The following is a 57671-nucleotide window of genomic DNA, read 5'->3' as shown; positions in this document are numbered from 1 at the left end:
CATCCGGTAGATCGCCCTCCGGAAGTGCGCCCGGAACAGGAACAGGATCGCCGAAATCAGCGTGCCGGAGTGCGCGATGCCCACCCAGAACACGAAGTTGACGATGTAGGTGCCCCACATCGCCGGGTGCGTGGCCCCGTACACGTAGAAACCGTGCACCAGCTGGTAGTTCCAGGACCACGCGCCCCAGATCACCAGCAGGATGCAGAAGCCCAGCGCCAGGTAGTACTCACGGCTGGGGGTGCGAAGCGCCACCAGCAGCTCTTCGTTGACTTCCTGGTAGGTGGGACGCTCCACCGACGCCGTCGCCCGGCTCATGTCAGGCCTTCGCCGCGTCACGCCGGACGCGCTTGAGGTAGTTGACGTTGGGCTGCATGTTCAGCATTTCGAGGACCTTGTATCCGCGCGGGTTCGTCGCCAGCCGGGCCACGCGGCTGTTCGGGTCGTCCAGGTTGCCGAATACGATCGCCTGCGACGGGCAGGTGCCCGCGCACGCGGGGGTCACGTCGCCGTCGCGGATGTCGCGCCCCTCGTCCTTGGCGGTGTCGCGAGCGGCGGTGATCCGCTGGATGCAGAAGCTGCACTTCTCCATCACGCCCTTGCTGCGCACCGTGACCTCGGGGTTGTACTGCCAGTTCAGCGGCTCGGGGTGCTCGGCCGGCACGTAGTTGAACCGGCGCACCCGGTACGGGCAGTTGTTGGAGCAGTACCGCGTGCCGATGCAGCGGTTGTAGATCTGGGCGTTGATGCCCTCGGGATTGTGATAGGTGGCGTACACGGGGCAGACCGTCTCGCAGCCGGCGTTGTCGCACTGCTGGCAGGTCATGGGCAGGTGGCGCACCTCGAGCGAGCCGTCGGGGCGCCGCTCGTAGAACTTCTCGATCCGGATCCAGGACATCACGCGGTGCTTGTGGGCCTCGTCCCTGCCCACCACCATGATGTTGTTCTCCGCGTAGCAGGCGGTGACGCACGCGCTGCAGCCGGTGCAGCGGTCCAGGTCGATGGCCATGCCCCAGCGGTGCCCGGAGTTGAGGGGGTTCGCGGACAGCGGCCGCTTGGCGTACTCCTTCTTGTATCTCGGCACGTACGGCGTCTCCAGCGCGGCGTCCCCGAAGGGCACCGGCGGCTTCGCCGTGGCCAGCGCCGCCGCCGGGATCAGCTGCGCGATGCCGCGGTCCAGCTGGTCGGTCCCGTAGGAAACGCTGGTCAGCTTCTCATGACGGCCGGTCTTCACCAGCTTCACCCGCGCCTGCAGATAGGCCGGCGCCCCCGAGGCCTCGTCCAGCACCGGTCGCAGCGCGGCGAACGGGTTCATCCCGTGGCCCTTGGCGTAGCGGCCGAGGCTGGTGTGGCCCTGGCCCAGCGGCAGGGCCACGGCGTCGTCGCGCAGCCCCTCGTAGACGAGGACCGGCGCCTCGAGGCGCTGCTCCAGTCCTTCCACCGCCACCACGTCGCCCTGCTCCACGCCCAACGCCTTCGCGGTGGCCGGAGACACCTCCAGCCACGAGTTCCACACCACCTTCGAGACCGGGTCGGGCAGCTCCTGCAGCCACGGCTTGGAGGCATCGCGGCCGTCGTAGAAGAGCGCCGAGGGGAACACCAGCAGCGCCGGGTCGCCCTCCGCGCCGGAGAGTCGCGGCAGCGCGAACCTGAAGGCCCCCGCGCCCGGCAGCACGCGCGCCGCGGAGGCCGCTGGCGGGCTGAAGAGGCCGCCCGCCTGCACCGTGCGGGTCCAGAATGTGTCGAAGTCCACGCCGCCGCCGTGCGCGGCGTGCAGCGGCTTCCAGGCGTCCTGCAGGTAGCCAAGGAAGTCGGCCTGCTTGAGCGCCATGCCGACCTGCCTGCCGGTGGCGAAGAAGATCTCCCCCAGCGAGCGGGTCCCGAACACCGGGCGCATCGCGGGCTGCAGCAGGTTGCGCACGCCCGTCACCGGCTCCGCGTCATCCCACGACTCGAGCGCGTGACTGGCGGGGAGCACCAGGTCGAACAGCTCGGCGGTCTCGTCCATCTGGCGGGCCAGGCTCACCTTGAAGCCCACCTTCTTGAGCGCCGCGGCAAAACCCAGCGAGGCGGGCAGCGTGAACGCCGGGTTGGCGCCGTGCATCACCAGCACGTCCACACCCCCCGCGTTCATGCGGTCCACCAGCGCCTTCATCTCGCGCAGCGACGCCAGGCCCTCGAGCCGCTGCGCGGCGTCCAGGTTCACCGTGGCGCCCACGTTGCCGCAGGCCGCGTTGAGCAGGTGCACCGCCAGGCACAGCCCGGTGGCGTTGTCGCCCTGCGAGGCCACGCCCCCGGCGACCGCAAGGCCCGGGCGGGCCGCCGCGAACTCGCGGGCCAGCCGGCGCAGCGCCTCGGCGGGCACCCCGGAGTGCTTCTCCACCGTGGCCGGGTCCCACGCGGCCGCCGCGGCCGCTGCGGAGCGCTCCCCCAGCCCCTCGGCGGTGATCACGTGCAGCAGGCCCAGGGCCACCGCGATCTCGGAGCCCGGCTGGATCGAAACCACCTGGTCGGCGTTGGCGGCGGTGAGGTCCTGGCGCGAGGTGAAGGCCACGAAGCGCGCGCCGTCGGCGCGGCCGTCGCGCCCGTCGGCCATGCCGCGCGCCGCGCCCACCGGGTTCAGCCAGGTCTCGAGGAAATCCGCGCCCAGCGAGAACACCACGCGGGCCTTCGCGAAGTCGTGCGTGGGCACCACCGCCCGCCCGAACGCCAGCCGCGTGGCTTCGCGCAATGCCTCGTGACCGTATGCCTCGTGGCGCAGCCTCTGGTTGGAGCCCAGCGCCGCCAGCCACTCGCCGACCAGGCGGTCCACCGCGCCGGTCTCGTGGCCGGTCACCACCGCGGTCCTCGCCCCCGCGGCGCGCGCCTTCACCGCCAGCAGGCCCAGCGCCTGGTCCCAGGTCACGGGCTTCCAGGTGGCGCCGTCGCGCTGCATCGGGGTGCGCAGCCGGTCGGGGTGGTACAGCGACTGCAGGCCGGCCTGGCCGCGCGCGCACAGCGCGCCCCGGTTCACCGGGTGCTCCGCGTTGCCCTCCAGCTTGACGACGCGACCCTCGCGGGTGGTGGCCACCACCCCGCAGCCCGCCGGACACTCGCGGCACGCGCTGGAGTAATACGTGGGAATGCCGGGGATGATGTCCTCGGGCTGCGCGGAGAACGGGAGCACCGTCTCGGCGGGCCGCCGGGCACAGCCTGCCGCCACGGCCGCACCGCCGAGGCCCACCAGCTTCAGGAAATCGCGCCGCTTCAATCCGTCGGACATCTTCGAATCACCTGTGGCAGGTGTAACAGTCGATGCTGGCGGCGAACTTCGTGTTGTGGAGGTTCGCCTTGTGGCACTTCACGCACCAGCCCATCTTCAGCGATGAGTACTTGTAGACCCGCTCCATCGTCTCCACCGGCCCGTGACAGGCCTGGCATTCCAGCCCGGCCTTCACGTGCCGCTTGTGGTTGAAGAACGCGTGGTCCGGGAGACGGTAGACGCTGACCCAGGGGATCGGCTCGCCGCGCGTGAAGTAGTCGCGCACCGACTGGATCTGCTTGTCGAACTCGGGCGTGGAGCCGTTCACGAACTTGTGGCAGTTCATGCACACGGAGACGGCCGGAATGTTCGCCACCGGCGACTTGTCGGCGTAGGCGTGGCAGTACAGGCACGGGATCCGGTACTGGCCCGCGTGGATGTTGTGACGGAAGTCGATGGGCTGGACCGGGCCGGAGGACGGGATGCCGCGGGCGGCGGAAGGCACGGTCACGCCGGAGGAAGTAATGACCCCGCGCGCGGGGCCACACCCCTCGAGGGAGAGTGCCGCGGCCAGTAGGACAAGCGATCCGATCAGGAAACGGGCCGACGATCGATCCATGAGTCTCATTCCGCCACGGGGACCGGGGAGCCCCCCGCGGAAGTCAACGCAATCTCTACAACCGCCCAGGCGCACCCGCACCTGCCGGGTACCGCTGCCGAGCGTGGTGAGATTCCTTAGGTGAGCGGCCAGCTCGAGTCCAAACAACCGCGCCAACTTAACCGAAATGCCGGACTCACGCAAGCATGGACTTCCGGTCCCGCCCTGCCGATTAAGGACCCGATGGAAACGGGACTCAATCTGGCGCCGGGCGGCGCATCGCCGGCCGGGGCGGACAACGAAAGCGCTGTGAGCGGGTTGCGGCCGGATGGGCCCCCCGCTGCCCCACCCATGCCCGCGGCCATGCCGGCCCCCGAGGTGCGGGCGATTCGCGCGTGGCTCCCCGAGGCCGGCGGCGCGCTCCAGGAAGCGCCGGGGCTGATGCTCGCGCGGAGCGCCGCATACTCTCTGTACGAAGCCCTCGCGGCCCAGGCGGAGGCGGGCCAGTTGCGCACCCTGGCGGGGAGGATCCACGTGGGACCGGTCCGGGCGGGCGGGGTTTCCGCCGGGGCCGGCCGCGCGTGGATCTCGACCGTGCGTGCGGGACTGGAGAGACTCAGGCCGGCGGCTCCCGCAGCCGTGTGGTTCCGTCCTCAGGACGGCTGGGAGGTGGCCCGCGCGCTGGTATGGGCCCGCACCCGCGGCACGAGGGTCCGGGTCCAGGCCCCCGGCGCCGCGGTTGGCCCCACGGAGGCCCGGCCCGGGGCAGTTCAGAAGGACTGCCTGGTGCTGGATCTCTCCGGCCTCACCGCGCTCGGGGTCAGCGCCGCGCGACGGCGCGTGGTGCTGGGGGCGGGAGTGACCGCGGCGGCCGCGCGGGAGCGGCTGGCCGGCGCCGGCCTCGCGCTGCGCGCGGTGCCCGAGGACGAGTCGCACTCCGTGGCCGCCTGGTTCTCCGCTTCGGGAATCGGCCGCAACAGTTTCGCGCACGGACCGGGCCCGTCGGGAGTGCGCGCGGTGGACCTGGCGACTCCCGACGGCTACTTCCTGCGGCTTCATGACGACGGCGGGCTGGACCTCCTCGAGGATCTCCGCCGCGGCCCGAGGCACCTGGAGGTGGAGGCGGCGCTGGACTGGCTGGACCGCGCCGGGCTTCCGCCGCTGCGCCCCGCCGACCTGTGCGGTTCCGACTTCCGCGTCGGCGTGGTGGTCGCCCTGCACGTGGATGCGGGGGTGCCGCGCGAGCCGCTGGAGGCGCGGGCGCACTTCTTCGCGTTTCGCGAGCCCGTCGCGGCGCTGCGCTTCGCCCGCTGCCTGGCCGAGGAGGCGGAACGCTCCGGCCGGCTGCCGACCAATCTCGAGTACCTGTCCGCCGAGGGCGGCGTGTACGTGGACTTCGAGGACGCGTCCTCGGAGGAGCTCCTGCAGGCCCCGTCGCTCTCCGCGCACCGCGAGCGGGAATCCCCCGGGACTGCCCGGCGCATCCTGGACCGGCGCGCCTCCGGGCCGGCGTCCGGGGAAGGCGCCGTCGCGGGCCTCGGGTGCAACGCCGTGATGGAGTCGGAAGCCGCGGCGCAGTTTATGGGAGCGGCCGCATCCCTCGCGCGGCGCCTGCGTGCCGTGACGGGGTTCCGGGTCCTGTTCCTGCGCCGCGCGCGGGTGCGCGTGAGCCTGCAGGCAGGCTCCGGGGTCGTGCTGGCCCTGCTCGCGGCCCTCGCCGAAACCGAGTACGCAGCCGTGGCCGTGCCCCCGGGCGCGGCCCCGCCGGGACACGCCGCGGCGCGCCTGGCGTGGCGCGTGCTGCGTGCCGCGCGTGCCGCGATCTCCTGGGTGCGCAACCTGGCGCTCACTGCCCCCCTGCGCCGCCCGGCCGAGCCGACCCAGGGAAACTGAACCTGCGGGCCCGTCCCGCGGTGGAGGGAACCACCATGCTGGAATTCGACCTGCTGGTCATCGGGACCGGCCCCGCCGGGCAGCGCGCCGCGGTGCAGGCGTCCAAGCTGGGCCACAGCGTCGCCGTCGTGGAGCGGCGCGAGGCGGTGGGGGGCGTGTGCCTGAACACCGGGACGGTGCCCAGCAAGACGCTGCGCGAGGCCGTGCTGTACCTCACCGGCCACCAGCAGCGCGGCATGTACGGCGACTCCCACCGGGTGAAGCAGAACATCACCGCACAGGACCTGCACCGGCGCACCGACTGCGTGGTGCAGCGCGAGATGCAGGTAATCCGCTCCCAGATGCAGCGCAACGGCATCGCCGTGCTCACCGGCACGGCCACCTTTGTGGATCCGCACACGCTGGTGGTGCGCGGCGAGGGCGAGCCGCTGCGCGTGTCGGCGGAGCGGATTGTGATCGCCGTGGGGACGCGGCCGGCGGTGCCCGACAGCATCCCCACCGACGGCGAGGTGATCCTGGACACCGACCAGGTGCTCCGGCTGCGCGACATCCCCCGCACCCTCACGGTGGTGGGTGGCGGGGTGATCGGCACGGAGTACGCGTCCATGTTCGCGGTGCTGGGCACGCGCGTCACGCTGGTGGACAAGCGGCCGCGGCTGATGGAGTTCCTGGACAGCGAGATCGTGGACGACCTGGTGTTCCAGCTGCGCGACATGGGTGTGGTGTTCCGGCTGGGCGAGGATGTGAGCTCCATCGAGATGGACGGCGACGGCCGCGCCGTGGCGCGGCTGGGCAGCGGCAAGGTGATCACTTCGCAGGCGCTGCTGTACTCCGCCGGGCGGGCGGGCGCCACGGAGGACCTCAACCTGGACGCCGCCGGCCTGGAAGCGGACGGCCGCGGCCGCATCAAGGTGGACGGGCAGTTCCGAACCGCGGTGGCGCACATCTATGCCGCGGGCGACGTGATCGGCTTCCCCAGCCTGGCCTCCACCAGCGCCGAGCAGGGCCGCCTCGCGGCCTGCCACGCGCTGGGCATCGCGTCGGGCATGGTGCCGGTGCTGTTCCCCTACGGCATCTACTCCATCCCCGAGATCAGCTTCGTGGGGCGCAGCGAGGACGAGCTCACGCGGGACGGCGTGCCCTACGAGGTGGGCGTGGCCCGCTACCGCGAGATCGCCCGCGGCCAGATCCTGGGCGACGAGAACGGCTTGGTGAAGCTCCTGTTCCACCGCGAGTCGCGCGCGCTGCTGGGGGCCCACGCCATCGGCACCGGGGCCACCGAGCTGATTCACATCGCCCAGGCGGTGATGGCCTTCGGCGGGGGGCTCGAGTTCTTCCTGGCCAACGTGTTCAACTACCCCACCCTGGCGGAGTGCTACAAGGTCGCGGCGCTGGACTGCATGAACAAGCTGGGCGTCGCCCCGGGATCGGTCGCCCTGCCGCGGGCGGCCTGAAGCGGCGCGGGCGGACTCCTTCAAGGGCCGATCAGGCCGCGGTCCGGCCTGTCGCAACCAGGCCGGGGTCCGGGCGGCCCCGATCCGGGCTGTCCCCGGGACCGTCTTCTCTGCTATAATCCACTATGTTGCGCCGGTGGGGGATTCTCCGCGTGGGGATCCCCCGACTCACATCCCCCGTGAGCGGCGCGGCGGCCCCCGTTCCCCGACGACCACTTCGCGCTCCGCCAACCGGAAAGGGCCACCATGCGTCGTGCCGTACCCCTGACCATCCCGGCAGTCCTGGCCACGCTGGCCCTGCTGCACTTCTCCCCCGCGTCCGCGGCCCAGAAGCGGGTGCTCTTCGACAACACCCACGCGGAGACCGCCGGCAACGCGGACTGGATCATTGACACCGACCAGCCGCTCCCGGTGCCCGACCAGTCCACCGTGACCATGGCCACGCCGCGAACCACCTGGCTGGGTGCCATCTCCTCGTGGGGTATCGACCTGGCAAAGCGCGGCGTGTACGTGGCCACGCTCACCTCCGCGTACGGGATCACCTACGGCAACATCGGGAATCCCTATGACCTCTCGAAGTTCGACGCGTTCGTGATCCCCGAGCCGAATACCCCGTTCAGCGCGGCGGAATCCACGGCCATCTTCAATTTTGTGCGCGACGGCGGCGGGATCGTCGCGGTGGGGGACCACAACGCGTCCGACCGCAACAGCGACGGCTGGGACTCCCCCCGCATCTACAACGCACTGGACGCCCAGAAACTCTGGGGTGTGCACTGGAACGTCACCGGCGAGGGCAACAACAATTTCTCCCAGACCTCCACGAACGTCGCGAGCTCGGCCAGCGACTCGGTCCTCCACGGCCCCGTGGGCGACGTCACGGGGCTGGCGTTCCACGCCGGGGACTCCTTCGTGCTCTACCCGGGCATCAACGCCACGGTGCGCGGGGAGGTGTGGATGAACGGCGTGCCCCAGTCCAGCACCACCCAGGTGATGGCGGCCAGCGTGGTGTACGGCAACGGTCGCATCGTGTTCGTGGGCGACAGCAGCCCCGCCGACGACGGCTCGGCGCAGCCCGGCAACAGCAACATCTTCGACGGCTGGGGCGAAGCCGGCGCCACCGACAGCACCCTGTTCATGAACGCCACCTACTGGGTGATGCGCCGCGACGTGGCCGCCGCCGACACCACCCGCCCCGTCGCCACCGTGATCGCCCCCAACGGCGGCGAATCCTGGCCGCAGGGCAGCTCGCAGACGGTCCAGTGGTCGTCCACCGACAACGTCGCCGTGGACTCCGTGAACCTGGACTACTCCGTCCACGGTGCCGCCGGCCCGTGGCTGTCCCTGCAGCACGGCCTGTCCGCCAGCGGAACCACCGCCTGGACCATCCCCAACGGAGCCACCGACAGCGCCCTGGTCCGCGCCACCGCGTTCGACCACGCCCTGAACCAGGGCAATGACGTCAGCGACGCGATGTTCCACGTGACCGTCCCCGTGGTGGGAGCCGGCAACGCCACGGATGCACTGGCCCTCTACCGCCCCTCCCCCAATCCCGGCGCCGGACCGCAGCGCCTGCGCTACTCGATCCCCACACCGGGGCGGGTGTCGCTGGACGTGCTGGACGTGGCCGGCCGCACCGTGTGGCAGGTCGCCGCGGCCCAGCAGACCGCCGGGGAGCACAGCGTAGACTGGGACGGCAGGAATGCGTCGGGCGCCCACGCCCCCGCGGGCCTCTACTTCGTGCGCCTGAGCACTGAAGCAGGAATGCGCACCCAGCGCCTGGTGCGCCTGCGCTAAGGCGGATGTGGGTCAGGCATGAATGCCTGACCTGCGACGCATCGCGGCTTCGACGCACGTCACTGCAAGGCCCTCTTCCGGGGCGCGGGTGCACCTCTCAGGGTGCGTCTGCGACCGACGGAGCCAGGAGGCGGAGGAGAGAGCAGCCGCAGCGATGGCTCGACAGGATGTCGAGCCGAGCGGGCCCTGAGAGGTGCACCCGCGCCCCGGGAGAGGGCATGGGAAGACGTGTCGGCGCAGCGGGAAGTAACGGCGTGCAGAGGTGCCCGCCCACAACGCGAAGGGGCGGCCCGCAAGCCGCCCCTGTTCGTTTCCAGTCGCACTGTCCGCCCCGGCCTACCGCCGCATGCGTTCCCTGGCACTCAGCCCCTTCGGCCGCCTTCCGAACGGCGGCGGCGGCGGCGCCGGCTTCGGCTCCTCGATCGGAGTGCCGTCCGCCTGGAACTTCGCGATCGGCCGCCCGATGGCCTTCTCGATGGTCTTCAGGTCGTCGATCTCGAAAGGCGAGATGATGGTGGTGGCCTTGCCGCTGGCCTCGGCGCGCGCCGTGCGGCCCACGCGGTGCACGTAGTCGTCCGCGCACTGCGGGACGTCGAAGTTCACCACGTGCGCGATGTTGGCCACGTCAATGCCGCGCGCGGCAATGTCGGTGGCCACCAGGATGCGGTAGCGCCCGCTGCGGAAGCCGTCCAGGGCCGACTCGCGCTGCGCCTGGGTGCGCGAGGAGTGCAACCGCGCCGCGTGGTAGCCCATGGTGCGCAGGGTGCGGCCCAGCCGCTCGGCCCGGATCCGGGTTCGGGTGAACACCAGCACCGTCCCGTCCTCGTCGGCCAGGATCTGCAGCAGCACCTGCTGCTTCAGGAAGTTGTCGCACATCACCACGCGCTGGTCCGCGCGGTCCGCGGGCGCGGTGCGGAGCCCGATGCTGACCTTCACCGGGTTGTGCAGCTGGTCATACACCAGCCGCTCCAGGCCCTGCGGGATGGTGGCCGAAAACAGCATCGTCTGCCGCTCACGCGGACAGGAGGCGAAGATGCGCCGGATCTGCGGCATGAAGCCCATGTCCAGCATCCGGTCGGCCTCGTCGAGCACCAGCACCTTGAGCGTCTTGAGGCTCACCGCGTGGCGCTGCAGCAGGTCAATCAGCCGCCCGGGGGTGGCCACCAGCACGTCGGGGTGGCGGCGCATGGCCTCCAGCTGAGGCTCGATGCTCACGCCGCCATACACGGCGACGGTGACCAGCTTGCTCTCCCGGCCCAGCTCCTCGAAGGTGCTCTGGATCTGCACCGCCAGCTCGCGCGTGGGGGCGAGCACCAGCGCACGCAGTCCGCGGCCGCCTGCAAGCCGCCGCAGGATGGGGATGGCGAAGCAGCCGGTCTTGCCCGTGCCGGTCTGGGCCCCCGCGATCACGTCGCGGCCCTCGATCGCGGGCGGAATACTCTGCTCCTGGATGGTTGTGGGCTGGATCCAGCCGATGCGGTTGATGTCCTTCAACAGCGTGGCCGGAAGGTCAAAGATCTGGAACGCGGATTGGGCAAGATTTCGATGCATGGGAGGCCCTAACGGAGAGCGGGGCGCACGGGGCCCGCGGGTCGCTCCAGGACGCGCGGACGGCACTGCCTTCGCGCGGCCCGGGGCCCCGGACCTCCGGTCGCTCCCGGGAACAAAAAAGCCGCGAGCCCGGGTAGGCGGTTCGCGGATATGTGATTTCCGTTCATCATTTCACGCTTACTATAGGAGAGCCGGGCGGGCGCTGTCAACGAGGCCGCAGATAAGGCAGGTGCCGGCCCCCATGGCCCCAGGTTCTCCGTGGCGCGAGGGGATACGGCTGGCTACACTCCCGGCGACGCCCGGCTTCCGCCATGGCCCTCAACCTGTGGCCGGGCACCCACATCCATGACGAACCTCACCCGCTTCTGCCTGCTCCTCACGTTGCTGGCGGTGGCGTCCGCCTCCCTGGCGGCGCCCCGACGGCAGGGGCGCGCCCCGCGCCGGGCCCAGCGCCCGGACACCACCGCCACCGCCCGGGCGGCTGCCGATTCCGCCCGGCCGGCCCCCGTCGCGGAGCCGGTGGACAGCCTGGCCCTGGCGTGGGCCGACTCGATCCTCGCCGCGCACGGCGGCCCGGCGGCCTGGGACTCGCTTCTCGATCTCTGCTACACCGGCGCCACCACGCAGTACGGCAAGGGCGTGGCGGAACGCACCGTGGGCTCGCGGCGCTTCCTCAAGCTGGGACCCGGCGGGCCCATGTACCGGGTGGAGGCGCGCTCGGACTCGGGCACCTTGCTGGTGTTCGGCTGCACCCCGGTGTTCGCGTGGGCCTACGAGGACTTCGACATGCTCACCGACCCCGCCGCCTCGCGCCACGCGCGCCAGCAGCTCACGCTGGACCTGTTCCTGTTCGGGCTCCCCTGGCGGCTGCGCCAGCCGGGCGTCACGCTGCACGACGCCGGCGAGGCGGATCGCGCGGGCCATTCCGTGCACCTGCTGGACGTGGACGTGGCGGGCTCGCCGGACCTGTGGCGGATCGGCATGGACGCCGCCACCCACCTGGTCGTCGAAGCCGAGTGGTGGCACTACGAGCGGGGCGCGGTCCCTCCGCGGACGCGCATCGAGCTGTCCGAGTTCACCACCGTGGCGGGCATGCGCTGGGCGACCCGCAGACGGATCTTCGACGGGGCGGATGGAAAGCTGCTGCTGGACTGGCGGGCTTCGGAGTTCAGGGCCAACGCGGGGATCGAGGACCGGAAGTTCTCGGGGCGGTAGGCGGGACTACGCCTGCCCCACCGCCGCCCCCGGCAGCGCGGCGAAGTACTTCGCTCCCGGGTGGTGGAAGACCAGCGCCGACACCGACGCCTCCGGCTCCATCATGAATCCGTCGGTCAGCTTCACGCCGATCGTCTCCGGCTTCAGTGCCGCGAACAGCCCGGCCTGCTGCTCCAGGTCGGGGCAGGCGGGGTAGCCGAACGAGACGCGGATGCCGCGGTAGCGGGCCTTGAAGCGGTCGGTCATGGTGAGATCGGCCGGATCGGCGAAGCCCCACGCGGCGCGCAGCTGCTGGTGCAGCCACTCGGCGAACGCCTCGGCGGTCTCCAGCGCCAGTGCCTGCAGCGCGTGGCAGCGCAGGTAGTCCCCGGCGGCCTTGAGCGCCTCGGCGCGCGCACGCACGCCCGAGCCGGCGGTGGTCACGAACATCGCCACGAAGTCCTGCCGGCCCCCGGCGGGCTCCACCCAGTCGGCCACGCACAGCCGGTCGCGATCGGCCTGGCGCGGGAAGCGGAAGCGCGCCGCCGCGGGCCCGCCCGGGGTTTCCGAGAGCACCAGCTCCTCGCCCTCGGCTCGCGCCGCGTAGAAGCGGTACACCGCCCGCGGGTCCAGCACCGCGTCGCGCTCGCACTCCGCCACCAGCTGCTCCACCACCTTCACCAGCTTGAGCGCCTTCTCGTCGCGGTGCTCGATCAGGCGGATGACCATGCCGCGCAGGCCCAGGTGCTTGCCATAGAGCATCATCGGGTTCACGTAGGGCAGCAGGTCTCCGACGCTGCGGCGCACCTCGTGGCGCCTGAGGTCCGGCGGGGAAGGCACCTCGTCCGCGGGCGGCACGGAACGGCCGGCGAAGGGCTTCTCCTCGGGCACGGGCGCGGCCTCCACGGCGGCGCCGTAGGAGGCGCGGACGGCTTCGAGCTCGATTTCGAGTCCCGGCCGCTGCGCGGGGTCCATGATGCGGTTGGCCAGGTCCAGCCCCTGCATGGCGTCCTTGGCGTAGGCGGTCAGCTCGCCGTACTCCGGCTGGATGCGCGTGTCGGTGAACTTGCGCGTGAGTGCCGCGCCCCCCACCAGCAAGGGCGCGCGCACACCGGCCTCGCGCAGATCGGCCGCGGTCACCACCATCTGCTGGGCGCTCTTCACCAACAGGCCCGAGAGGCCCACGATGTCCGGCCGGTGCTCGCGGGCGCCCTCGATGAGCCGGGCGGGCTCCACCTTGATTCCCAGATTGACCACCTTGTAGCCGTTGTTCGAGAGGATGATGTCCACCAGGTTCTTGCCGATGTCGTGGACGTCGCCCTTCACCGTGGCCAGCATCACCGTGCCGCGGCTGCGCGTGTCCGCCTTCTCCATGTGCGGCTCGAGATGGGTCACGGCGGCCTTCATCACTTCCGCGCTCTGGAGCACCTCGGCCACGATCAGCTGGTTGGTGTTGAACAGCCGGCCCACCTCGTTCATGCCGTCCATGAGCGGGCCGTTGATGATGTCGAGCGGCGCGTAGCGGCCCATGGCCTCGTCCAGGTCCTCCTCCAGCCGCTCGCGGCTGCCGTCCACCACGTGGGCGGCGAGGCGGGTCTCCACGGGCCGCGCGCGGTCGGCGGTGGTGTCGCGCGGCTCGGCCTTGCGGCCCTTGAAATGCGCGGCGAAGGCCGCCACCGGGTCCTCGCCCCGGTCGAACAGGAGGTCCTCGCACAGCTTTCGCTCGTCCCCGGGAATCGCGGCGAAACGCACCAGCTTCTCCGAGTTCACGATGGCGAGATCCAGCCCGGCCACGGTGCAGTGGTACAGGAACACCGAGTTCAAGACCTCGCGGCCCGCCACCGGCAGCCCGAAGCTGACGTTGCTGATCCCCAGGATGGTGCGACTGCGCGGGAAGGCCTCGCGGATGCGCCGCACGCCCTCGATGGTCTGCGCGGCGGAGCCGCGGTAGGCGGGATCGCCCGTGCCGCAAGGGAACACCAGCGGGTCGAAGACCAGGTCTTCCGGGGCCATGCCGTACTTTTCGGTCAGCAACCCGTAGGCGCGGCGCGCCACGTCGATCTTGCGCCCGGCGCTGACCGCCATGCCCTGCTGCGGGTCGTCATCGATGCATCCCACGATGAGCGCCGCGCCGTACGTGCGCGCCAGCGGCACCACGCGCTCGAAGCGTTCCTCCCCGTCCTCCAGGTTCACCGAGTTGATCAGCGACTTGCCCTGGGTGAGCTTGAGCGCCGCCTCGATCACTTCCGCGTCTGTGGAGTCGATCATGATCGGCACGCGCACCTTGCGCACCAGCTTCGCGAGGAACGTTTCGAGATCCGTCCGCTCGTCGCGGTCGGGGTCGGCCAGGCACACGTCCACGATGTGCGCGCCGCCGCGCACCTGCGCGCGCCCGATCTCCGAGGCGCGCTCGAAGTCGCCGTCGGCGATCAGCTTCTTGAAGTTGCGGCTGCCGATGACGTTGGTGCGCTCGCCCACCAGCAGCGGGCGGCGCTCCTCCTCCAGTGTCTGGAAGTCCACCCCGGAGACTCGCGCGAACCGCTTCGGCCGCTCCGTGCGCGGCTGGTGACGGCCCACCGCCGCGGCGATGGCGCGCACGTACGCGGCGTCGGTGCCGCAGCAGCCCCCGGCCAGGTTCAGCCAGCCCTGCCCGGCGAACTTCGCCAGCACCTCGGCGATCATCTCCGGGGTCTCGTTGTAGCGGCCGTCCTCGTCGGGCAGCCCGGCGTTGGGCATGCACGCCACCGGGCACTCGGCGATGCCCGCCAGGGTGCGCAGGTGGTCGGTCATGAAGCGCGGCCCGGTGGAGCAGTTGAGCCCCACGTACAGCAGGTCGCGGTGCTCCACCGAGGCGTAGAAGGAGTCGATGCTCTGGCCGGCGAGCATGGTGCCCATGGGCTCGATGGTGCACGAGAGCGCCACCGGCACCGCGCGGCCCAGCTCCTCGAACGCCGCGTCTACCCCTAAGAGCGCCGCCTTGCCGTTGAGCGTGTCCTGGATGGTCTCCACCAGCAGGAAGTCCGCGCCGCCCTCCACCAGCCCCAGGGCCTGCACGCGGTAGGTGTCGAGCATTCCGTCGAAGGTGATGCCGCCGGTGACCGAGATGGCCTTGGTCGTGGGCCCCATGGAGCCGGCCACGAACCGCGGGCGTCCCGGCGTGGACACCTCGCCGCACGCCTGGCGCGCCAGCTGCGCCGCCCGGGCGTTGATCTCGCGCGCGCGCTCCGCCAGGCCGTACTCGGCGAGCACCAGCGGGGTGCCGCCGAAGGTGTTGGTCTCCACGATGTCTGCGCCCGCCTGCAGATACGCGCGGTGCATGCCCAGCACCGCGTCCGGACGGGTGAGCACCAGGTGCTCGTTGCAGCCCTCGTATTCCGGGCCGCCAAAGTCCGCCGCGGTGAGGTCCAGCCCCTGGATGTACGTGCCGGTGGCGCCGTCGAGCACCAGGATGCGATCGCGCATCGCGTGGCGCACGGGGTGGAACTCGAGGTCAATGCGCGAGGGGAGCTTCACGGTCGGGGCCTCGCAGGGCAGGCGCTCCTGCCTGTCAAAGACTTGATTCCGGTGATCCGGGGGACATCCCTGCCTGCCGAAGACTCGATTCCGGTGATCCGGCAGGCATGAATGCCTGTCCTACAGCCCTTCCAGTTGCTTCTTCCATGCGGCGGGACCGCTGTGGATGGCCCGCCCCAGCAGGCGCGCCCGCAACTCGCGCAGGCCCGGGAGGCGGCGCAGGGCCGCGCGGTACAGCCGTTCGCGGGCCTGCATCAGCTGCTCCTCGGGCAGGTACAGCGGCTCCTTCCGGAAGTTGAGCCCCAGCAGCGTGTGCGACACGGCGGCCGCGAGCCACGCCCCGGCGGCCGCGCGGTCGGCTCCCGCGGGCGACGGGGCCGTGCGGTACACGTAGGTGGCGTGGTCGCGCTCCGAGAGCACCTCCAGCGCCAGCCGGTCCTTCGCCGGGGATGCGCCGGGCAGGACCACCGCCGCATAGACCACCGGGTAAGGGGAATCCTCCCCGGGCTCGGAATCGCCGCCGCTCACCGGGGGTGAAGCGTCCCACGACGCCGAATCCGCGGCCTCCCCGTTGGATGCGTCGGCGGGCTCCTCCGAAGCGCCTTCCGCCACCGGTTCCGAGCCACCGTGGGGCATCAGCCCCAGGAACATGCCCGCGGGCCCTGCGGAGGCGGCCTCCAGCGCGTCGCGGTAGCCCGCGCGGCCCGCGCCCGCGGCCGCATCCCACAGCATGCGCCAGGCGTCCGGCGCCACCGCCTCGCAGCGCTCCCGCGACACCATGCGCCCCACGGTCAGTTCGTTGGCCAGCGCCACCCGCTGCGCCGCGCCCAGTTTCGGCGCCAGGTCCGAGAGACAGCGCGCCGTGTCGGCCAGGCTCGCGCGGCGCGCCTCCCGCAGCAGCGCCTGGAACTCGTCGGTGCGCTGCGCCAGCTTCGCGATCCTGAGCACCGCCCCGCGCGGCGCCGCCGGCCCCGCGAGCACCGGCACCGCCACCTCGTAGGCCGGCGCGTCGAAGGCCGCCTCGCCCAGCGAGCCGAACGGCAGCTGCGCGCAGGGGCCGGACTCCGCCAGGTAATTGAGCCCCAGGCGCGTGACCGAGAGCCGGGCCGGCGTGGCGGCGAAACCGCCCTCGCCCTCCAGGGCCACGCGCGCATCGAAGGTGTGCCGCGGGTCCGCCGGGCCGAAGCGCAGCGAGTCGGACACGCGCGCCAGGAACGCGCGGCGCAGCGTGTCCCACAGGTCGTCCAGCGAGCCGCCGTGGTCGAAGGCCACGGTGGTGCCGTCGAAGAGCTTCAGCCCCACGCGCAGCTCCGCGCGCTCCAGCGATTCGACCTCGCCGAAGTCCACGCGCAGCGGCCCGGCCGGGCCTTCGGCACAGTCCACGCCCCCGGCATCCACGCGCACCGCCCCGGCGGCGACGCCGGCGGCCCCGGCCGCGCCCACGCTCACGCGGGCGCGGAAATCGCGCGCCTTGGCCCCGGCCTCCGGCACCGCGGGCCTACAGCTTCTGTCCGCAGGACGGGCAGAACTTGGCGCCGGTCTCGTGCTCGGTGCCGCACTTCACGCACTTGTTGGAGGGCGCCATGGAGGTGCCGCATTCGGGGCAGAACTTCACCCCCTCGTTCACCTGCGTACCGCACTTGGGGCACTCCACCTTGGGCGAAATCACCGTGCCGCAGTTGGGACAGAACTTGGCTCCGCGGGTCTCGGAGCCGCACTTGGGGCACTCCATGCTGGCCACGCGGCTCACGTTGAGGTCTCGGGTGTAGTCCGTGGACTTCACCTTCTCCTGCATCTGTTCCACGGCGGCCCCGGCCTGGGCCGCGGCCATTTCCTGCTCCAGGTCCGGCGAGCAGTTCTTGCACTGGCCGTGCTTGGGATTCCAGCACACCTCGGGGCACACCCACTTGCCGCAGCGCTTGCACTGCTTGAAGACCTTGCGCCCCTCCTCCACCGCCTCCTTGAGCGCCGCGTCGTGCTGCGGCCCGCCGATGGCCTTCTGCACCTCGTAGGCGCTGTGGCCGGCGCTGCCGATGACCCCGCCGAAGATGCTGCCCGCGGCGCGCAGGAAGCCGCCGGCCATGCCCGTCATGGAAGGCTTGAAGGCCGACTTGTAGCCGTTGCCGCAGCGATCGCACTTGAAGTCGAACTGGAAGCCCATGTCGGTGGACAGGTCGTCGTAGTTCTCGGTGAACTGGATCAGGGTCATGGCGACTCCTCCCGTGGCGGACGATTCTGCCTGGTTCGGGTGGATTCTACCGCATCCGGGGCGTGACGCGAACCGCGTGCCTGTGGCATCATCACGGGCGGCAACCAGGCCTGATCGGCCCAACCCGGACCCGACACCCACAAGGGAGCGCATGGACACCTTCGACCTGCCCGTTCTGCCATCCACCCGGCCCACCTGCGACGGCTGCGTGGCGCACTGCTGCCGTTACGTGAGCGTGGAGATTGACCGGCCCGAGGCCAAGTGGCAGCACGACCAGATCCGCTGGATGCTGGTGCACGAGAACATTTCCGTGTACGTGAATCCCGACGGGGATTGGTTCGTGGAGTTCAAGACCCGCTGCGGGGAGCTGGGCGAGGACAACCTGTGCCGCAGCTACGAGCGCCGTCCCGACCTGTGCCGCCGGTACGAGCCCGATGCATGCCCGGTGTGGAGCACGGAGCCGGCACACCGGCACGAGTTCCACACCGCCGACGAGTACACCGCGTGGCTGGACTCGCGAAACATCGACTGGCGGTTCCGGGCGCACGAGCCGCAGGCCGCGGCCCCCGGGCGCCGTGCGACGGCGAGGGAGAGCGCCTAGGTCCTCCCGGCGCCGCGCCGACCCGGCCCGGGAGCGAGCCGGGGCCGTCTCCGCCGCCGTGGCGGCCGGCGGAATCCCGGGGATACCCCGTTACTTCCCCGCCTCCGTGCCCGCCTTCTCCGGCTGGAACGTGAGCACCGGCTCGGAGTCCGGCTCCTCCAGGTAGGTGTAGCCGGAGAGGCCCTCCTCGAAGCGCTTCATCAGCAGCGCCGACTCCTCGAAGCTGAGCCGCTTGGCGCGCAGGGCTTCCTCGCTGGCGCGCCGCAGGCGCTGCAGCAGGTCGCGGCGGTCGTACTGCACGTAGCCCAGGACCTCGGTCACCGTGTCGCCCTCCACCACGTGCTCCACCCGGTAGCCGTGGTTGTCCAGCGAGACGTGGATGGCGTTGGTGTCGCCGAAGAGGTTGTGCAGGTCGCCCAGGATCTCCTGGTAGGCGCCCACCATGAACATGGCGACGTAGTAGGGCTCCCCGTTCACCGGGTGCAGCTCCAGCACGTGCTTCACGTCGCGCAGGTCAATGAACTGGTCCACCTTGCCGTCGCTGTCGCAGGTCAGGTCGGCGATCACGCCGCGCCGGGTGGGCCGCTCGTTGAGCCGGTGGATGGGCATGGTGGGGAACAGCTGCTTCACCGCCCAGTGGTCGGGCGCGGACTGGAACACCGAGAAGTTGCCGTAGTAGGTGTCCGAGAGGCCCTTTTCCAGGCCGTCGAGATCCTCCGGCACGTACGGCAGGTCGCGCACGATCTTCAAGATTGTCTCGCAGCACGCCCAGAACAGCTCCTCCACGCGCGCGCGCCCTTCGAGGTCGAGGTAGCCCAGGTTGAACAGGCTGGTGGCCTCCTCCTTGAGCTGCAGCGCGTCGTGGTAGGCCTCCAGGAAGTTCTTGCGGCTGATGGAGCGCAGCGTCTCGTAGAGGCTGCGGATCACGGCGTGCTCGCCGGCCTTGGGCTGCGGCGGCTCCTGGCCCTGGATCACCTGGTTCACGTCCAGGATGTTGAACACCAGCAGCGAGTGGTGCGCCACCAGCGCGCGGCCGGATTCGCTGGTCAGATCGGGGTGGGGCACGCCGCGCTCGTTGCACGCGTCCATGACCGAGGCCACCACGTCGTTGGCGTACTCCTGCGTGGAGTAATTGGTGGATGACTGCCAGTTGGTCTGGGAACCGTCGTAGTCCACTCCCAGGCCGCCGCCCACGTCGAGATACTTCAGCCCCGCGCCGGAGAGCGCCAGCTCCACGTAGATGCGGCTGGCCTCGCGCATGGCGTCCTTGATGGCGCGGATCGCCGAGATCTGCGACCCGATGTGGAAGTGCACCAGCTCCACGCAGTCGAGCATCTGGTTCTCGCGCAGGCAGGCCAGCAGCCGGACGATCTCGGTGGCGGTGAGCCCGAACTTGGAGCGGTCGCCGGTGGATTCCACCCACTTGCCCGCCCCGCGCGTGGTGAGCTTGGCGCGCACCCCGATGCGCGGCCGGATCCCCAGCCGGCGCGAGACGCTCAGGACCAGGTCCAGCTCCCGGTAGCGGTCAATCACGATGATCGGGTGCAGGCCCAGCTTCTGCGCCAGCAGGGCGGTCTCGATATACTCCTCGTCCTTGTACCCGTTGAGGATCAACAGCGCGTCGGGGTTGTCCAGCAGCGCGATGGCCACCAGCAGCTCGGGCTTGGAACCGGCCTCGAGCCCCAGGTTGTAGGGCCGGCCGAAGCGCACCAGCTCCTCCACCACGTGGCTCTGCTGGTTGACCTTGATGGGGTACACGCCCCGGTAGCGGCCCTGGTAGCCGTACTCCTCCATGGCGCGGGAGAAGCAGCCGAACACCTCCTTGATCCGTCCGTGCAGGATGTCGGAGAACCGGATGAGCAGGGGCATGCCGAGCCCGCGCTTCTGGATGTCGCTCACCAGTTCGTAGAGGTCGATGCTGCCGCCCTCCGGGCCGGCGGGCGTGACCACCACGTGGCCCGCCTCGTTGATCCCGAAGTAGGAAGCGCCCCAGCCGCCCACGTTGTAGTTCTCGGCGCTGTCCTTGATGGTCCACGACCTCATCTCGGTGTTGCTCAACCGCGTTCTCCCCCGCGCGGGCGCGTTCGGCCCGGGCGCGATCAGGGTGACAGGACGATGTCCGCGGACGGCCCGCTCGGGCCGCCGGGTGGGAATGGCCGAAGAGTACCAAGCGGGGGGCGGAGGCACCAACGTAAATCGGGCGTCTGCGGGGTTTCGGGGGGGAAAATCCGGCGCGGCCGGGCCGTGGCCGGCGCCACTTCAGTCCTCCGGCGGCGCCTCCACTCGTGCGGCGCGGCGGCGCGCGGTGCGCGCCTCGTCTTCGAGCCCCAGCTGCGCGCACACGTGTGCGAGGTCGCTCCAGCCACCGCCGTCGCCGGAATCGGCCGGCGCCGCGACGCGCGCGCGCTCCAGCGCCGCCGCCCCGCGGCCTCGCGACAGCAGGCCCAGCGCGCGGCGGCGGAGGAACATCGCCTCGCCCGGCCAGCGCTCCAGCGCCGCCGCCGTGCGCGAGAGCACCTCCTCGAAGCGCCCGCCGGAGCCGGCGCTGTCCACGCGCGCCAGCTCCCGGGCGCGAGAGGCCAGGCCGGAGTCGGCCACCGGGATCCCGGGATCCAGGATCAGCGCCACGGCCAGCTTCTCCAGCGGGGCGCTGCGCCGACCCCCGCGCCAGGCCTCCTCGCACGCGCGGGCGGCCCGATCCGGGCGGCGGGCGGCCAGCCAGGCGCGGGCGGCCAGCACCCGCAGGCGCGGCCCGTCCTTCTCCAGCACCGGAGCGCGCCGCTCGTAGAGCACCGCGGCGCGCTCCCAGGCCCCGGCATCCATGAGGTCGCCCCCCAGCAGGATCCGCTCGTGGTCGGTGAAGTTGCCCAGCTCGGGGCCCGCTTCCCACAGGCGGAGCACCCATTCACGCCCGAGCGCCGGGCTGGCCTGCGAGGCCACCCACGGTCCCGCGTGCAGCAGCGCCAGCGCCGCCGAAGCCGCCAGCACGGGCCTCGCGACGCGCCCCATGCCGCGGGCCGCCCATCCCAGCAGCCACAGCTGCGCCGGCACCAGCGACGCGGCCAGCAGGTCCCAGTCGCGACCGGCGCCCAGCGTGCCGTTGTAGGCCAGCGCGCCCAGGCCGCCCAGGGCGGCGAGCGCCAGGAAGCCCTCGCGCGCGGCGTCGGCCGGGCCCCGGCGACGAAGCGCGCGGGCGGCGAAGGGCAGCAGCGCCGCGGTGGCGCCCCACACCAGCAGCAGCACGTTGGCCCGCCCGGTGAAGTACCCCACCATGTGCGCCGGCGTGTCGAAGGCCTGGCGCAGGCTCCAGCTCAGCGACGTGAACAGGAACCAGGCCAGGCTCACGCCCTGCGTGGAGCGGCCCACGCGGACGAAGAACAGCGCCACCACGGCCACCACGGCGAGCAGCGCGATCACGGCCCAGGCCAGCCAGCGCGCCCGGGAATCGCGGGCGGGCGGCGCGGGCTCCGCGCCCCCGCCGGGCGCGCCCGGGGACCGCGGCGCCATCGCGCTCGCCCCGCCACGCGGGCTCGCGGCACCCGCCAGCAGCCTCCCCAGCGGGGCCCACAGCAGTGCCGGGGCCACCAGCACCGCGCCGAAGTGCGAGCCGAGCGCCAGCAGCCACAGCGGGACCAGCGCCAGCGCGGATGCGGCATGGCCCGCCAGCTTCAGCCCGACCCACAGGAACGCCAGCAGCAGGAACATGTAGAGGGGGTAGGCTTCGAAGTAGCCGCAGAAGAGCAGCACCCAGCCGGAAAGCAGGAACACCGCGCCGGCCAGCAGCCGGGACCCGCGCGGCACGCCGGCCCCGCGCAGCAGGCCCGGAAGCAGCAGCAGGGCCCCGGTGCCGCAGGCGATGGAGATCAGCGCCTGCCCCAGGCCCAGGTCGCCGCCGAGCGCCTCGCCCAGTTGCTTCGCGATTCGGTAGTTCACCAGGTAGTCGAGCGGCGCCTTGTACGCGCCGTGCTCGCGGTGGAACGCCACGAGGCGCGTGAGGCCGTCGCCGAGGATGTGGGTGCGGTCGCGGCACAGCCAGGCGGCTGCAGCGAAGACGGGCGCCAGGAGCAGGAGGCGACGCGTGTCGCGTCGGGGCGGATCGCCCTCGCGGATTCCCGGGGCGGGCAGGCGGCTCGCACGGTGGCCGCCGGAGCCCGCGCGGATCCCGTGTCTCGCGGCGGCGCGACCGCCCCGCGGGACCTCGGAGTCCGTCGGGCCCGGCGCGGTGCCGGCATCGGCGCCGGCCGCACGCGCAATCGCAACGCCCGCCAGGGCCAGCGCCAGCGCGCCCGCCACCGTGAGCGCGCCGCGGACCTCCGGGGCATAGAGGGCCCACGAGCCCAGACCCCAGCACCAGCGCAACGGGAGCGCGCCGGCCAGCGCGTGGACCGCCAGCCAGGCGGTGGCGAGGACGAGCCACGCCCGGGCGGCCCGCACCTCCCCGCCGTTCAATCCGACCCGGCCCCGCGCGGCGCGAATCCCCCGCCGAAAGGGGCGCGTTCGCCGGACAGGTACGCGGCCAGGCCCAGGGCCACGCCCATCAGCGAGAAGAGCTCATCCAGGAACAGCACCGGCAGCACCGCTGCGGCCCCGAGCGGCCCGCGCACGCCGGCGAAGTAGGCCAGGAATCTCGACTGCAGCGCCAGCCACGCCAGCAGCGATCCGAGCGCCGCGCGCTCCGCCACGCCGGGCGGCACCGGCGCGCCCGAGGCGCCCGCCAGCGCGAGAGCCCACGCGGCCAGCACCGCCACCGCCGCCACGCCGGAGAGCAGGTGGCTCAGCCGCACGTTGGCGAAGCGGTTGGGCCGGATCGGGCTGCGCCCGCGCAGCGACAGCGCCTGGATCACGTAGCCTCGCGCGCGGATCATGTCGTTGAACAGCAGCTCCCGCAGCGTGAAGCGCTTCAGGTGCCGGCACAGCAGGCCGGTCTCGAGTCGGATCAGGCCGCCCGCCTCGCTGAGCCGCCACCCGAACTCGAAGTCCACGCCGCCCCGGGCGTCCTCGTAGCTCTCGTTGAACCCGCCCACGCCCAGGAATGCGTCGCGGCGCACGCCGCAGAATGCGGTCCAGAACCAGCGCGGGCGGCGCGGGCTCTTGAGATAGGTGCGCCGGATCCACAGGTTCTTGTACTGGCTGATCAGGCCCACGTGGTCGTGGTCCTCGCCGTAGCAGCCGATCACCGCGTCGCACTGCCGCTCCGCCAGCATGCGCAGCATGGTCACCACGGCCTGCACCGGGACCACCACGTCAGCGTCCACGAAGATGAGCAGCTCCCGACGGGTGGCCAGCGCGGCGGTGTTGCGCGCGCCGCCGCTGGAGCCGCGGGACTCCCGCAGGTGCAGTCGCGCCGCGGGAAAACGCCGCGTAACTTCCACCGATCCGTCCACCGACAGGTCGTCCACCACGTGCAGCTCCGCCCCCAACTCCGCGCACTCGGTGAGCGGGGCGAGGCAGTCCCCCAGCGTGCGGGCAGCGTTGTGGAAGGGAACGATGATCGCCGCGCGGGAGAGCAGCGCGGCGGCGGGATCCCCCGGGAGGATGGGCCGGACCAGGGGCGCGCGAGGATCGGCCCCGGGGGATGGCGCGGCGCTCGGGCGATCGGTCTGGGTGCTCAGGGTCAAGGTCCACCTCCGGGGGCAAACTATCAGCGGACCCGATCCGCGTCAATTTGTGAGGATCGCGTCCCTCACCGCGGCCAATTCGGGGTTGCGGGCGATCCAGCTGCGCGCCAGCGGGCCCCCGAGGGCGAGCGCGCGTCGCAGCTCGGCCGCGCCCCCCGCCGCATCGCCGGAGTTCACCAGGAGGCGGCCCAGCGCGAACCGCAGCGTGAAGTCCCGCGGCAGCCGGGTGAGAGCCTGCCGCGCCACCGCGAGCGCCTCACCCGGGGTCCCGCCGAGCTCGTAGCCGGCCAGGAGGCGGCCGATCAGCACCCGGTCGTCCGGGCGGGACGCGGACTCGGCGCGCCACGACGCGAGTTGCCCCGCGGTGGGATGCACGGGGGTGACGCCCGTGTCCGCATCCGTGCCGGTCACGCCCATGGCGGAAAGCACCATCGCCAGGGTGGTCCCGGCTCCCTTGTGCCCCGGGGACAGTGCCAGGGCCCGCCGGCAGTGCCAGGCGGCTTCATCGATGCGGCCCGTCTCGGCGCGCAACGCGGCCAGGTTGCCCAGCGCGTCGGGGTCGGAAGGTTCCAGCTCCAGGGCATTCCTGAAACACATCTCCGCCTCGGGCACCGCGCCGCGCCGGGCCTCGAAGATCCCGAGGTTGACCCAGCCCTCCTCGCTGTCCGGGTCCTGCTCGAGCGCCGACCGGCACAGCAGGATGGCCTGCTGCAGCTGGCCGGCATCCCCCAGCCCCAGCGCCACGTTGTACTCGGCGTCGGGGTTCATGCGCGCGGGCATCGGTCCCTGACCCAGGTTGGCCCCGAGCAGCGCCGCCACCGCGCCGGCCGCCGCGAGCAGCCGGGCCCGCCCCGCGGCCTCGCGCACGAACCAGCGCACCCCTTCCACCGCGAACACGAGCATCAGCGGCACCATCGGAACGCGGTAGCGCGCGGTGACGAAGAACGCCACCACCGAGGCCGCGATCGCCAGCAGCGCCGCCGCCGCCAGCGGCGCCGCGCGCCAGCGCGCGCACACTCCCACCAGCGCCAGGGGGGCCAGCAGGCCCCAGGGAAACGCCAGGCCCGGGACTTTCCACAGGAGCGCGGCGAGCAGCGGCGAGGCCTCCCGGAACGGGTAGATGGAGTGATTGCGCAGGACCTCGTTCCCCCCGAGCAGCAGCCGGAGCTTCTTCAACTGGAGCATGGCGAACCCGGCGGGATCCGCGCCCAGGAAGGCGAACCCCTTCCGCGTGAAGTACGCGGACTGTCCAGAGGCGCTCAGGATGCCGAACTCCCGCGGCTCGCGAACCATCCGGTCCCAGTGGCGGTCCGGGCGGATATTCACGGTGCTGTCGTAGTGGGCGTTGTTGCCGATGTAGAAGTTGATCCCGCCGTTCGAGGAGATGGGGACGAACTCCCCGCCCTTCACCGCGTTCCGAATCGTGGCGGGCGCGACCGCCAGCGCCGCGGCCAGCAGCACCACCGGGGCGCGCCGCCGGGCGAACGCGGCGATCACCGCCACCACCAGCGCGGAGGTGGCGAGGAACAGCGAGGCCACCCCGCCCGCGAGGCCCGCGGCGGCCCACCAGCGGACCGGGCGCGCGGCCTCCCCCGCGCGCAGCGCCAGCGCCAGCGCTGCGAGCAGGCAGAGCGTGGCGGGCGTGGGCGGCAGCAGCTCGCCATCGAAGTAGAACAGCAGCGGGTAGAACGCGGCGCAGGCCGCCGCGACGATCCCGACCCGGCGGCCGAACAGGCGCGCGCCGATCCCGGCGGTCAGCAGCACGCTGAGCGCGCCCATCAGGGCCTGCAGCACGCGGGGGGCCCACGGGCCGGAGCCCGCGACCGCGTACACCGCCCCCAGCATGCAGGGGTAGCCCGGGGGCTGCCAGAACACCCGGTCCGGGTGTCCCAGACCGGCGGCGATCTGCAGCGCCGCCAGGTGGTAGGTGCGGGCGTCGATGATCGGGTAGTGGAAGTACGGGGTCTGGCTCACGCCCGCGAAGTGGACGAAGCGGACGATCAGCGCCACCGCGAAGAGCGCGGCCAGCGCGGCGACGGGGACGTCGCGGGGGAAGCCCGCCCGCGCGGCGACGGGGACGACATGGGAGAGGCCCGCCCGCGCGGCGGGCGCCGGGCGCGCGGACCGCGTCAGGGCCGCCAAGTCATCAGCACCGCGATGGCGAGGCCGGCCACGCCCACGATTGCACGCGCCGCGCGTGGCAGCGGCCTGCGCGCGAGGGCGTCCACCTCGACACCCGAGCCGGACTTCAGCGCCGCCGCCGCGGCCTGCACCAGGCGGCGCGAATGCGGCGCGAGCACCGCCATGCTGAGCACGAACGCGATCACGTACAGCACCACCGCCGCCATGAGCCACGGGGTGCCGCCGATGGACACGGGCTTCATGCCCGAGAGCGCGAAACCACTCAGCCCGGAGAGGATCGAGCCCGGCAGCAGGAAGGCGCGGTTCGCCGCGCCGAGCAGCCGCAGCCCGGCCAGCCGCGCGGAGGCGTCGGTCTGCCGCATCACCATGCCGAAGAGGAAGGTGACGGGCAGCAGGCCGCCGAAGAAGAGCAGCGCGGAAAGCACGTGGACGATTCGGAAGACACTCAGCACGGGAGACTCCAGGGTTCAGGGGTGAGGGACGCTCCCGGCGCGGCCGGTGCTCCGCGGGACTTCCCGGATGTTCGCGGCCGCCCTACAGCGTGAACTCGCCCGCCTCGCGCAGCGCCGCCAGCGTGTCGAAGGCGTGGCGGAGGTGGGGAATGACGATCGAACCCCCCACCACCAGCGCCACGTTCAATCCGTCGTGGAGCTCCGCGTCGGTGAACCCGGCGCGCACGCACTGCACCAGGTGGTAGTCGATGCAATCGTTGCAGCGCAGCACCGCGGATGCCACCAGCCCGAGCATCTCCTTGGTCTTCCCGGAGAGCGCGCCGTCGGCGTAGGCCTGGGTGTCGAGCGCGAGGAAACGCTTGATCCCCAGGTGGTCGGAGGCGTGGATGCGCGTGTTGGCGGCCTCCCGGGCGCGCCGGTACTCCTCGAGCCGGGCGAGCCCGGGTTTCAGGTGATCGGAAGCCAAGGACGTTCCCCGCGGTGGAGTGGACTGCGGCTCAATGCGGAAGTTCCCACCGCCCGATTATCCGGAGCGGCGAGCGGGGTGTCAATCGGCGCGTGGCCCCGCGGGGGCGAGGGCGTCCGGCGCGGGCGCGGCGCCGTCCGGCACGGGTGCGCCCCCGTCCGGCGCGGGCGCAGCCGTGCCCGGCGTGCCGGGAACGGAAAGCGCGGCCGCGCGGATCATCAGGCCCAGGGGATCCGCGGGGTTCCTCCCCAGCGTGTTGCCCGAGACGATGAGCATCTTCTCGCGAGTGACCGGATCGCGACGGGCGGCGCTGCGGAATGCCCCGGCCGCGCGCTCCATCCTGCCGGCCTTGAAGAACTGGGTGCCCGCCAGCACGAAGAAGCGCGGGTTGGGCGCCAGGTCGCTCGCCCTCAGGTAGGCCTCACCCGCCAGCGCCGGCTCGTTGGCCAGCTCGCGCACCTGCCCCAGGTAGTCGAAGAGCATCGCCCGCGCCGAGACCGGCAGCGACGGAGCCGACTCCCCGATGCGCTCCACGCGTTCCAGGGCCGCGGCGGGGGATGCGTTCAGGGCCAGCCAGGTCGCGGTGTGCACGGCGCCGGCCAGCACCGCCGCCGCCGCCAGCACCCCGAGCCGCGGCGCCCCCTCCACCACCCGCACGGCAAGGCGCGCCGCGAGCAGTGTGAGGAAGAGCCCGGAAGACGCGAAGTTGTCCCAGTCGCGCGGCGCCCCCTGCACCGGATACAGGCTGCGCACCAGCAGCGCCAGCAGCAGGAAGGGAACCCCGCCCAGCAGGAGCGCGCGGAGACCGGGCCCGCCGGGACGCACGACAGGCAGGAGCAGCATCCCGGCCAGGCCGAAGGGCGCCAGCAGGAAGAGATCGTTCAGGACGTTGGCGGCGTGGGTGGCCGAGAGCAACGGGTAGTCGCCCGCCTCGCGCGCGCCTCGCCACACGCTGCCCAGCAGCGCGGCATCCGCGCTGGCCGCGCCCTGCCAGCCGGTGACCAGCGCGGCGCCGCACAGCCCGGCCAGGCCGGCGGCGGCGTATGCGCCCCACGCCCCGTCGCGGCCGCGCGACTTCCACACCAGCCACGCCTGGCACGGCGCCAGCAGCAGGCCGGTGCGGTGGCACAGGAGCACCAGGCCGAACAGCACGGTGCTCCACACGGCGGCCCGGCCGGACCGGTCCTCCCAGGTGACCGCCGCGTACCACAGGAGCAGCAGCAGGATGAGCAGGCCGTAGCCCTTGCAGTACCCCGCGAACAACTGCATGTAACCCTGCGTGAGCACCGCGGCGAGGAAGATCGCCCGGCCGGGGCGGGTGGCGGCGGAGAGCGGGGCGGCCAGCATCGCGGCCGCGACGAAGAGCGCCCCCAGCAGGCACGGCACCAGCTGCGCCGCCTGGAAGGCGGTCAGGAGCCCCGCCGCGGACATGCGCACCGGCAGGACCACGTTCACGAGGTAGTCGAGCGGAGCGGCGTGCAGCCCCCATGCGGGCACCATCTCCCCCTTGACCGCCATCCGGTAGACCGTGCGGAGCCGGAGCATGGTGTCCCCGAGGAAATGGACCTGCTCGCGGCACATCCACAGTGCCACCGCCGCGGCGGCGCAAACCAGCGCTCCCGCCGCGAGGGTCGCGCCGCGCGGCGGGCCCGCGGGCCGCGCCGCGCGGCGCCCGGGGCCGGTCTTCGGCTGCCGGTCGGCGACCGCGGAACGGGAGCGGAGTGCGAACGCGACGCCGGGTGCCATGGCTGCGAGCACCGCCAGCCGCGCGGCCAGGGGCCACGCGGAGGGCAGGAAGCCGGAGATGTTGAGCCCCCAGGTCCAGTTCGAGGAGTCCCGGCTCGCCAGCCAGGGAAGCAGCAGCAGCGCCAGCGAGATCGCGACCAGCGCGGTGCCGGCGGGCAGCGGTGGCGCGGGAGCGGAGGGCGGCGATTCGGGGCGTGCGGGAGCGCGCCCGCCGCGCCCGGTCGGGGGCGCGGTTCCTGCCGGGGAGGGCTTCCCTTGCGTGGTGCGGCGGATCCTCGGCATGCCACTCCCGTGTCTTTCGCGGCGGGCCGGCCGCGGGCGGGGGGTGTCCGCCGAGGCTACCGGGCGATGGCCTCCCGCGCTCCGAGACGGTGGCGGAGGTCCACCGCCAATTGCTTCATGGAGTCGGGCACGCCCGGGTCCAGCGCGATCCCCTGCTCCAGCGCCTCCGCGGCGGCAGCGTAGTCACCGAGGCCGTAGCGGGTCAAGCCGAGTTGGAGGTGCGCCACGGCCAGGTGCGGCTCGTGCGCCACGGTGAGCTGGAACAGCTCGGCCGCCTCGGCCGACCGCTGGGCCGACTGCATCTCCAGCGCGCGGCCGAAGATCGCCAGCCCCAGCGAGGGCCACCGGTCGGGGCCGTCCGGAGCCGGCGCGAGCGGCCGCACCCGCGCTTCGTCCAGGGAGACCGGGGCGGGATAGCCCAGCCGCGCGGCGTCCGCACGCATCTGTCCCCACGCGGCGCCGGAGCGGGCGGCCGCATCGGGCACCGACGTCTGCTGCGCACCGTGCTGACGGAACCAGCTGAGTGTGTCCACCAGGTAGGCCAGGTCGCCCTTGCCCAGCAGGTGCGCCCACATGGCCACGTCCACGTTCCAGCGCACCGGCCGCCCGGCGAAGCTCAGGGGCGTGGGCTGCGCGTCCTCCAGGTCGGCCCGCCGGAACATCGCGGTGGTGGGCTCGCCCACATAGTTGCGGCTCTGCGCCAGCATCCAGCCCGCCGCCGGCGCGCCGTCCAGCCGGCTGTCCACGCCGGCGATCCGCGCGGTGGCGTCGGTGTCCGGGAGCGGTTCGCCGGAATCGTCCATGAGCCCGCGGTGCGACGTGACCAGGGACACGTCCGCGCGCGTGGCGAGCACGCCCGCCATCCGCTCCACGCATGCGGGGTGCAGCAGGTCGTCGTCGTTGAGGAACTTCACGTACTCCCCGCGCGCCAGGCGAAAGCACTGGATGTAGTTGTCGTACGCCCCCCGGGCGGGCTGATTGCGCAGATAGCGCACCCGCGGGTCGTCCAGGGCGGCCCGCTCGGCGATCACACGAATCTCCGGACCGGCCGAATCGTCGCTCACCACGATCTCGACGTTGCGCCACGTCTGCGTTCGGGCACTGCTCAGCGCCGCCTCGAAGAACTTGGGGTTGTAGGCCGGGATCAACACGCTCACCAGCGGCTCGACGCACGGCGCGCGCTTCGCCGGGGAAAGCTCGAGGATCAGGTCGGTGTCCGAGCGGGCCTCGAGGTGCTGGAAATGCGGCGCGCCGCTGCGCCCGGCCAGTCGGCGGCGGGCCACCGGCAGACCGGCCCAGCCGGCCAGCTCGAGCAGTTCCTCCTCGGTGTACACCCACCGGCGTCCTCCGCCGCGCAGGAAACTGTTGAGCATCGCACCCCGGCGGCGGATCCCCTCCCCCGCCGGCCCGCGCATCCAGCCCTGCTTGCGCCAGTCGCCCCAGTAGGAGCGCACCACGCGGTCGAGGTCGGGCGTGACCAGGCGCAGCGTGCCGCCGGGCGCCAGGACCCGCCGGCACTCCCTGAGGAACGCCGATGCCCCGGCCGGATCGAGGAACTCCAGAAAGCGCGCGCAGTAGATCCCGCGCACCGATCCCCCCGGGAGCGGCAACCCGAGGACCGGGTCGTAGCGCAGCCCCGCGGCGGAATCCTCGCTCACGCGGCGGAACCCGGCGATCTCCCGGTCGTCGCAGCCGACACTCAGCAGCAGCCCGTCCACGCTTCCTCCGTTCCCTGGATTGGTGTGATCTTCCCGTCGCCGCGGGCCGGTATCATGCGGCCTTGCGGTCCAGCTCGTGCGCGTGCGCCACCACGAACCGCACCAGCTCGCACACCCGCTCCACGTCCCGCGGCCTCGTGGCCGGGCCGGTGGGCAGCGTGAGCACCCGCTGCGCGAGGCTCTCCGTGACCGGCAAGCGGCGGCCGGCGGCGGGGTCCTCGGAGCGGTAGGGCTCCATGCGGTGCACACCGGGGTGAAAGTAGCGTCGGGCGATCACGTTCTCCGCGTGCAGGATCTCCACGAGCCGGTCCCGGCCCACGCCGGCCTGCTCCGGGTCGATCTCCACCACGACGTACTGGAAATTGTTCCGCTCCGCCTCGTCGTATCGCAGCAGCTTCACGCCGCTCAGCCCCGCCAGCCCGGCGCGGTAGCGCTCGTGGTGCCGGCGGTTTTCTTCCAGGCGCGATTCCAGCGATTCCAGGCCCGTGAGCCCCATGGCCGCGGAGATCTCGCTCATCTTCCCGTTGATACCCAGGCTGACCACCTGGTCATAGCCGGCGAATCCGAAGTTGCGCATCAGGCGCAGGCGGTGCGCCAGGCCGTCGTTGTCCGTGGTGACGGCGCCGCCCTCGAAGGTGTTGAAGACCTTGGTGGCGTGGAAGCTGAACACCTCGGCGTCGCCGAAGCCGCCCACCGGCCGGCCGCCGCGGGTGCAGCCGAAAGCGTGCGCGGCGTCGAAGAAGAGCCGCAGGCCGCGGCGGCGCGCGATGCCCTCGAGCGCCTCCACGTGACAGGTGCGGCCCCAGAGGTGCACTCCCAGGATGGCCCGGGTTCGCGGCGTGATGCACGCCTCCACCCGCGCCGGGTCCAGCGTGTGACCGTGGGGCTCGACGTCGCAGAATACCGGCTTGAGGCCCACCCAGCGCAGCGCGTGCGCGGTGGCCACGAAGGTGAAGGCGGGCACCACCACCTCGCCCGTCAGCTCCGCCGCGCGGGCCAGGATCTCGATCGCCACGGTGCCGTTGCAGGTGGCGACCGCGTGACGCACGCCCAGGGTCCGCGCCAGCTGGTGCTCGAACTCGCGCACCAGGGGACCGTCGTTGGTGAACCAGCGGCGGTCCAGCACGCCGCGGATTCGCTCCAGGAGCCGGGCCCGGTCGCCCGCGGCCGGCCGGCCCACGCACAGGGGCTCGCGGAACGCGGGCCAGCCGCCGAAGAGGGCCAGGTCGTCCACGCGCCTGCGGGCCGCGAGACGCGCCACCCGGCGCACCGGCTTCCCGCTCCTGCTCCCGGGCTTCGCGCGTTTCACGGCTCAGGCCTTTCCGCCGCGGCGGCAGTTGGGGATGTACCCGCCGTCCGGGCCGTAGGCCACGCGGCGGAATTGCAATTCGAGCTCCTCGATGCGGTCGCGACGGCGCGCCTTCATCGGCCGCGCGGGCGTGCCCACGTACACGGTCCAGGGCTCGCAGTCCTTCGTGACGAGGGAGCCGGCGCCCACGACGCAGCCTTCGCCCAGCGTCACGCCCGGCAGGATCACCGAGTTGGCGCCCACGATGGCGTGCCTGCCCACCCGCACGAACGAGCGCGCCGCGACGCGGAACGGCTCGGGAATGGTCGGGTTGGTGAGGCAGCCCCCCAGGTAGTCCTCGTTGCCGGTGTAGACGCGCGAACCAGCGGAGATCCCGCTGAAGTCCTCCATCACGAGCTCGCCGCCACCGGTGACGGAGACGAAGCTGGCGATGTGGATGAAGCTGCCGATCGCGGTGCGCGCGCCGCCCACCAGGAAGGCGAAGTCGTCGATGATCACGGAGTCGCCGATCGAGATGCGCTCGCGCCCGACGATCCGGGCCATGGGCCAGATGGTCACGTCCTGGCCGACGCTGCGGAAGCCCTCCAGCGACTGCGGCGAGGAAGAAAGCGGGGGGACGGGCACGCCGCCGGAAGTCGCGGTGGACAGGACGATGGGCGGGTTCACGAAGCCTCCTCCAGCGAATCCGGCCACACGGGCAGAATCGAGCCGGGCACGGCAAAATTCCTGCCGCGCGCATGGATTCCCGCGGGGCCCTGCGGCGGGCCGGGCGGGCGGTGCGGCGCGGCCGCGTTGAACTTGCGGGATCCGGGGGCATCCGTGCCCCCTCTGCCCGGGATAGGAAAAAGCAAGTCGCGGGCCATGAGCTGCGGGGCCGGGCGGGCCCGGAACGAGGGTGAGAGGTGGCGACGCTGAGGCGCCCTGAAGGTGGAGCGGCGTGGCGCGCTCCGATCCGGGACCAGGCGGTGGTCCGCCCCGGATCGGAGCGCTCTTCAGCGGCAGGCTGGTGTTCGCAGGACCGCTAACGCAGCAGGACCAGTTTCTGCCGCACCGCGGACGCCCCCTGGCTCAATTCGCAGACGTAGACCCCGGCCGGCACCGCCCGTCCCGAGGCGTCCCGGCCGTCCCAGCGGAGCACCTGGGCACCGGGAGCGCCCGCCCCGCGCAACCCGTGCCAGGTCCTCACCCGGCGACCGGCGGCATCGGAGATAGCCAGCGAGGCCTCCGCCACGCCGCCCAGCTGGTACCGGATCAGGGTCGAGCCGCGGAACGGGTTGGGCACTCCGGGATGGAGCCTCAAGAGCGCCGCGCCGCCGTCGCCGCCCTCTCCCACGTCCACCGGCGGAGTGGCATCCTGGAACACGTCGCCGTTGTCCTCCTCCCTGCCGAGCTGGTACCGGAAGTGGAGCCCCGCGATCTTGAACTGCCGGGTGAGCACGGAGTTGGAGAAGACCAGCCGGAGGTAGCGCACGGTGTAGGTGGAATCGGGGGCGAGTGCCGTGTACGCCGGCATGGGAGGCACGCCCGAGGGCGGGGTGAGCCCGGTCGTGGGCGTGGTGGTCGTGGTGTGGATGGATCCGCCCTGCGCGCCCCACCACACCTGGTACTGCGCCGGGGCGAAGCCTCCCTCCCAGTCCACCGTCACCCCCCGCACGGGGAGCGGGTAGTCAGCCTTGAGGTCCACCTGGATGTACGCGGGTTCCACGCCCAGCGGTCCCGCCGGGATGGTCCAGGGCGCGGTGGTGGTGGGATAGGTGCCGCCGGTCTGGCTGCTGCTGGCATTGGTGCTGATGGCGGGTGTGCCCCCGCCGCTGGCCTGGTAGAAGAGCAGGAACGTGCCCGTGAGCTGCACGTCCGGGTCCGGCTCCGAAATCGGGGCCGGGTAGGCCACGATATACGGCGTGACCACGGTGGTCATGCGCCCGGGGTCACAGTAGGTGGAGCCGTCCTGGTGCAGGTCAATCCCCCACCCGCGGATCTTCTTCACCGTGTTGCCGCAACCCACCACGGTGCTCCCGAGCCGCGTGTACTGGATCACGTTCCGGTACCACTTGTCGTTCTTGACCTTCCCCCGGCTCACGTTGACGACCCCATTGATGTCGGTGAACGTCCCGCCGCCGGCGTTGCCCTCCACCACGTGGACGTCGATGGAGTTGATCGGCCCGGTCATGCTGCCCTGCCGCCACACCACCACCGAGTCCACCACCTGGCTGTGGTAGCACGAGTCCGTCCACGCCCCGGCGGTGGTGTCGTAGGACTCCCAGGCCTGGAACGCTCCGGGGCACGGCCCGTTCACGCCGGGCTGGAAGTTCGCGTAGTCCAGCTGACTCCCGTTGATCCAGCGCCCGCGGGTGTTGAGGAACAAGTTGGTGCGGAGCGCCTCCTCGTTCTGGTACCACACCCGCAGTTCCTTCGTGTTCTGGACATAGCTGGAGGGCCAGAAGAAGGAGAAGTACCCGCCGGGGTAGGGAACCTGGGCCTCGCGGTGCCAGAAGGCCACCGTCTCGGTGCACCAGGCCTGGGCCCGGAAGGAATTCGGGATGCCGGGGGCCCAGTGCGCCAGGAAGTGGGCCAGGTTGGGGTCGTCCAGCTGGAGCTGGATCTGCCAGTAGGGCTGGCCCCGCTGTTTGAGGCAGGAGGTCTGCGCGTTCACCGACTTGCGGGCGGTGGAGATCAGGTTCCCCGCCACCGCGGGCAGGGGCCAGGCGCCTCCGCCGACGAAGCACGCGCACGCAGGCAGGTCGGGGAGCACGCAGTCCGCCTGCGCCCCGGGGGGCGGCGGAAGCGCCGGGACAGCCAGAAGGGCCGCGAGGAGCGCCCCGCCGAGGAACGGGGTAGAATGGTGGGTTCGAGCGGTCCGCACGGTCATCGTGGGGCCTGCCTTTCTGCTCCCGCGTGGGGACGAACGGGTGGCAGGATCCGGGGGGCCTGCGCAGGTCCGCCGGGGCCCGCATGGGAGAAGTGAGCCGCCAGGGTGGCAGCGGACCGGGGCAGGCAGAAAGTTGCACCCGGAGCGGCCCGAACTCACTTACAATCCCCTGGCCGCCTATTATACAACAATCAATCATCCAGCTTCAGCCCCGGACGGGGGCCCCCGCCCCGCCATCGAAAAGAGGAGACTCCGCGTGGCCCAGCAGTACATCTTCACCATGAAGGACCTGGGCAAGGTCCATCCGCCCAACCGGCAGGTGCTCAAGGGCATCTGGCTGTCGTTCTACCCCGGCGCGAAGATCGGCGTGCTCGGAGCCAACGGCTCGGGCAAGAGCTCCCTGCTGCGCATCATGGCCGGCGAGGACAAGGATTTCATCGGCGAGGCCGCGCTCACCCGGGGCTTCACCGTGGGCTTCCTGCCGCAGGAACCGCACCTGGACCCGTCCAAGGACGTGCTGGGCAACGTCATGGAGGGGGTGGCGGGCACCAAGGCGCTGCTGGACCGCTTCAACGACATCAACGCGCGGCTGTCCACCGAGCTCTCCGCGGAGGAGATGGAGAAGACCCTCGAGGAGCTGGGCAAGGTGCAGGACGCCATCGAGGCGGTGGACGGCTGGGACCTGGACCGGCACCTCGAGATCGCCATGGACGCGCTGCGCCTGCCGCCCCCCGACGCGGACGTGAAGACGCTCTCCGGCGGCGAGTTGCGCCGCGTGGCGCTGTGCCGCCTGCTGCTCCAGAAGCCGGACCTGCTGCTGCTGGACGAGCCCACCAACCACCTGGACGCCGAGTCGGTGGAGTGGCTGGAGCACCACCTGCAGCAGTACGCGGGCACGGTGGTGGCGGTGACCCACGACCGCTACTTCCTCGACAACGTCGCCGGCTGGATCCTGGAGCTGGACCGCGGCCAGGGCATCCCCTGGGAGGGCAACTACTCCTCGTGGCTGGAGCAGAAGCGCATCCGCCTGGCGCAGGAGGAGAAGGCCGAGTCGGCCCGCCAGCGCACGCTGGCCCGCGAACTGGAGTGGATCCGGCTGAGCCCGCGCGCGCGGCAGGCCAAGTCCAAGGCGCGCGTGAGTGCCTACGAGGAGTTGCTGAGCCAGGAGGGCCTCAAGCGTGCGGAGACGATCGAGATCGTGATCCCGCCCGCGCCCCGGCTGGGCGACGTGGTGATCGAGGCGCGCGGCCTCACCAAGGGCTACGGCGACCGCCTGCTGATGGAGAATCTCGAGTTCAACCTGCCCCGCGGCGGCATCGTGGGGGTGATCGGGCCCAACGGCGCGGGCAAGACCACGCTGTTCCGCATGATCACCGCGCAGGAGCAGCCGGACGAGGGCACGCTGCGCATCGGCGAGACCGTGAAGCTGGCCTACGTGGACCAGAGCCGCGACTCCCTGGACCCGAAGCGCAACGTGTGGGAGGAGATCTCCGACGGCAAGGACGTGCTGGAATTCGGCGGCCGCACGCTGCAGTCGCGCTCCTACGTGGCCTCCTTCAACTTCAAGGGGGCCGACCAGCAGAAGCGCGTGGGAGACCTCTCCGGCGGCGAGCGCAACCGCGTGCACCTGGCGAAGCTGCTGCGCCAGGGCTGCAACGTGCTGCTGCTGGACGAGCCCACCAACGACCTGGACGTGGACACCCTGCGCGCCCTGGAGGACGCGCTGCTGGCGTTCGCCGGGTGCGCGGTGGTGATCAGCCACGACCGGTGGTTCCTGGACCGCATCGCCACGCACATGCTGGCCTTCGAGGGCGACAGCGAGGTCGTGTGGTTCGAGGGCAACTACCAGGACTACGAGGCCAGCCGGCACAAGCGGCTGGGGGCGGCGGCGGACATCCCGCACCGGATCAAGTACCGCAAGCTGGTCCGGAAGTGAGACCACCCGGCCGGCGGGGCTAGCCCCGGCTGAAGGAGTAGCGGATCGCGCCCCGGGGGCAGTTGTCCACGCACGTGCCGCACAGGATGCAGTCGGTGTGTTCCATGCTCCCGGCGCGCACCAGGCCGTTCACGTCCAGGCTCATGGGACAGTTCCCGGTGCAGGACCGGCAGTTCCGGCAGCGCTCCGCGTCCGCCACCAGGCGCAGCGCCGGCCAGCGGAGGCGGTTGCGAGCCCGTCGCCCCAGGATCATGAACGGCGCCATCCAGCAGATCGAGTGGCAGGCCGCCCGCCGCCCCCCGAGGAGCGGAATCACCGCGAACGTCAGGACCACGGTGTAGTAGATGAAATAGGCCACGGGGCGGTCCACCGAGACCCCGCTCTCCACGTGGTAGAAGAAGCCGATCGAGCGATAGCCCCCTGCCCGCGCGGCCAGGAACACGATCGCCGCCACCCACGGCACCCAGATCACCCACTTCATCCACCCCACCCAGGGCTTCACCGGCCGGCTGTTGACCTCGGCGCAAGCCTCCTGCAACCCGGCCCCCGGGCACACCCACGAACACCACAGCCGCCCGACGAAAAGCGCCGCGACGAACAGGCCGGCGAACACGAACAGGCTCGCGTTGGCGACACCCCGCGACGCCGAGTCGAGGATGATCACCGGCGACAGGTAGTTCAGGATCACCGGGAAGAGCAACAGAGACAAGAGGATCGCAAGCCTGCGCAGTCGCTGGCGGACGGCCGGATGGGCGGACACGGAGCCTCCTCGCGGTTCGGGGTCCGGGGCGGCGGCGCGGCGGCCGGACCGTGCCGGCGGGGCGGGTCGCACCGACGATTCACGAGAGTATCGCGAGCGGAGGCAGAAATCGCAACCACGACCGGCGCCGGGACGGACGACGGCCCCGGATCCCGCGTCGGCGGCTCGCCCGCGCGCGAGCCCCGTGATCGCGCGGGATCGCCCGGACCCCCCCCTAGACGAAACCCCTCCCATGACCTAGTCTCACACGCGGTTTGTGTAAACACGGAAGGGAGGGGGCAACAACGTGAAAGTCGCCGTACCGAAGGAGTTCTTCGCCGACGAGCGCCGGGTGGCGCTGGTCCCAGAGACTGTAGGAAAACTCGTAAAGCAGGGCTACGACATCCGGGTCCAAACCGGAGCCGGGGAACGCGCCTACTTCCCCGACGAGGCGTACCGGGAGGCCGGCGCCACGCTGGTCCCCGACGTGGCCGCGCTCTTCCGCGAAGCGGACGTGGTCCTCAAGGTTCAGGAGCTGGACGTCAATCCCGGGACCGGCAAGCACGAAGCCGAGATGTTCCGCGAGGGCGGCGTGGTGATCAGCTTCCTCGAGCCGCTGATGCGCCCGGCCGTGATGCAGCAGCTGGCGCAGCGCAAGGTCACCAGCTTCAGCATGGATGCGGTCCCCCGCACCACCACCGCGCAGCGCATGGACGCCCTCTCGTCCCAGGCCACGGTGTCCGGATACCAGGCGGTGCTCATCGGCGCCGAGTCCCTCCCCCGCTTCTTCCCCATGCTGGTCACGGCCGCGGGCACCATCGCCCCGGGGCACGTGTTCATCCTGGGCGCCGGCGTGGCGGGGCTGCAGGCCATCTCCACGGCGCGCCGGCTGGGCGCGGTGGTGGAGGCCTACGACGTGCGCCCCGCGGTGAAGGAGGAAGTGGAGAGCCTCGGCGCGCGCTTCGTGTCGGCGGATCTGACCAGCGCCGACGTGGTGGATGCCGGAGGGTATGCCAAGCAGCAGTCCGAGGAGTTCCTCGCCAAGGTCAAGGAGATGCTCAAGTCCCATGTGAAGGGCTCCGACCTGATCATCACCACGGCGCGCGTCCCGGGCATCAAGGCCCCGGTGATGGTGACCGAGGACATGATCCGGGAGATGAAGCCCGGCTCGGTGATCGTGGACCTGGCCGCCGACATGGGCGGCAATTGCGAGGGTACCGAGGCCGGCAGGACGGTGGTGAAGCACGGCGTGACCATCCACGGGCTGTCCAACGTGCCGTCGCGGATGCCGGTGCACGCCAGCCAGATGTACTCGCGCAACATCTCCACCCTGCTGCAGCACCTCACCGACAAGGAGAACAACCTCAAGCTCGATTTCGAGGACGAGATCACCCGGGACAGCTGCATCACGCACGCGGGCGAGGTGAAGCACGCGCGCACCCGGGAGCGGGTGGAGGCGTGGAAGCAGAAAGGGGGGGCCGGCAAATGAATGAGGGAATCCAGCTGGTGGCGGCTCTCGCGCCGATCTACGTGTTCGCGCTGTCGGTGTTCGTGGGCTACGAGGTGATCTCCAAGGTGCCGGTGGTGCTGCACACGCCGCTGATGTCGGGCTCCAACGCCATCCACGGCATCGTGCTGGTGGGCGCGATGCTGGTGGCGGGCTCCGCGGACACGCTGCTGTTCAAGGTCCTGGGCTTCCTGGGCGTGATCTGCGGCACGGTCAACGTGGTGGGCGGCTTCCTGGTCACCGACCGGATGCTGCAGATGTTCAAGAAGAAGCCGGGCGGCGCGGAGGGCAGGTCATGAACGGCGCGCCGGACCTGAAGCTCTACGTGGAGCTGGCCTACCTGGTGGCCGCGATCATGTTCATCGTGGGGCTGAAGAAGCTCAGTTCCCCGCTCTCGGCACGACAGGGCAACCTGATCGCGGCGTGGGGCATGGGCCTCGCGGTGGCGGTCACGCTCCTCGACGGCTCGATGTTCACGAAGTTCGTGGGCGGCGAGCTATTCGGCCTGTGGATCATCCTGGGCGGGATCCTGATCGGCGGCGTGATCGGCGCCGTGTGGGCCCGCACCGTGGCCATGACCGCCATGCCGCAGATGGTGGCGGCGTTCAACGGCTCGGGCGGTCTCGCGGCGGCGCTGGTGTCGTGGGCCGAGTACTTCAAGCTGGTGCGCGAGCTGCCCGCGGGCACCGCGGCCATGAACCCCGGCATCACCTTCAGCCCGGTGCTGGGCGCGCTCATCGGCGGCATCTCGTTCACCGGCAGCGTGCTCGCCTGGGGCAAGCTGCAGGGCGTGATCAACGAGAAGCCCCTCACCTTCCCCGGCCAGCGGCCGGTGAACATGATGTTGTTCGCGGTGACCGTGTGCCTGGGCGCATGGCTGGCGTTCACCGGCAACCCGCTCGCCTTCGTGGTGTTCCTGGCGCTGGCGCTGCTCATCGGCTGGATGTTCGTGGCCCCCATCGGCGGCGGCGACATGCCGGTGGTGATCTCGCTGCTGAACTCGTTCACCGGACTGGCCACGGCACTGACCGGCTTCGCCCTCCAGAACAACGTGCTGATCATCTCCGGCACGCTGGTGGGCGCCTCCGGCACGATGCTGACGCTGCTCATGTGCAAGGCCATGAACCGCTCCATCGGCAACGTGCTGTTCAGCGCGTTCGGCTCGGCCACCGCCTCCGGCGTCGGAACGGGCCCGGGCGGCATCGCGAAGGTGGTGCGCGAGGTGTCCGTCGAGGACGCGGCGGTGATGATGGCCTACGCCCGCCAGGTGGTCATCGTGCCCGGCTACGGGCTGGCGGTGGCGCAGGCGCAGCACGTGGCGCGCGAGCTGGCGGACATGCTGGAGAAGCGCGGCGTGATCGTGAAGTACTCGATCCACCCGGTGGCCGGCCGCATGCCGGGCCACATGAACGTGCTGCTGGCCGAGGCCAACGTGCCGTACACCTCCCTGTACGACATGGATGTCATCAACCCCGAGATGGAGCGCACCGACGTGGCGCTGGTGATCGGGGCCAACGACGTGGTGAACCCGGCCGCACGCTACGACAAGTCGAGCCCCATCTTCGGCATGCCCATCCTGGACGTGGACAAGGCGGCGCACTGCATCGTGATGAAGCGCTCCATGAAGCCGGGCTTCGCCGGGGTGGACAACGAGCTGTTCTACGAGAAGAAGACCATGATGCTCTTCGGCGACGCGCGCGATTCGCTCCAGAAGCTCGTGAACGCCGTCAAGGAGGCCTGAGGCAGGAGCCCGACCGCCGCGGGCCCGCGTCGCAGCGGGGCCGCGGAGCTCCGGCGCGAAGGCTGCTGGAACATGAAGTCCGGCGGACAGCGAAGGGCCGGGACCACGCCAGGCTGGCGGTGTCCCGGCCCTCTTGTTCCCGGATCGGTTCGCGACTACTTGCCGTGGATCAGGTAGGCCTCGACGGTGAGCAGGTTCGGGCCCGCGCGCCGCACCTGGTGCAGCATCCTCGACATGCTCGAGACCTCCTCCAGCTGCTCCTGCACGAACCAGTTCAGGAAGCCGCGCGAGAGGTGGTCGTTGTCCTTGATCGCCAGGTCCACCAGCCGGTTGATGCGGTCGGTGACCTTCATCTCCCAGTCCAGCGCCAGCTTCACCGCCTCCTCGGCGGACTTGAAGAGATTCTTCGGCTCCCCGATGGCGGGCACGTTCACCTTGCCGCCGGCCTCCACCACGTACTTCACCAGCTTCATGGCGTGCTCCCGCTCCTCCTCTGCCTGCTTGTAGAAGAAGCCGGCCAGTAGCCCCAAGTCGTCGCTGTCGAAGTAGGTGGCGATGGCCACGTACTGGTTGGACGCCTGCAGTTCGTCGCCGATCTGTTCATTGAGCGCCTTGTTCATCGCCTTGCTGATCAACACGGAATTACCTCCTTCGCCATGGATCCCGTCGCAGCGGCACCGGCAAGTCCGCCGGGCGCCTCCTCCGGGCCGTTGGATGCCGGGGTGGTCGATCCGGTGGCAACTATAGCCGCCCCGGTAGGCGGCGACCAGCGGCATGCAAGGGCGCCACGGCATGGACAACCCGAGGATCGTGCACTGTCCATTTCGCCCGGGGTGCGGAATTTCGACATCGTCTGGACTTAGACAGCATCTAAACCAGCATGAGGGACATTCTCCTGACCCTGCGTGCGTGCCGCATCCCCGCCACGCCCCAGCGGATGGCGGTCGCGGAGTGGGTCCTCAGGACCACCGCCCACCCATGCGCGGACGAGGTATGGGAGGCGATCCAGCGGACCCTCCCCACGGTTTCAAGGGCGACGGTGTACAACACGTTGAACTTGTTCGTGCGCAAGGGACTTCTGCGCACCCAGGTGCTCAAGGGGGGGACCGTCGTGTTCGATCCGCGGGTCGAACCGCATCACCACTTCATCGACGAGGAAACGGGAAGGATCTACGATGTCCCCTGGAACGCGGTCCGGGTCACCGGGGCGGGCTTGCTGCGCGGCTTTCGCGTGCGCGAGTACCAGGTGGTCATGAGGGGCCGACGCAGGAGGAGAACTCCATGAAGAAGCGCAAGCTCACCACCGCGGCGGGGATTCCGGTCCCCGACAACCAGAACTCGCTTACCGCCGGCCCCCGCGGCCCGCTGCTGGTCCAGGACTGGCAGTTGTTCGAGAAGCACGCCCATTTCAACCGTGAGCGCATCCCCGAACGCGTGGTCCACGCCAAGGGCTCGGGGGCGTACGGCAGGCTGACCGTGACCCACGACATCACCCGGTACACGAAGGCTTCGATCTTCTCACAGGTCGGCAAGCAGACTGACTGCCTGGTGCGCTTCTCCACGGTTGCCGGGGAGCGCGGGGCGGCAGACGCGGAGCGCGACGTGCGGGGCTTCGCGATGAAGTTCTACACGGAGGAGGGCAACTGGGACCTGGTGGGCAACAACACGCCGGTGTTCTTCGTGCGCGACCCGTACAAGTTCCCCGACTTCATCCGCACACAGAAACGGGACCCCAGGTCGAACCTGAGAAGCGCAACTGCGATGTGGGACTTCTGGTCGCTCTCCCCTGAGAGCCTGCATCAGGTGACGATCCTGTTCTCCGACCGCGGGCTGCCCCGCAGTTACCGGGAAATGAACGGCTATGGGAGTCACACCTACAGCTTCGTAAACGCGAAGAATGAGCGATCCTGGGTCAAGTTTCACTTCAAGCCGCTCCAGGGCATCCACACGCTCACCGACGCGGACGCGGAGAAGATCGTCGGTTCGGATCGCGAGAGCCACCAGCGCGATCTCTTCGAGACGATCGAGAAGGGCGACTTTCCGAAGTGGCGGCTGTTCGTCCAGGTGATGCCCGAAGCCGATGCGGACAAGACCACGTACAACCCGTTCGACCTCACGAAAGTCTGGCCGCACGGCGACTACCCGCTGATCGAGGTCGGCGTGATGGAGTTGAACCGGAATCCCGAGAACTACTTCGCCGAGATCGAGCAGTCGTCGTTCTCGCCTGCGAACATGGTGCCCGGCATCGGACACAGCCCCGACAAGATGCTGCAGTTCCGCATCTTCTCCTACGCGGATGCCCACCGCTACCGCCTGGGAGTGAACTACGAGGGGCTCCCGGTGAACAGGCCTCGCTGCCCGGTGGACACCTACCACCGGGACGGGGCGATGCGCTCCGACGGCAATTGCGGCGGCGGGGTGAACTACGAGCCGAACAGCTTCGGCGGCCCGGCGCAGGACCCGTCGGCCGCCGAGCCCCCCCTGGGACTCCGGGGTGACGCGGCCCGGTACGATCACCGGGACGGCAATGACGACTACACCCAGGTCGGAAACCTCTACCGGCTGCTGCCCGCGGGTGAGCGCGAGCGCCTGCATCGTGCGATCGCGGTCGCCATGAGGGGCGTGCCGGCCGAAATCGTCGAACGGCAGCTGGGGCATTTTGGCAAGGCCGATCCGGCCTACGCCGAGGGCGTGCGGAAGGCGTTGAAGCAGTCGTAGACGCCCGTGGCGCAGGTTCGGAGGGCGCAGGGCAGGCGTTCTTGCCTGCCCTGCTTTCGTTTCCTCACCGGTAGTACGCGTTGAGCACGTACTGCTGGATCATCCGGTGAGTGTTGAAGAACGAGCCGTTCAGCGCGATGGTGTGGCGCATCACGTCGATGAACCGGTCCCGCTCACGGTAGAACTGGGGCAGGATCACCTGCTCCAGCTTGTCGTAGAGGTCCGCAGCGTCCTCCGCCGACGGGTCGTCGCTGGTGTGCAGCATGCGCGCGTCCTTGCCCACGGCCCAGCCGGTCACCCCCTCGATGCAGCCCTCGATCCACCAGCCGTCCAGGACGCTCAGGCTGGGCACGCCGTTCACCGCGGCCTTCATGCCGCTGGTGCCGGAGGCCTCGTAGGGCGGCCGCGGCGTGTTGAGCCAGATGTCCACGCCGGCCACCATGCGCCGGGCCAGCTCCATGTCGTAGTTGGGCATATACGCCATCTTGATTTCGGGCTTCACCCGGTCGCGGGCCTCGAAGATGCGCGCGATGATGGCCTTGCCCTCCCCGTCCTGCGGGTGGGCCTTGCCGGCGTAGATGATCTGCAGCGGCCCCACGTGGGTGCGGATGTTGCGCAGCCGCTCGGCGTCGCGGAAGAACAGGTCGCCCCGCTTGTACGGCGCCACGCGGCGTGCGAAGCCCAGGGTGAGCACGTCCACGTCCATGCCCACGTTGGTGTCACGGTTCACGTACTGGATCAGGCGGGCCTTGGCGTCGCGGTGCGCCTTCCAGATCTCGTCGCGCGGGATGCTCAGCGCGTAGCGCAGGGTGTAGTTGTCCTGGCGCCAGCCGGGAATGTGCTTGTCGAACAGCTCCTGGAAGGGCCGGGCCGCCCAGGTGGACGCGTGCACTCCGTTGGTGATGGCGTCAATGGCGTAGTGGCTGAACATGCTGCGCGACACTTCGCCGTGGCGCTTGGCCACGCCGTTCACGTAGTGGCTCAGGTTGAGCGCCAGGTAGGTCATGTTGAAGGTGCCGCCGCTGCAGAAGATCTCCTCCATGTCGCAGAGGTCGGGCCGCGCCAGCACCTCTTTCACCAGCTCCACCGGGAACTGGTCGTGCCCCGCGGCCACGGGCGTGTGCGTGGTGAACACGCAGTGCCGGCGCACCTTCTCCAGCTCGTCCAGGGTGATGCGATCGCGCCCCGAGCGCTTCACTTCCTCGTCCAGCAGCTCGATGGTCAGGAACGCGGCGTGGCCCTCGTTCATGTGGAACCGGTCAATGTCGTCGTGGCCCAGCGCGCGCAGCATGCGCACCCCGCCCATGCCCAGCACGATCTCCTGGCACAGCCGGTAGCGGCTGTCGCCGCCGTAGAGCCAGTGGGTGAGCTGGCGGTCCCAGTCACTGTTCTCGGGCAGGTCGGTGTCCAGCAGGTAGACCGGGATGCTCCGCTCGCTGGCCCCGCGGATGCGGTAGCGCCACGCGCGCAGCCGCACGCTGCGGCCCTCGATCTTCACCGAGACGCGCTGCGGCAGCTCCTCCAGGTGGTCCTCCACCACCCACTCCACCGACTCCTCCGTCTGCCAGCCGTGGGGGTCCAGGCGCTGGTAGAAGTACCCTTTTCGGTGCAGGAGCGTCACGCCCACCATGGGCACGTTCAGGTCCGCGGCAGCGCGCAGCGTGTCGCCGGCAAGCACCCCGAGGCCCCCGCTGTAGGTGGGCACCTCCGGCTGGAGGGCGATTTCCATGGAGAAATAGGCGATGAGTCGTTCGATGGACACTGTTCCTCCGGGCCGCGGCCATGCCGCCCTGGGGTGATGGCGATACGAGAGAATGGACGCCGGGACGCCGGCGCGCGGAAAACGGTTACAGGCCCGGCGGACCTGCCGAGACGGGTGTTTCGGCCGCCGGGAGAGAATAGCGTATTCGGACGGGCGCGGGGGAAACCGGGGAACCCCGTGGCCGTGGTGAAATCATAACTTCACTGCTGACAATGACTTGAAATCCAGGACCGGATCAGCGCCGGTCCGGAGCCGGCAGGAGCAGCTCCTCGCGCCCGTCAGCCAGGCGGCGCACCAGGGCTCCCCGGGCGTCCCGGCCGACCCTGCAGTCCACGCCGGGGGATTCCGCGGTCCAGCGGGCCTCCACCGCCCCGTCCGCCACCGCCAGGCGGAGCTCAAGCGGAAACCGGTACGGGTTCCACAGCACCAGGTCCGTGCCGCCCTCCTCGGAGACCGCGGCGTCCAAGCCCGCGGGCAGGGAGCTCCCGGGCGCGCTGTGACCGGCCCGCTCGATCACCCCCAGCCCGGCCCGAAGCGCCGCGGCGTGCACCACCCCGGCCACCAGGCACACTCCCCCTCCGGCCCCCTGCACCGCCACTCCGTCCACCAGCGAAGCTCCCGGGGCGCCGGGCACCCCGCCCCGGAGGTTCAGTTCCACCAGGAATCTCATCTCGGCGCGCGGGGGCACCTCCACCCGCGCCAGCCGGCGGACCGCCAACCGGATGTTCGCCCGGGACCCTGCGTCCGCGGCCTCCATCCCGGCCATCGCTCGGCCCAGGAGGTGACGTGGGGCGGGCGGCGCCAGAGCCACATTCCGCGGTGAATCCGCCCCCGAGGAGGCCGGCAACAGGCAGGCCGCGGACCACAACAGCCCGGCAACCGCCCGCACGCGCGCAGTCACGGCCCGACCTCGATCCCCAGCGCGGGGCCCGGCAGGTACAACTCCGGGAACACCGTGCTGCGCAACACCGGGGGCAGCTGCGTGAACCGCCCCTCGTGGGTGACCCGCAGCCGCGCCTCCCACACCAGCGCGCCGGCCTGGTGCGGGCGCCACGCCTTGCATTCGATTCTCCCGGGCAGCCGTCGGTCGCGCGTCCAGGCGGGCCGCGCCTCGGAGCCTTCGGAGCCGGCAGGCGGCCGGGTGTCGAACGCTCCGCACAGCGGCACCACCATCTCGAGCGCTTCGCACTCCACGGCCCGCGTGGTGCGGACCTCCATCCGGACGGTCTCGCCCAGGCGCAGCCGGCCCGCGCATTCCACCGGACGGGTGCCGGGCTCCCCCCATGCATTGGTATCGGGCAGATCCCGGTACAGCTTCACCGCGAGAGCCCCCATGGAGGTGTCCACGGGCGAGGAAAGCGGCGCGTGGGCGCGCCTGTGGGTCACCCGCAGGCCCCCGGCCTCCCCGCGGTCTGCGCCGACCGGCACCACTTCGGGCTTGGGCTCCCAGGAGACCAGGTCCCCGGGAATTTCGCCGCGCGCGGCCGGTTCGGATGGCAGCCGCGCGGCCACGCCAGCCACGTCGGAGGAGTCCAGGTGCGAGAGCACCACCCGGGTCCACAGTCCACCCCAACCGCGGCCGCGGCCCCCGAGGACCGCGAGCTGTGCCACGCGGGCCTGCGCGCCGCCGCGGTCCGCGCCGCCGCGGGCGGGGTCGGCGGCCCACCACACCTGCTCGGCGGGATAGGGGGTGGAGAAGTCCCGGCGGATCGCGCCCTCGGGGAATGCGCGCGGGCCCGCGTCCATGGCCGCGCCGCCACCCGTCAGCCCGAACCGGTCCGAAACCGCGGCCAGCACCCGAAGCGCCGCGCCGCGCTCCTCCGGCGTGATCCGCTGTTTCGCCAGGGCCTCCGCCACGCTCGCGGCCATCGCGCGCACCTGCCGCAGCACCGCGGGCTCAGGAACGTCCCGACCCACCGTGGCGGCCAGCAGCGCCATGCGGGCGGCGTGGATGTCCAACGACCGGTCCGGGCGCAATAGCGATCCGGGACGGCCCAGCGCGTCGAACATCCGCGCGCGCTCCCGGGCCGTGGCACCCGCGCCGGCCGCGTCCGCCGCCCTCCGGGGGTCGCCGGGCCCGGGCTCATCCGGCTCCTCGCCGCCGCCGTGCAACGGCCGGCACAATGGACCCAGGCCCAGGCGGAGCAGGTTCTCGCGGGCCGCGAGCGCGGCCAGCCGTTCGGGACCCGGCTCGCGCGGGACCCAGTCCGGCATCCCGCCCTCCTGGAGCGCCGCCGAAAGCAGCGGCGCGGCCCAGCGCAGCGTGACCGTGGAATCCAGTGCGGATCCCGGGGGCGCGCCGGAGCCGAACAGCGTACGCCAGGGCCGGGTCACCGGGATCGCGCGCTCCAGGCCGTCGGCCGCGCCCTCGCCGCGGGCCACCACCGTGACGCGGAGTGTCTCGGCGTCAGCGGCCACCCGCACCGGCAGCACCCACGCGCCGGGCTTCTCCGGCGACACCGTCACCTCCGGGGCGGGGCCCGCCCACGTGCCGCCGCGGACCTCCACCTGCCAGTCGCGGAAGTGGCGCTCGGGCTCGCCCTTCGCCTCGCGCAGCACCACGCGCAGCGCGACGCTGTCCCCGGCCACCAGGGCTTCGGGGCGGGACAGCTGCAGTGCCACCGGTCGGCGGACCACCACGTCGGCGCGGGCCATCCCCACCGCGGTGCCCGCGGCCACCGCATGCGCCGTGACGCGCCAGGTGGTCAGGTTGTCGGGCACGCGGAACGCCACGCGCGCGGAACCGTCCGGGCCGGTGACCAGCCGCGGGGCCCAGAAGGCCACGTCGCGGAAATCGCGCCGGACATCCGCCTCGGAGTCCTTGCCGCCCGCCCGCTCGTGGCGGCGGACGCCGGAGCGCACCTCCAGCGGCAACGGCCTCGGCCCCCAGAACGCATCCAGCAGGTCGGGGTTGGCGTCGGGGCCGAAGGCCAGCATGCCGCGGTCGTAGGCGGTCAACGCCACCTCGGCGGACACCGGGCGCCCCGAGGCGTCGCGGGTGGTCACTTCCAGCCGCATGGTGTCCCGCGGGGCCAGCGCGTCGCGTTCCGGTTTCACCTCCACCCTCAGGCGCACCGCGTCGCGACGCACGGTCACGGTGGCCTCGCCGCGATGCACGTCCCCGGCGAAGGCGGCGTAGGCGGCCACGCGCACGCCGCCGGCGCCGAAGCACCCGCCGGGCACGGTGAACTCGGTCACGCCCGGGGTGAACCGGATGTCCGGCAGCCACGCCAGCGGCTCCCGTCCCGCGAAGGCCACGTGCGCGACGCCCGCGAAACCGGCGCGGATGCGGAAGCGCGCGCCTGCCTCCCGGCTCTCAACGGTGTCCGCCGCCGCGGTGAGCTCGAAGGTGACTTCGGACTCCTCCCCGTCCGCGAGACCCGGCGTCCACCATGTGTAGTCCGCCTGCGCCACCCGCCCCAGGCTGTCGGCGGCGGAGGCCCGCACGCGGTATTCCGTCCCGGCCTTCGCCCGGACACCGCTCTTCCATTGGGCCTCGCCGTCGGCGCCGGTGGCCAGGGTGGCGGATTCCAGGAACACCGCCTTGTGGGCGCGCCGGCCCCGTACCAGGCGGTACAGCTCCACGCGGATCCCGCCGGAAGCCACGGGCCGGCGCGGCAGGGCCAGCAGGCGGAAGGTCGCGACGAGGGGACGGCCCGCCACGGAGGCTTCCGCGGCCAGGAAGCTCACGTGGCGCGCGGAGGCCAGCGCGTGCACCAGTCCGCTGGCCGACACGGCTTCGCCGCCTGGCTCCTGCGCCACGACATCGAGGTGCAGATCCGTGTCCCCCGCCAGCAGCCCGGGCAGCACCTCGAGGAACTCCACTTCCCCGCGGGCGTCGGTGAGCCGCTGCTCACGTCGCGCGAGCCCGGTCCACACCGGGCCGCCGAAGCCGCGGTCGGGGCCCCAGTCGTAACCGCCGCCCCATTCGTTCACGCTGTAGGTGACATTCACGCTGGAGGCGGGCAGTCCGTCCTCGCGCCGCACCGTCACCATCGCGCGCACGGTGTCCCCCGGCAGCGCCACGGCGCGGTCGGGGGTGATCAGCACGGAAAGCTCCGGCGTGGGGCGCGACGTGAGCGGCAGCATCCGGGTCGCCGTCGCACCCGAGGCGCGCACCGTCAGCCGGGCGGCGCCGAACTGCAGTTTCGAGGGCAGGGTGAGCGAGTCCACGGCCACGCCCGAGGCATCCAGCCGCCCCTGGCGCGTCACCGGGTCCGACTCCGCCCCCGCCACCTCGATGCTCACGCAGGAGTCGGCCACCGCGCCCAGCCCGGCGCCGTCGGGAGAACGCGCGATGACCTTCACGCCCAGGGAACCGCCGGGCCTCACCGCGGGCCGGTCGGTGAGCACCGCCAGCAGCGCGGGCGGCGGCGCGACGGGGTCCTGCCCCAGCACGACCCGCGCCGGACGCCGCGGATCGGCGGAGCGCACTTCCATCATGGTGCGCAGCGGCACCTCGGCCAGGCCGGCTGCATCGGTGATCCCGAGCTTCCGGCCCGATTCGTCCATGAGCGGCAGCCCCGCCACGCCCGCTCCGTCGGCGAAGCGCACGGCGCGCACGCGGGCTCGTTGCGGCCACTGCTCGGCCACCAGGGCCACCTCGCTCACCAGGAACTCGAGGTTCTTCGTTTCTCCCCCGGCCTTCGCGGAGAGCACGTACGTGCCGGGGGAGGGCGCGGGGAAGGCCAGGGCAGCGCGGCCGCCCGCGGCCACGCGGAAGGACTGCTTCCGAACCGGGGGCGCGCCCGCGTTTCCGGCCGCCTCGATCCGGCCCTCCACCGCCCCGCTGCCGGGCGCCCACGCGGTGGCGGTGACGCGCTCACCGGGCAGCCAGGTGTCGCGCGGCATGGAGAGCATCAGGCGCGGGCCCTCCCGCGGCATCTTCAGCAGGTGCAGCGTCAGGTCGCGCACGTCGGAGGAATCGGAGGGCAGCTCCTGGTTGGCGTAGTCGTAGGCGCGGGCGTAGACGTAGATGCTGCCGCCCGGGGGCAGGCCGCCGAGGCGGAACTCGCCACGGGCATCGGTGCGGGTGGAGCGGCCCGCCCCTCCCACCTCGGCCCGCGGGATCGGCCGGCTGTGCGCGTCCAGCACCCGGCCGGTCACCCGCCGACCGCGCAGCAGCGCGATCTCGGGGATCCGGCGCGTCTCCCCGGGCCGCAGGGTGAGCGTGGGGCTGCCCGACTCGCGGTGCGTGGAGGTGCGCGCGAGCACCTGCAGCTGGACCGGCCGCACTTCCGTGAGGCGGAAGCGCCCGTCGCCGCGCGTGCGCGTCCTGGCGTCCAGCGCCGAGACTTCCGCGCCCGCCAGCGGCCGGCCTTCCCGGTCCACCACGCGGCCCTCGATCACCGCGGTGGGGGCCAGGACCAGGCGTACGCCGGAGACGGTGTCTCCCGCGCGCACCGGCACCGTCACCGGCCCGCGCGCGGCGAAACCGCGGGCGCGAAACTCCAGCACCGCCCGGCCGGCGGGCAGGCCGCGAAACAGGAATGCACCGCCGGCGTCGGTCCGCACCGTGTCGAGTGGCCCGGTCCAGGGGTCCTTCGCCGTGACCACGGCTCCCGGGATGCCGATCCGGGAACCTCCCGCGCCGACCACGATCCCCGAGACGCTGCCCACCGGTGGCCCCGGTGCGGCGGCGGCCCGGCACGCCCATGATGCGGACAACAGCAGCAGCGGAATCCAGAGACGGCACGGACTCATTTCGCGGCCTCCCGGGGGAACGCGCGAAGCCAGCGGGCCACGCGCAGGGAATCCATGTCCACGGAGCGCACCTGGTACACGCGGGCGGAGGCCGTCACCGCGGTGCCGGAGATCCCCAGCAGCCGGCGGGCACGCCGCCAGGCGTAGGCGGCGGTGCGCGCCTCGCCAGGCAGGATCACCGCCGTCCTGCCGTCGGATTCCAGCAGCAGCGCCTCCCCGGCCACGTCCAGGGGCGCGTCCGGCTCGGTGGAGCGCCCCTCTCGAAGGAAGCAGCACCGCGCTCGCCGCGGAACCCCGCGCCCCGCAAGGCGGGCTTCCAGCACCGCCTCGCGCAGCGCAGCATCCACGTCCGCCTCGACCCGGGAGGCCAGCCCCCCGCGCACGCCGCGGCAACCCGCCACCCCGCGCGCGTCCCAGGCCGTGACATACACGGCCTCCGCCCCGCGCGCCAGCTCGGCCCACGCCGCGGAGTCCGCGCCCGCGGGGGCGGGAGGCGCCGCGTGCGACGCGGATATCAACGTGGCCAGGAGCCCGGCCGCCAGGGCGGGACGGCGGAGTTGCATTCTGTCAGTCTCGCGGCCGGTCCATACGCTGTCAAGCAACGCTGCAGCAAGACTTTGGCTGTGCTTCGAAGAATGTGTCCGGCGGGGATCCCGAAGCCCCCCGCGTCCCCCTCGCCCCCGGACCGCCGCCCGCCTCCGGCGCAAGCCGGTCCCGGCAGCAGCCGGGGTTGCGCCCACCCGCTCAAGATGGTATCCCTAGCAGGACTCAAAACCACTTCGAGTCCGGTCAGGGGCAGTCCGTCGATGTGCGCGGGTCCCGCTCAGCGGGAGGGCCACGGGGAAACGGACACGGCAGCCCGGCGCCGGACCGCGTTCGCGATCATGGCGACACGCCGGCCAGCCCGAGAGGCGGCCCAACCTCCAGCACGATCATCCTCCCGTTGTCTTTCCAGGAGGTCGCGGCCGAACCGCGCCCACCCTTTGCCCTGCCGGAGCCCGGGGGACTTCCGCGCGGGGAGCACGCGTCATCCCCCGTGGGCCGAACCGGTCCGAAAGGAACTTCAGTGACGCACTTTCGCTGTCCCACGAGGGGAGTGAGAGCCTCGCTGGCGCCGCTGGTGGCGGGGCTTCTGGCCCTGGCGCTCGCCGGGCCCGCGTTCTCCGCGCCGGAACGGGCCGCGGCGGGCAACCTGCCGGCCAAGCTGCTGATCCAGGCAGTCTGCGTCAGCCCGAGCGCGGGCGAGTACATCGCCATCTACAACCCCAACGACTTCGCCGTGGACCTGTCGAACTACTACTACACGGATGCCATCTACCTGGGCACCTCCCCCCCGCAGAACCTGTATCCGTACATGGCCACGGGCTCGTTCTACACGCCCGCGGGCACCCCGGCGCGGATTCCCGGAGGGGGCGCGTTCTTCGACTTCCACGCGCGGTTCCCGGCGGGCTCGAGCATCGCGGCGCACGACACCATCGCGGTGACCCACCAGAGCACCTCGCGCTTCCTGGCCACCTACGGGCGCAAGCCCGCGTTCGCCTTCCCGTATTCCGGGGACACCGACGCCAGCGTGCCCTCGATGCGCCCGGCGTTCCCGGGGTCCATCCCCAGCGCGCCGGACTCGGCCACGCTGACCAACGGCGGCGAGAGCGTGGTGCTGTACTACTGGGACGGCGTCAGCTCCAGCGTCACCGACGTTGACTACGTGGTGTGGGGCGTGAACTCCGGCAGCTACGTGGTGGACAAGACCGGCATCGTGATCAACGGGTTCACCTACCCCGCCGACACCCCGCCCGGACAGCAGCAGGTGGCGGCGACCGCCGCGCACGCCAACGGCAACGCCTTCCGCCGCGAGAACTACAGCGAGGGCACGCAGAGGACCACGGGCGGCAGCGGGGTGGGCGGCCGCGACGAGACCAGCGAGAACCTGGCCTCCACGTGGAGCTCCAACAACCCGGCCGTGCCCCCGGTGGTGAAGACCAGCGGCCCGGCCGCGCTGCAGGCGCGCGCCGGCGGCCCGTACGCGGGCACCGCGGGCACCGCGATCAACTTCAACGGCGCGGGCTCCACGCCTGCCACGGGCGGCACCATCACCGGGTACAACTGGAGCTTCGGGGACGGCAACACCGCCAGCGGCGCGGTGGCCAGCCACACGTACACGGCTGCCGGCACCTACACCGTGGTCCTCACCGTGGCGGGCACCGGCGGCGCCACCGACGCCGACACCACCAGCGCGGTGATCACCACGGGCGGCGGCGGCGACGGCGCCGCGAAGAAGCTGGTGTTGCAGGCCGTCTGCGTCACGCCCACGGCGGGCGAGTACATGGCCGTGTACAATCCCAACGACGTGTCGGTGGACCTGTCCAACTACTACCTGACCGACGGCACGCACATGGCGTCGCGGACGATTTACTGCTACATCGCGACCGGCTCCCCGTACACTCCCGCGGGCAGCCCGGCGGGCATCCCGGGTGGCGGCGCGTTCACCGACTTCCACGCACGCTTCCCGGTGGGCGCCACGATCGCGCCGCACGACACCATCGCGGTGACGCACCAGGGTGCCGCGGGATTCGTCGCCACGTACGGCCGCAAGCCGGCCTTCGAGTTCGGCTACTCGGCCACCGACGACGCCGAAGTGCCGAACATGCGACCGGCGTTCGCCGGCGCCATCCCCAGCGTGCCGGACTCGGTCACGCTGACCAACGGCGGCGAGACCGTGGTGCTGTACTACTGGGACGGCGCCACGCCGCTGGTGACCGACGTGGACTACGTGTTCTGGGGCGTGAACAGCGGCTCCTACGTGGTGGACAAGTCGGGGACCACCATCGGCGGCCAGACCTACAAGGCCGACACCTCGCCCGGCTCGCAGGTGCCCATCGCGGCCGCGGCGCACGCCATCGGCAGCATGTTCCGCCGCGAGGATTTCACCGAGGGCAACCAGAAGGCCACCGGCGGCAACGGGGTGGGCGGCCGTGACGAGACCAGCGAGAACCTGGCCCTCACCTGGAGCTCCACCAACCTGGCGGTGCCGCCCGTGGTGAAGGCGCCGGCGCCCCCGCCGCCCACCGACACCCTGCGCGCCGACGCCGGCGGGCCCTACCGCGGCTCGGTGAAGCAGGCGGTGAACTTCGACGGCTCGCGCAGCACCCCGCCGAAGAACGGCTCCATCACCGCGTACGCATGGGACTTCGGCGACAACACCAGCGGTTCCGGCGTGACCGCCACGCACGCCTACGACAAGGCGGGCACATTCAGTGTGCGCTTGATCTGCACCGACAACACCGGTCACACCAACACCTCCACGACCCTCGCGACGATTGCGGAAGCGACGAAACCCCTGTCGGTGCCCGCGCGCACCTTCCTTCCCACGCTCAATGAACTGGACACCATCAAGGTGGACGTCGCGGTGGGCAGCAAGGTCACCGTGCGCGTCTTCGACCTCGAGGGCCGGATGATCCGCGTGCTCTACGACGCGGACTTCTCCCCCACGGCGCGGATCACCTGGGACGGTCGCGACGCGCAACTGATGCTGGCACCGGCGGGCACCTACGTGTGCGTGCTGGAGGCCCGGGACATTACTGGCAAGGTCGAGCGCCACACCGCACCGCTGGTGGTGGCGCGCCGGCTGAAGAGGAACTAGCGCCATGGCCACGAAGCTTGGATTCCGTCCGGCCCGCGCGGCCGTGACGCTCGCGGCGGCGCTGTGGCTCGCCGCGACCGGCGTGCACGAGGCGCGCGCCGCATTCGACCCGCTGGAAGTGGATCCGCGCGCCCGCGCCATGGGCGGGGCGATCACCGCGGTGGAAGGCGGCAGCCTCGCCCTGTTCCACAACCCGGCCTCGCTGGGGCTCACCGAGTTCGGCTCGGTGGGCGTGAGCACCGTGCAGCCGCAGGGCCTCGACTTCGTCCGCCTCACCGCGATCGGGGCCAGCGCCAAACTGCCCGGCGGCCTGGGCGGCGTCGGCGTGGGCTTCCGGCGCCTGGCCACCGATTTCGAGGACATCTCCCTGGAGTCGCAGACGCAGTTCAGCCTGGCGCACGGGTTCCGGCTCTACCACGACATCTCCACCACCGTGAGCGTGGGCTACGGGCTGAACGTCTACAACCTGAAGTACGGGGCCTCCGCCAAGAGCGACCCGGGCTCGGCCAGCACCGTGGGGCTCGACGTCGGGGTGCGGGTCACGCTGCGCGACCGCGCCGCGTTCGGCTTCCGGGTGCAGAACCTGAACAACCCCACCATCGGCGAAGTGGACGTGGAGGACCTGCCGCGGCGCATCACCGGCGGCGTGGCCTACAGCCCCTACGCCGGCGTGATCACCTCGCTGGACATGGACTCGCAGCTGGGCCAGAAGACGCGCTTCCGCGCGGGCACCGAGTTCGCCGTCACCCAGTACGGGTTCCTGCGCTTCGGCGTGAACACCGATCCCAACACGTTCTGCGCGGGCCTGGGGCTCAACGTCAAGGGCGTGCGCGTGGACTACGGCTTCTCCACCGGTCCGGGGCCGCTCAAGGACACCCACCAGCTGGGGATCTCGGTCACGCCGGCCCTGCTGGGCAAGGGCGACACCGCCGGGGCGGAGGAGTGAGCCGGTGAGACAGCGACGCGACTATTCGAAACCGGGAGCGTGGCGCCGTCCGCGCGTCCGCACGGGGCTCGTCGTGGCGGTTTTCGCCGCGGTGGTCCTGCTCGCGGGCGCGGCGGCCGCGGCGCCGCCCGCGCCGCCCGACGGGGCGGCCCAGGCCGGGGAGTCGGGGGCGTACTCCCCCTCCAACCGGCTGGACCTCAACCGCGCCACGCTGGCCGAGATCGCGCGCCTGCCGATCCCGCCCGAGGTGGCCCGGAGCATTTTCGACCACCGCGAGTTCCGCAGCCTCTTCACCAGCGTGTACGGGCTGCTGGACGTACCGGGCATGACGCCCAGGCTGTTCGCCGCCGTGCGCGGCGTGGTGACCGTGGAGCCCCGCTTCATGGTGGCCGAGGACCCGCGCGAGGATGAGCGGCTGGAGTCCATCGCCGACGTGGTGCAGCGCCTGCTCTCGCAGGAAGGCGCCAGCGAAGGCCTGGTGGACGAGTACGTGGACATGCTGCGCCAGCCGCGCAACGTGAACGACATGGACTACCTCTCGCTCACGGGCGTGCAGAACGTCTCGCCCGTGGACGCGGTGGCCATCGTGCGCGCGCTGCGCGAGAAGCCGTTCGAGAACACGCAGGAGCTGCGGCGCACCGACGGCCTGTCGTACTGGGGCTACCGCAACCTGCGCGACTACGTGCGCTTCGACCGGGAGGGCGGCGCGCTCCGTCCCCGCGTGGACTACCAGTTCCGCATGTACGACACGCCCTACCAGCTGAGCACCCTGGACATCCTGACCGACCAGCTGGGGGCCTCCGGCGCCAGCACGGCCGCGGGGCCCAAGGTGCGCGACAACACCCTGCTCCGCGACTATGCCCTGAACTCCCTGTTCGGCCGCATGGGCATGGAACAGGGCCGCCCCTACACCACGCACAAGCTGCGCATGCGGCTGGGTCAGGACCTCAAGGCCGGCGTGATCACGCACCGCAACCTGGGCGAGAAGAACTGGGACGAGACGAAGAAGTGGTTCGTGGGCGTGGACGGGAAGCAGCTCGGTCCCGTGAAGCTGCACCACGCCTACGCGGGCAACTTCCGCCTGGCCCTGGGCCAGGGCCTGCTGATGGACAACACCGACTTCTTCCAGCCGCGCCGCACCGGGATGGGCTTCAACGTCCGCCCCATCGGCGTGCACGGCGACCTTTCGCGCAGCGACGAGTACTCCCTGCGCGGGGCCGCCTTCGAGGCGTCGGTGGGCCCGGTCCGCGGGACCTTCTTCTACTCCAACACCGACAAGGACGCGATCCTCAACCCGGACAGCTCCTTCAACCGCTACATCACCATGTTCCCGCGCGTGGATGACGACCTGCTCAAGGCGGTGCGCGCCTATGTTCGCCCGGCGGACTCTTCTGCGTTCCTGCCGATGCGGGACGTGATGAACGAGCGGTTGACTGGGGCCAACTTCCGGGTGGAGCCGTGGAACGGCACCTACGTCGGGATGACGGCCATGGAGTTCAAGTACCGCAACAACATCAACGCCGCCCGGGACCGCTTCAACCCGCTGGCATCCACGCTGGTCAGCGACCCGGCCACGCGGATCGAGGCGCGGGACTCCGAGATCGCCGGGGCCTACGACAACCGCAACCTGGGCCCCTTCCGCGACCTGGTGGGACTCGAGTTCGGCACGGTGATCGAGAACGTGGCCCTGCAGGGCGAGTACGCGAAACTGTGCACCGCCCCGAAGGACAACTTCGTCTCGCGCGCCTTCGCCAACGGGCCCGAGTCGTGGATCGGCTCGGCCTACGTGCAGTACGAGAACTTCACGCTGCTCGCGATGTACCGCAACATCGCCCTGGGCTACGACAACCCCTACAACCGGGCGTTCTCGGAGACCAACCGCTACGACCAGACCATCCTGGGCAGCCAGTACTACTTGCAGAACCCGGTGTACGCCATCCTCGCGGACAACGACCCGCAGGCCAAGCCGGAGCGGGGCCTGTACTTCAACGCGCGCTACCAGATCAGCCGCAACCTCACGCTGAGCTCGCTGGAGTACGACAGCTACGACCGCAACAGCGACGGCACCCACGGGCAGCGGCTCGCCGCCACCCTGGAGTACCGTCCCATCTTCCCCTTCCGGATCCGGGTGCGGCAGCGCTACTCGGACCGGCAGGGCGTGGGGCCCGACGAGGTCCGGGCGTTCAGCAGCTGGGACACCCGCGCCGAGGCGCGCGTGTTCCTCTCGCACCGCGACGTGCTCGAGTTCCTGTACTCCACCACCAACGTGGAGTTCAAGGTGCGGCCGCGCCTCGTGGGCGGCCTGGGCGGCGCCACCGAGCTGGGCTCG

The 57671-nt window shown here is 71.5% G+C and carries 38 protein-coding genes (2 of these 38 running past the window's edge); 14 read left to right on the top strand and 24 right to left on the bottom strand.

Going from position 1 to position 57671, the window contains the following annotated elements:
* The 3 genes in view from nrfD to HZB25_12910 are tightly spaced (at most 7 nt apart) and all read right to left on the bottom strand, a layout consistent with a single transcriptional unit that may run on beyond the window.
* On the bottom strand, positions 1-318 hold the 5' portion of the coding sequence (nrfD, locus tag HZB25_12920) for a polysulfide reductase NrfD (protein MBI5838133.1). The gene continues 1032 nt to the left of window position 1, outside the view; only the first 318 of its 1350 coding nucleotides appear in the window; its start codon is at positions 316-318; its stop codon lies beyond the left edge, outside the window.
* 1 nt (position 319) lies between these two features.
* Positions 320-3262: a molybdopterin-dependent oxidoreductase gene (locus HZB25_12915; GenBank protein MBI5838132.1), complete on the bottom strand. Its 2943-nt coding sequence runs from the start codon at positions 3260-3262 to the stop codon at positions 320-322.
* 7 nt (positions 3263-3269) lie between these two features.
* Positions 3270-3860 carry a cytochrome c3 family protein gene (locus HZB25_12910; GenBank protein ID MBI5838131.1) on the bottom strand — a complete coding sequence of 197 codons (591 nt, stop codon included), beginning with the start codon at positions 3858-3860 and terminating at the stop codon, positions 3270-3272.
* A gap of 330 nt (positions 3861-4190) precedes the next feature.
* Between HZB25_12910 and HZB25_12905 the strand changes: the two genes are divergently transcribed.
* The 3 genes from HZB25_12905 to HZB25_12895 all read left to right on the top strand — a co-directional run bounded on the left by HZB25_12905 (position 4191) and on the right by HZB25_12895 (position 8980).
* A complete protein-coding gene (locus HZB25_12905) occupies positions 4191-5732 on the top strand; it encodes an FAD-binding protein (GenBank protein ID MBI5838130.1) in 1542 nt (513 codons plus the stop codon).
* A 35-nt stretch (positions 5733-5767) separates the two neighbouring features.
* Positions 5768-7186 (top strand): Si-specific NAD(P)(+) transhydrogenase, encoded by a 1419-nt coding sequence (sthA, locus tag HZB25_12900; GenBank protein ID MBI5838129.1) that lies wholly within the window; start codon positions 5768-5770, stop codon positions 7184-7186.
* 246 nt (positions 7187-7432) lie between these two features.
* Positions 7433-8980: a T9SS type A sorting domain-containing protein gene (locus HZB25_12895; protein ID MBI5838128.1), complete on the top strand. Its 1548-nt coding sequence runs from the start codon at positions 7433-7435 to the stop codon at positions 8978-8980.
* Positions 8981-9316: 336 nt separating this feature from the next.
* Here HZB25_12895 and HZB25_12890 read toward each other — a convergent pair whose 3' ends face one another.
* Complete coding sequence (locus HZB25_12890; GenBank protein ID MBI5838127.1) at positions 9317-10531, bottom strand: DEAD/DEAH box helicase; 1215 nt, start codon at positions 10529-10531, stop codon at positions 9317-9319.
* Positions 10532-10876: 345 nt separating this feature from the next.
* Here HZB25_12890 and HZB25_12885 point away from each other — a divergent pair, with 345 nt between their 5' ends.
* A complete protein-coding gene (locus HZB25_12885; GenBank protein ID MBI5838126.1) occupies positions 10877-11746 on the top strand; it encodes a hypothetical protein in 870 nt (289 codons plus the stop codon).
* Positions 11747-11752: 6 nt separating this feature from the next.
* Here the strand turns inward: HZB25_12885 and metH are convergent, their stop codons facing one another.
* The 3 genes from metH to HZB25_12870 form a co-directional block, all read right to left on the bottom strand.
* A complete protein-coding gene (gene metH / locus HZB25_12880; protein ID MBI5838125.1) occupies positions 11753-15187 on the bottom strand; it encodes a methionine synthase in 3435 nt (1144 codons plus the stop codon).
* A 171-nt stretch (positions 15188-15358) separates the two neighbouring features.
* Positions 15359-16729 (bottom strand): hypothetical protein, encoded by a 1371-nt coding sequence (locus HZB25_12875; protein MBI5838124.1) that lies wholly within the window; start codon positions 16727-16729, stop codon positions 15359-15361.
* 7 nt (positions 16730-16736) lie between these two features.
* The gene (locus tag HZB25_12870; GenBank protein MBI5838123.1) at positions 16737-17447 is read right to left on the bottom strand and encodes a zinc ribbon domain-containing protein; all 711 of its coding nucleotides are present in this window, start codon (positions 17445-17447) and stop codon (positions 16737-16739) included.
* 151 nt (positions 17448-17598) lie between these two features.
* Here HZB25_12870 and HZB25_12865 point away from each other — a divergent pair, with 151 nt between their 5' ends.
* Positions 17599-18048, top strand: a complete 450-nt coding sequence (locus HZB25_12865; protein MBI5838122.1) for a YkgJ family cysteine cluster protein — start codon at positions 17599-17601, stop codon at positions 18046-18048.
* 90 nt (positions 18049-18138) lie between these two features.
* On the opposite strand, the gene speA is transcribed toward HZB25_12865, so the two are convergent.
* The 11 genes from speA to HZB25_12810 form a co-directional block, all read right to left on the bottom strand.
* Positions 18139-20091 carry a biosynthetic arginine decarboxylase gene (gene speA / locus HZB25_12860; protein ID MBI5838121.1) on the bottom strand — a complete coding sequence of 651 codons (1953 nt, stop codon included), beginning with the start codon at positions 20089-20091 and terminating at the stop codon, positions 18139-18141.
* Between the two features lie 216 nt (positions 20092-20307).
* Positions 20308-22497, bottom strand: coding sequence for a hypothetical protein (locus HZB25_12855; GenBank protein MBI5838120.1), 2190 nt, complete (start codon positions 22495-22497; stop codon positions 20308-20310).
* Complete coding sequence (locus HZB25_12850) at positions 22494-23666, bottom strand: glycosyltransferase family 2 protein (GenBank protein ID MBI5838119.1); 1173 nt, start codon at positions 23664-23666, stop codon at positions 22494-22496. The genes HZB25_12855 and HZB25_12850 overlap by 4 nt, the downstream gene beginning before the upstream one ends.
* A 42-nt stretch (positions 23667-23708) precedes the next feature.
* Positions 23709-25808 (bottom strand): glycosyltransferase family 39 protein, encoded by a 2100-nt coding sequence (locus HZB25_12845; protein ID MBI5838118.1) that lies wholly within the window; start codon positions 25806-25808, stop codon positions 23709-23711.
* Complete coding sequence (locus tag HZB25_12840; GenBank protein ID MBI5838117.1) at positions 25796-26260, bottom strand: DUF2269 family protein; 465 nt, start codon at positions 26258-26260, stop codon at positions 25796-25798. The genes HZB25_12845 and HZB25_12840 overlap by 13 nt, the downstream gene beginning before the upstream one ends.
* 82 nt (positions 26261-26342) lie before the next feature.
* Positions 26343-26711, bottom strand: coding sequence for a carboxymuconolactone decarboxylase family protein (locus tag HZB25_12835; GenBank protein MBI5838116.1), 369 nt, complete (start codon positions 26709-26711; stop codon positions 26343-26345).
* Positions 26712-26807: 96 nt separating this feature from the next.
* Complete coding sequence (locus HZB25_12830; GenBank protein ID MBI5838115.1) at positions 26808-28754, bottom strand: hypothetical protein; 1947 nt, start codon at positions 28752-28754, stop codon at positions 26808-26810.
* Between the two features lie 56 nt (positions 28755-28810).
* Positions 28811-30472 (bottom strand): glycosyltransferase, encoded by a 1662-nt coding sequence (locus tag HZB25_12825; protein MBI5838114.1) that lies wholly within the window; start codon positions 30470-30472, stop codon positions 28811-28813.
* 52 nt (positions 30473-30524) lie between these two features.
* The gene (locus tag HZB25_12820) at positions 30525-31733 is read right to left on the bottom strand and encodes an aminotransferase class I/II-fold pyridoxal phosphate-dependent enzyme (protein ID MBI5838113.1); all 1209 of its coding nucleotides are present in this window, start codon (positions 31731-31733) and stop codon (positions 30525-30527) included.
* A gap of 51 nt (positions 31734-31784) precedes the next feature.
* Positions 31785-32324: an acyltransferase gene (locus HZB25_12815; GenBank protein ID MBI5838112.1), complete on the bottom strand. Its 540-nt coding sequence runs from the start codon at positions 32322-32324 to the stop codon at positions 31785-31787.
* Between the two features lie 478 nt (positions 32325-32802).
* Positions 32803-34533 carry a hypothetical protein gene (locus HZB25_12810; GenBank protein MBI5838111.1) on the bottom strand — a complete coding sequence of 577 codons (1731 nt, stop codon included), beginning with the start codon at positions 34531-34533 and terminating at the stop codon, positions 32803-32805.
* 373 nt (positions 34534-34906) lie between these two features.
* On the opposite strand from HZB25_12810, the gene ettA reads away from it, so the two are divergent.
* Positions 34907-36586: an energy-dependent translational throttle protein EttA gene (gene ettA, locus HZB25_12805; protein MBI5838110.1), complete on the top strand. Its 1680-nt coding sequence runs from the start codon at positions 34907-34909 to the stop codon at positions 36584-36586.
* A 19-nt stretch (positions 36587-36605) separates the two neighbouring features.
* On the opposite strand, the gene HZB25_12800 is transcribed toward ettA, so the two are convergent.
* Entirely contained in the window at positions 36606-37346 is a 741-nt protein-coding gene (locus HZB25_12800; GenBank protein MBI5838109.1) for a 4Fe-4S binding protein, read from the bottom strand.
* A 286-nt stretch (positions 37347-37632) separates the two neighbouring features.
* On the opposite strand from HZB25_12800, the gene HZB25_12795 reads away from it, so the two are divergent.
* From HZB25_12795 to HZB25_12785, 3 genes are read left to right on the top strand one after another with little or no spacing between them, the layout of a single operon-like run.
* Positions 37633-38814: a Re/Si-specific NAD(P)(+) transhydrogenase subunit alpha gene (locus HZB25_12795; GenBank protein MBI5838108.1), complete on the top strand. Its 1182-nt coding sequence runs from the start codon at positions 37633-37635 to the stop codon at positions 38812-38814.
* Complete coding sequence (locus tag HZB25_12790; GenBank protein ID MBI5838107.1) at positions 38811-39131, top strand: NAD(P) transhydrogenase subunit alpha; 321 nt, start codon at positions 38811-38813, stop codon at positions 39129-39131. The genes HZB25_12795 and HZB25_12790 overlap by 4 nt, the downstream gene beginning before the upstream one ends.
* The gene (locus HZB25_12785; GenBank protein ID MBI5838106.1) at positions 39128-40573 is read left to right on the top strand and encodes an NAD(P)(+) transhydrogenase (Re/Si-specific) subunit beta; all 1446 of its coding nucleotides are present in this window, start codon (positions 39128-39130) and stop codon (positions 40571-40573) included. The genes HZB25_12790 and HZB25_12785 overlap by 4 nt, the downstream gene beginning before the upstream one ends.
* 155 nt (positions 40574-40728) lie before the next feature.
* Here HZB25_12785 and HZB25_12780 read toward each other — a convergent pair whose 3' ends face one another.
* The gene (locus tag HZB25_12780) at positions 40729-41211 is read right to left on the bottom strand and encodes a ferritin (GenBank protein ID MBI5838105.1); all 483 of its coding nucleotides are present in this window, start codon (positions 41209-41211) and stop codon (positions 40729-40731) included.
* A gap of 242 nt (positions 41212-41453) precedes the next feature.
* Between HZB25_12780 and HZB25_12775 the strand changes: the two genes are divergently transcribed.
* Together HZB25_12775 and HZB25_12770 are read left to right on the top strand one after the other, a co-directional pair.
* Positions 41454-41858, top strand: a complete 405-nt coding sequence (locus tag HZB25_12775; GenBank protein MBI5838104.1) for a transcriptional repressor — start codon at positions 41454-41456, stop codon at positions 41856-41858.
* Positions 41855-43291, top strand: a complete 1437-nt coding sequence (locus HZB25_12770) for a catalase (GenBank protein MBI5838103.1) — start codon at positions 41855-41857, stop codon at positions 43289-43291. The genes HZB25_12775 and HZB25_12770 overlap by 4 nt, the downstream gene beginning before the upstream one ends.
* Positions 43292-43355: 64 nt before the next feature.
* Here the strand turns inward: HZB25_12770 and glgP are convergent, their stop codons facing one another.
* From glgP to HZB25_12750, 4 genes are all read right to left on the bottom strand, one after another.
* A complete protein-coding gene (gene glgP, locus HZB25_12765) occupies positions 43356-45020 on the bottom strand; it encodes an alpha-glucan family phosphorylase (GenBank protein ID MBI5838102.1) in 1665 nt (554 codons plus the stop codon).
* Between the two features lie 268 nt (positions 45021-45288).
* The gene (locus HZB25_12760; protein ID MBI5838101.1) at positions 45289-45771 is read right to left on the bottom strand and encodes a VanW family protein; all 483 of its coding nucleotides are present in this window, start codon (positions 45769-45771) and stop codon (positions 45289-45291) included.
* Between the two features lie 179 nt (positions 45772-45950).
* Entirely contained in the window at positions 45951-50756 is a 4806-nt protein-coding gene (locus HZB25_12755) for a carboxypeptidase regulatory-like domain-containing protein (GenBank protein MBI5838100.1), read from the bottom strand.
* Positions 50753-51319: a hypothetical protein gene (locus tag HZB25_12750; GenBank protein MBI5838099.1), complete on the bottom strand. Its 567-nt coding sequence runs from the start codon at positions 51317-51319 to the stop codon at positions 50753-50755. Before HZB25_12750 ends, HZB25_12755 begins: the two co-directional genes overlap by 4 nt.
* A gap of 533 nt (positions 51320-51852) precedes the next feature.
* Here HZB25_12750 and HZB25_12745 point away from each other — a divergent pair.
* The 3 genes in view from HZB25_12745 to HZB25_12735 are tightly spaced (at most 4 nt apart) and all read left to right on the top strand, a layout consistent with a single transcriptional unit that may run on beyond the window.
* Positions 51853-54396 carry a PKD domain-containing protein gene (locus HZB25_12745; GenBank protein ID MBI5838098.1) on the top strand — a complete coding sequence of 848 codons (2544 nt, stop codon included), beginning with the start codon at positions 51853-51855 and terminating at the stop codon, positions 54394-54396.
* A gap of 4 nt (positions 54397-54400) precedes the next feature.
* On the top strand, positions 54401-55342 hold the full coding sequence (locus HZB25_12740) for a hypothetical protein (protein ID MBI5838097.1): 942 nt from the start codon (positions 54401-54403) through the stop codon (positions 55340-55342).
* Positions 55343-55346: 4 nt separating this feature from the next.
* Positions 55347-57671: the 5' portion of a helix-hairpin-helix domain-containing protein gene (locus HZB25_12735; GenBank protein MBI5838096.1), read on the top strand. Its footprint extends 342 nt past the window's final position; only the first 2325 of its 2667 coding nucleotides appear in the window; it begins with the start codon at positions 55347-55349; its stop codon lies beyond the right edge, outside the window.

It is taken from the genome of Candidatus Eisenbacteria bacterium (assembly GCA_016235265.1).
GTDB lineage: Bacteria > Eisenbacteria > RBG-16-71-46 > RBG-16-71-46 > JACRLI01 > JACRLI01.
This window is presented reverse-complemented; position numbering and strand designations above follow the sequence as displayed.

What these genes read in the sequence shown, in the direction of transcription:
- HZB25_12915 (MBI5838132.1), bottom strand. Translation starts at nt 3,262, where the DNA reads ATGTCCGACGGATTGAAGCGGCGCGATTTCCTGAAGCTGGTGGGCCTC.
- HZB25_12910 (MBI5838131.1), bottom strand. Translation starts at nt 3,860, where the DNA reads ATGGATCGATCGTCGGCCCGTTTCCTGATCGGATCGCTTGTCCTACTG.
- HZB25_12905 (MBI5838130.1), top strand. Translation starts at nt 4,191, where the DNA reads ATGCCCGCGGCCATGCCGGCCCCCGAGGTGCGGGCGATTCGCGCGTGG.
- sthA (MBI5838129.1), top strand. Translation starts at nt 5,768, where the DNA reads ATGCTGGAATTCGACCTGCTGGTCATCGGGACCGGCCCCGCCGGGCAG.
- HZB25_12895 (MBI5838128.1), top strand. Translation starts at nt 7,433, where the DNA reads ATGCGTCGTGCCGTACCCCTGACCATCCCGGCAGTCCTGGCCACGCTG.
- HZB25_12890 (MBI5838127.1), bottom strand. Translation starts at nt 10,531, where the DNA reads ATGCATCGAAATCTTGCCCAATCCGCGTTCCAGATCTTTGACCTTCCG.
- HZB25_12885 (MBI5838126.1), top strand. Translation starts at nt 10,877, where the DNA reads ATGACGAACCTCACCCGCTTCTGCCTGCTCCTCACGTTGCTGGCGGTG.
- metH (MBI5838125.1), bottom strand. Translation starts at nt 15,187, where the DNA reads ATGCGCGATCGCATCCTGGTGCTCGACGGCGCCACCGGCACGTACATC.
- HZB25_12870 (MBI5838123.1), bottom strand. Translation starts at nt 17,447, where the DNA reads ATGACCCTGATCCAGTTCACCGAGAACTACGACGACCTGTCCACCGAC.
- HZB25_12865 (MBI5838122.1), top strand. Translation starts at nt 17,599, where the DNA reads ATGGACACCTTCGACCTGCCCGTTCTGCCATCCACCCGGCCCACCTGC.
- speA (MBI5838121.1), bottom strand. Translation starts at nt 20,091, where the DNA reads ATGAGGTCGTGGACCATCAAGGACAGCGCCGAGAACTACAACGTGGGC.
- HZB25_12830 (MBI5838115.1), bottom strand. Translation starts at nt 28,754, where the DNA reads ATGCCGAGGATCCGCCGCACCACGCAAGGGAAGCCCTCCCCGGCAGGA.
- HZB25_12815 (MBI5838112.1), bottom strand. Translation starts at nt 32,324, where the DNA reads ATGGCCCGGATCGTCGGGCGCGAGCGCATCTCGATCGGCGACTCCGTG.
- HZB25_12790 (MBI5838107.1), top strand. Translation starts at nt 38,811, where the DNA reads ATGAATGAGGGAATCCAGCTGGTGGCGGCTCTCGCGCCGATCTACGTG.
- HZB25_12785 (MBI5838106.1), top strand. Translation starts at nt 39,128, where the DNA reads ATGAACGGCGCGCCGGACCTGAAGCTCTACGTGGAGCTGGCCTACCTG.
- HZB25_12775 (MBI5838104.1), top strand. Translation starts at nt 41,454, where the DNA reads ATGAGGGACATTCTCCTGACCCTGCGTGCGTGCCGCATCCCCGCCACG.
- HZB25_12770 (MBI5838103.1), top strand. Translation starts at nt 41,855, where the DNA reads ATGAAGAAGCGCAAGCTCACCACCGCGGCGGGGATTCCGGTCCCCGAC.
- glgP (MBI5838102.1), bottom strand. Translation starts at nt 45,020, where the DNA reads ATGGAAATCGCCCTCCAGCCGGAGGTGCCCACCTACAGCGGGGGCCTC.
- HZB25_12755 (MBI5838100.1), bottom strand. Translation starts at nt 50,756, where the DNA reads ATGAGTCCGTGCCGTCTCTGGATTCCGCTGCTGCTGTTGTCCGCATCA.
- HZB25_12750 (MBI5838099.1), bottom strand. Translation starts at nt 51,319, where the DNA reads ATGCAACTCCGCCGTCCCGCCCTGGCGGCCGGGCTCCTGGCCACGTTG.
- HZB25_12740 (MBI5838097.1), top strand. Translation starts at nt 54,401, where the DNA reads ATGGCCACGAAGCTTGGATTCCGTCCGGCCCGCGCGGCCGTGACGCTC.